Genomic DNA, 57,671 nt, shown 5'->3' with positions numbered 1-57,671 from the left:
TCCATTGATCAACATATCAATAAAATGAAATCTTTGGGCTATCCCGTTCAACAACTCATGTTGGATGAAGATGACTCTCATCTCAAGCAAGGGACATTTGTTAAACCGACTTTGGTTGAGTTACCACATTTAGATGATCTTGAACGTGAAGTTTTTGGTCCAGTACTGCATGTCATTACTTATAAATATGGCGAACTTGATCGACTTATTGATCAAATCAATGCCAAAGGCTATGGTTTGACTATGGGCTTACACACGCGTATCGATGAAACCATACAAACCGTAATTTCAAAAGCAGAAGTTGGAAATCTCTATATTAACCGCAACATTGTAGGTGCTGTTGTCGGTGTACAACCCTTCGGTGGAGAAGGTTTATCTGGTACAGGTCCCAAAGCTGGTGGACCGATGTATATTTATCGGTTAATGCATGAATGTACACATAAAAAAATTGAACAACCTTATGCAACGAGCAAAGGCGTTGAATTGACTGAACATCAAAACTTATTGAATCAATATAAAGATTGGGTCAATAAGTCATTTCCTCATTATCAAATGAAGGTGTTGCAACCAAGTTGTGTCGGACATAGCTATGAATTACAAGGACCAACAGGTGAAAGCAATCAATATGTTGTGTTACCGAGACATCGTGTTTTAAGCTTGGCAGATCAAGAAATAGATCAGATTCATCAACTTCATGCCATTCTCACGGTTGGCTCTCAGCCAACTGTTCTAGGTGAGAATACGTTTGTTTTAAAATACTTACAGTCTATGCCTAAAGAGGTCGCTCAACGTATCGCCATTATTGCTGATATTGAGACAGGTAGTTTTGATGCAATTCTACATCATGGCACCAAAAATCAACTGTTAAAATTGCAAGATAAAGTGGCTCAGCGACAAGGTCCGATCATCGGAATAACACATCTAGAGCCTGGTAATTATGACATTCCTTTAGAACGCTTCTTTATTGAACGTGCAATTAGTATTAATACCGCAGCTGCAGGTGGTAATGCGAGTCTAATGACCATGCAAGCTTGATTCTGTTGAGTCAAAAAAACCAGTGCATTGCACTGGTTTTTTATTTGTGATTTAAACAGCAAGCATACTATTTAAAGTTTCAGATACATTTTTAGATTTCACGATAGGTTTCAATGCTTCGAGTTTCGCTTTGACTTCGGCTTGTTGAGGATGGGCTAACGTGTACCAACGTGATAAAAGTTGTAACAAACGTGAGCCTACAATCGGATTCTTTTCGTCCAAATATTGAGCCAACTGAATAATGTGATCTACCCCAAAACTCCAAGTATTCACAGGGTTTGAATTTAAACCACCAGTTACAGCACGGATTCGATTAGGTACTTTAAGATCGTAATCAGCATGTGATGTCAGTTTTTGAATCGTCTCTGCTGTCGCTTTCGGATGAGCTGCTTGGATCATAAACCACTGATCCATTGATAGAGCCTCATCTTTAAAACGCGCATAGAAATCTTCTAAAATTTCAGCAGCTTGTGGTGCATCATTCCACACCAACACTTTTAAAGCACCTAAACGTTCAGACATATTACGTGTTTGACGATACTGTTGCTCAGCTAAGTCAAATGCAGCTTCATCTCCTTGACGCGCAATAAAAGAAAGCATGATGTTCTTTAAAGCACGTGTACCCATAGCTTGGGAAAAATCTGACTGTGTTGCTGGATCTAATGATAAATAAGTCTCTTTAGCAAAATCACCTAAACGGCGAGACAAAGTATCTAATAGAGCGTTACGCTTTTCATAGATCGCTGTCGGTTGATAATCGTAGTCAATACGGCTACCCAAATAACCTTCACTCGGAACATCAAATAAACGTGAAGCTAACAGCGGATCTTGCTGAATTACTCTAGGTAGCGTTTTTAACATCGCTTCAATATATATGTCAGCAGATTGGTCATTTAATAAGATGCGCTCAAGCAATGTTTGCGTCGCTTGCCACTGATTAAAGCCATTGGTTTCGTACTGTAATAAGAACGCAAGCTGTTCATCAGTATAATTAAACTCTAAATTCACGGGTGCAGAGAAATTTCGTAATAGTGAAATTACAGGCACCTTCGCGACGTTTTTAAACTCGATCGTTGCTTCATCAGTCGTGAATAAGTAAACACCATCTTTGACTTGATCTTCAACTAAAGCTGAGCATTCAAGTTTAAGTTGCTCACCAGTGTGTTCATCAAACAAAGCCAAAGCGACAGGAATTGGAACCGCTTTTAAGTTTGGATATTTTGGATGTGGTTTTAAACTTTGCTTAAAGTTTAAACGATAAGTTTTCTGCTCAGCATCATACTCACCTTTGGCTTCAAGCTTAGGTGTACCCGGTTGGTTATACCAAGTTAAAAATCCTGATAAATCCACACCAGAACCTGCTGATAATGCAGCAACCCAATCTTCCACAGTCACAGCTTGACCATCATGGCGACGGAAATACTCATCCGTTCCTTTACGGAATTTTTCTTTACCTAATAAAGTCGCCATCATTCGGTTAATTTCTGCACCTTTTTCATACACAGTCGCTGTATAGAAGTTATTAATTTCTACGAAATGATCTGGACGTGGAGGATGAGACAATGGGCCTGAATCCTCAGGGAATTGATGCGCTTTAAGCACTGCCACATCATCAATTCGTTGAACAGCAGCAGACTGCAAATCCTCAGAAAAAGACTGATCACGGAAAACGGTTAAACCTTCTTTCAGACAAAGTTGGAACCAGTCTCTGCAAGTAATACGATTACCCGTCCAGTTATGGAAATATTCATGAGCGATAACAGATTGAACACGCATAATCGCAGCATCAGTCGTGTATTCTTCATCAGCTAAAACACATGATGTGTTAAAAATATTAAGCCCTTTGTTTTCCATTGCACCCATATTGAATGCACTGGTCGCGACAATCATATAATTGTCTAAATCATAAGGTAATCCATAGTGCTCTTCATCCCAACGCATAGAATGTTTAAGTGCTTCCATGGCAATATGGCACTTAGGAATATCTTTTTCTTCAGCATAAATTTCTAGAGCTACATCACGACCTTCAGAAGTGACGTAACGATCTTTTAAAACCGCTAAGTCTCCAATGACACATGCAAAGAGATAGGCTGGTTTCTTGGTTGGATCTTGCCAAATAGTATAATGACGTCCTTCGCCTACTTCACCCGCTTCAATTAAATTACCATTCGCCAGTAGGACTGGAAATTTCTTATCCGCTTCGACACGTGTTGTGAAAACAGACAGCACATCTGGACGGTCTGGATAGAACGTAATTTTACGAAAGCCTTCTGGTTCGTTCTGTGTAACAAACAGATCAGATGCTGCTTGGTATAAACCTTCAAGTTGTGTGTTTGATTCAGGATGAATTTCAACGACTGTAACGATGCATGCATCATCAGGTGCATCTTTAATCACTAACTGTTCATCATCTAGATGATATTGCGAAGAATCTAACTCTTGACCATTCAGTGTAATTGACTTCAACTCAAGCTCACGACCAAGCAAAACCAAATCACCTTCAGTCTGACGTTGCATTTTTAGTGTGCCTGTCACCATCGTATGATCGTCATAGACTTGAATATTTAAATCAATCGAATCCACGACAAATGCTGGCTTCTGATAATCTTTCAAAAAAATCGTTTGATCTGCTTCGATCACTGGATTTGCCGCGATATTCATAACTCGTCCTATAAGCTGTTCTTTACAGCGATTATGCTTTTATGTGAAGTCAATTGATCATAGGTCAAAATTGACGAATTGTCTGTGTTTGACGCTCTATTTAATATGGGTCTATTCATGTTTTTTTCAATTTAATTTATTTGTAGTAACAACAGTTTGCTTCTTTATTACCCGTTTCAAATATCTTGTCTAAGTACGATAGAAATGTAACAAAAATTCACTTCTTTATTTTCAAGCATAATTATTGCTTCAGTTTAAGAGCGGTAATCATCAAAAAACTTATAAATCATAAATGAGGTGAAATATGCTCATCAGGGACCACATAGTCAGAGTAGAAAACATCAAAACCATGCAGATGATGGATGCTGCTAAAATTGATCATCGCGTGATTACAGCATTTTTAACCAGCGAGGGAATGCCTATTGAAACATCAGAAGTCACAGCTGTATTGAAAAACTATGATGCACTCGGAATCAAGAGATTATCTCAAAAGAAATCTCAGGTACTGATCCAAGCTAAAATGCAACATTTTTCCGATTCAGAGCTTCCTTGCCCTTTAACCTATTAAACCCTCCATTCAAGTCGATCTAACATTTGAGGAAATGATTTTCCGGTTCGATCTATTCATATCTTTCACATAAGCAGGCATTCACCTGCTTATTTTATTGATCGCAACACCAGTCAAATTTGTTTTCAATCCTGACTCAATCAAGCGATGCTGAACAATCGTGTGTATAATTCTTTTATCTTGAAATTAAAGTGCTGCTATGTTGCAAATTCTCCAAAAAAATGCTGATGAAAGTAGTTTCTGTCCACTTTGTCAGGCCAGTATGTACTTTATTGAAGCAGAAGAATTTGATAAAGAAATCCTATTCCATCAATGCTCTCACTGCCACCATCAAGTCTTTCAAGATGAAAACCGCAACTGTCATTGTGAGCGTTGCACAGCAAAACGAAAGAAAATGATGCAGGAAACTCGCATTCAAGAACAACGTAAAATTGCATCGAAGAATAAAGACATACAAGAACTCGATTTGCATCAACTGAGCTTTATGCACAAGTTGTTTTTACTCTCAATATTAGATCAACAAGTCCATGAGCACACCCAACATCAAGAATTCATTGATTGGGAAAATATTAAATATCACACCATTACCCCAAGTTATTTATTTCAAAATTATTTGATGAAACAACTTTTGAAAGACAATATTCTTGTCCCACGTGACTTTTCGAGTGAACTCAGTCAATACTATATTAATGTCCGTCTTGACGGCTATTCTGAGCCGAGCTTGTTTAGTATTACTCAAGCATTACGTCAGCTCTTTTATGAAAATCTGAGCCAAGGTGTACCATTTAAAAATAGTGATGAAGTGAAAAGTGCACTCTACACTCTGTTGTACCAAGAAATTATTCAATTTGCGCAATACTACTGTCGTACTTGGGGCGTTCAAATTGCTGGAAATCAGAGTTTTCAAACCTTTTGTTTTAGATTATTAGACTCTCTCGCTGTGGGTCAAATCTATTATTTAGTTCAAACTGCGCTTGAATATTTGCACCATCAGAAAGCACTCCAAGCCCGTAATGAAAATTTTATCAATACCAACCTTTTAAAAAAGACCTTACAGCAATATCGTGAACGTTCTTTAGCTGAAAAATGGGAAACCTCAACACTGCCAAGGCTACCTAACTTGCCTTTAAGTAAAATGAGCGAAATCTTATTTTTTCATTTTCTAGGCTATGATGAATCAATCTTTTTTCAACCTGTTTGGCGATCGTGGAGTAAAATCGAGCCACGTTTAAATTTCTACTCACAAAAACGTTGTATGAATTGTGGCTCGAATGAACTTTCTGTGGATTATGACGCAGATGACTATGTCAGTTTAATTTGTCGTAATTGTAATCACCAAGACCACTATTTTACACGCTAGCGAACGACTATGAATCATCCAGAAAACTTGATAGCAAATGCTCCAAAAGATATTGTGGTTCAAACCCAAGAGATGCTTAAACAGGTCATTGAAGCATGGCATCTGTTAAAAACCACTCAACCTTTAGTGCATTGTATGACCAATCAGGTTGCTGCCAACTATGTCGCAAATGTACTGTTAGCTGCTGGTGCCTCACCTGCCATGATTGATAATCCTTTTGAAGCTGAAAGTTTCGTGAGTATTAGTCAAGCTTTAAGTATCAATTTAGGGACTCCTCATACAGAACAAGTTGCCGCAATGAAAATTGCCACAGAAACTGCTCACAAAAAAAATATACCTTGGGTATTAGATCCTGTTGGCTATAGTGCTGTTTTGCCATGGCGTACTGAAATTACAAATGATTTATTGCGGTTTAAACCCACCATTATCCGAGGTAATGCTTCAGAAATTGGGAGCTTAGCAGGACAACAAAATCAATCTAAGGGTGTAGACAGTACCCTCGATAGCGCTGCCGTAGTAGAACAGGCAAAAACTTTATTAGATTACTCTGAATGTATCGCAATTTCTGGCGAATCTGATTTTATTCTTTCTAAGTCTTATGGATGTATGGTTAAGATTAATGGAGGTTCACATTTACAGCCAAAAGTTACCGCTACAGGATGCGCCTTAGGTGCATTAATTGCTGCTTATGCTGGCGTAACAAACCCAACCATTGCATGTATTGCTGCCCATGTACACTTTGCCATCGCAGGTAAGCTCGCTTATACGCAGGCTCAAACTGTCGGAAGTTTTAATGTCGCTTTCATCGATGAACTCTATAGCTATTCGGCTGAAAAAATTCAAAACAGTGCAGATATCGAAATACTGACTTTTGCTGCATAACGATAGGCTGAAGATCACTTCAGCCTTTTTAGTCTTACTTCTGAACTCTACCTTTACGATAATGCTCTTTTGGCATTTCCGCTAACTCAATGATCAATTGAACCGTTAAGCCTTGAGTATGATAACCATTAAAGCTATGAAGATACTCATTTAAGCGATCTGAAATAAGATTCTTTTGCTCTTCATTACGCCCCGTCATGATCCCTAAACGAACATGAATATAGGCTTGAGGCTCTTCGCCAAAACCAATCAGGAAATCACTATTAGCACGAATACGTGATTTGATATCAGAAGGATGCCCCACTAGACCTGTATCAAATAAAGCGTGGTTTAAGCCTAAAAGTAACGCTTGCGCATCTAAATTTTGGATATTATCCGAATACTCAACGATCATCTGTGGCATCTTAATTCCCTTTGCTTGTGTGTTAAAAAATCAATTTCAAATGCGTAACTCATTATTCAATGAATAATAAGGCTAATCTCACTTGGTCATAGCCCATACGCGGATTGGTATTTTCCACGATCGGACGCAACTTGATCGCACCATCTTCACCGAAATGTTCAGGACTCTGTCTTTTAAGTAATTTTTTATAGATTTTACGTACTTGTTCAACGACTTCATCCCCAGGATGAGCAACCGAGATATCTAACCCCTGCTCACGATGGAGTTTGCCTAAGTGGTTAATAATGGTTGCTGGCGTTAAACCACGCTCAACCGCAATATCCTGAATTTCATAACCATTTTCAAAGAGTTCGCGAGTTTCATCGAGAGTCGCGGTGGCATAATTGGCTTTGCCTGCATTTTTGGCAATTTTTTTCTCATTACGACTAATCTCAAGCTCATTGAGTGTGCCACCACAGTGCCGAATAAATGCCTTATGTTGCGCTTCTAAATCAGCATCACCAAAATGCGCTTCTGCTTCATCAGAGAGTTCTTGAAATCTTCTGTCGGCTTTAATTGCTAAACTGTCTAATTCTAATGCTTGCTCATTGAAGCCGAGCAACCTCAGACCATCAATAGATTTCAAACGAGATAAGGCGACATAGCCCTGACCCTTTTCAAAGGTATTCGCCAAATTGATTTCCGCCGCCGATAAAGTCATCCCTTGAGACTTATGAATAGTAATCGCCCAAGCTAACCGCAAAGGAACTTGGGAAAAACTCGCGATTGTCTTTCCTGCATCATTATCAACAGACCAGGTTTCAGGTTCGACCACCAGAACAGTGCCGTCTGTTAATTTCACTTTAGGTAATACCCCGTGATCATCTACTTCTTCAAAGCCAATGACTTCACCAAGGCTGCCATTGATATAACCCACATCAAAATTGTTTTTTACAAACATGACTTTGGCATGTTTCTTTAAGGTCAATTCTTCTGGTGCACGAACGGAAGATTTTAATGTCTCGATTAATTTTTCATTACCATCCATTTGTGCACAAAATTGATGACCATCCCCATCAATCTCATTTAAATGACGATAATTAATGGCATCAACATCCATATTATGGGTATACAAACGTGTAAATGTTTCACCAATATCTTGCTCACGCGTTTGTTGTAAAGCTTGAATATGCTCAGCTTGAATATTTTGCGCACGGATTGCATTCAAAATATCATTTAAGACTGAGTCATCTTGTCGATGTTGTTCGGTTAAATAACAAACACGAAATTTCGCCTCTACCCAAGCTTGGGACATAAAACAGAATTTATCTCGATTTTTTTCGTCATTGCGTCCGACTGGTGGTAACTGGAAGAAATCTCCAGCGGCAATCACCTGTATGCCACCAAATGCTTCATCAGACTCTTTAAAAAACTTGAGCACTTGATTAACTAAATTAAGCTGCTTCGCATGTAGCATCGAAATTTCATCAATGATCAACACCTGCGCATTTTCTAAATGCTCTTTAAGATATTTACGCTCTTTCATGCGCTTTAGATCATCATCTGATAAAAAATCTTTGATCCCGATCCCCGCCCACGTATGAATGGTCATCCCATTCATGTGTGTGGCTGCAATGCCTGTAGATGCGGTAATGGCGACTGAAACTTTTCGTGCCTTAAGATAATTAATATATTGATTAAGCGTATACGTTTTTCCTGCACCTGCAGAACCTGTCAAAAAGACATTTTCTCCTGCTTTCATTAACTTCAGTGCAGTTTCTTGTTTCATATGTGCTTAACCTAATTTGAACGCTCATAGCCTAACGACATTTCATCAAAAAGTTAAGCCAAAAATCAGCCTTGTGATCATGTTAACGCTTGAATACGTCAATTTAAGGCGCATCAGCTGTTGATTTGTTCAGGATCCCCAAAATTCCAAATCAACATTTCATTGACTTGATGTACAAACTCTTTAGCCTCCCTCACAACCTTAAGATCAGCAACTTCGTTATTGGGCAAACGCAGTTGGTCAAAATGAAGCTGATCGAATTTAAAAAAACAACCGAGTGTCAAATGCTGTGAGGGATCATGTAAATTTGACATATGGAACGCCACATATTCACCATCAATAATTCTTTGGGTATAAGATAAAGCCAGACAATGTTTATAATTTACAGACTCTTGAATAATTTGCTCTAATTCATTCAACTCCACAAATTTCCAATTCTCTGTATACATGACTGCTTGAGGTGATACTCGTTTCCAATGACTTTCAGCATGTCTCAATTTCAAAGTCGTCAATGTATCCACATAATGTAAATGCTGATGCCAACGTATTGCTTGCTGATACCATGCGGGCCATGTCATATTTTTCGAAATAGTTCTATCTTGTTGGAAAAAATCAATGAGATAATCTGCGACATAAGAGTCAAAAATACTATTGCTTCGGTTATATTGAGAGTTTGGATGTTTAAAGCGCTGCCTAAACTCATCTAGATTGATATGATACTGCTGCATCAAGAAATGAAAATGCGTTTGATGTTGTGTTGAGGGCTCAATAAATTTGATGATTTCATCAGGTAGATCTTTAACTAAGTCATTTAAAAACAACATATAAGACTGCATCACTTGAGAAATACGTTTAAAGACATATTTCACTGAACTCAATCCTTGCTGATCCAATGACCATAACAAGTCCAACCATTCATTAAGATATAAAATAGAAGCCGTGAGTGGCAGTGATTTTTTTAAATCTTGAGCATTTTGTGCCTCATTCAATGCATATGAATGATGCTCAGCAGATAGTTCAAACCATGATTGTTGCTGTGAAATACGTAAACACTCAGAAATAAATAAACGACCGATAACCTGTTCAAAATATTGAATCGAGAGTTGTATGACATGCGGATGTACTTTAGAGCAATCCACAAAACTTAAAGCGGTGACAGCCAATCGAATATTTGGATCTTTTAAATTTTCACTTACCCAGTCGATGACAAGATAATCTTGTTTAAATAACCAATTCACTGCTCTTTTGTGTATAAACAGTGGCGACTGTTGCGCTATATCTTCTACCCAATACTGCACATCTTTATTTAAAAAATTTTGTTTATTGAAAATATCTTGATACTGCCAATACCCTCGTTTGATCCAACGTGTAAAACCTAATAAATGCGGTGTTTGCTCGTTATGCTGTTTGAGTAAATTGAAATCAGGCTCTAAGTCTACCAATTGAGATAAGCTAAATTGTTCTTCGAAAGAAATTTGTGCCATACGATATAACCGTTTTGGCAACATTAATTCTGCTGAAGTGCTTAACCGATCGTATACTGGAATCAATTTTTGCACTGCAAGAAAATTATCTCCTATGACTGAATTGACCAAACACAGATGTTTAAAATTTAGTTCAACTTCCAGAGGTATTTGAGCACCAAATCGACTGAAATTCAGCAAATGAGGTTCATCATAATACTCACTTTGTATCATGATTCGATCTAACTGCATCGCTTGCTGATCGGTCAAATTATAGAGGCACTGTTCAACACGATTTTCTCCATCGACCCATTTAAAGACTTCTTCAACCAGCATTTGACGAAATAACTGCACTTTCGTTTTTAAATATAAAGAATGATGTGAGGCCTTATGATTAAAGATAAAACTAAAATCATTGAACATAAAATCCGCAATTTTTTGAATCTCGACATTTGAGTGGGATGTATAAAATTGAATTTTATAATCATCGATACACTCAACTGTGAGCAGTCCATCTGCGATCACTAAGCTATTATTTTCCTGATCAATTACGAATAAATTTTCAGGCGTAATCGTCCATAGATATAACCACTGATCCTGAAATACGGCTTTGAGTGTATCGCAATGATCAATTAATGCCTGTGCAGTATATTGATGACGTTGCTTTGGATTTTGCGGAGGACACGCCAGCATACAGTTTGCCTAAATAAGAAAGACTGGAAGAATTTTAAAAATAACAACGATATAACTATATTATTCTATCTTAAAATGAGTTGTGCTATTCAGATTCTGTAACTTTTGTATGAGTCAGATAAGCAGTTCGTATCATGCAACAATTATATGAAAATTTCTTGAAAGTGCGTTTGACTCACTGCTCTGACTGTATTAAAACAATCTCATACTAAGAACTTTAGAGACAATAATGAAAACAGTGGTGATTACAGGTGCAAATACAGGAATTGGATTAGCGACAGCAAAAAAATTTGTTGAAGATGGTCATCATGTCGTACTTGCCTGTCGTAATTTGGATAAAGCTCAGAAAGCTAAAGCAGAAATCAGCACCAAAGGTCATGGTCAAATTGATATTGTAGAATTAGATTTAAATGATTTAAATCAAGTCAAATCTGCAGCACAAACTTTAAAAGAAAAATATTCACAGATTGATATTTTGGTCAACAATGCAGGTCTAATGACGCCTAAATTAGAAGAAACGGCTAATGGTTTTGAAAAACAAATAGGCGTCAATTATCTAGGACATTTTGTGTGGACAATACAATTGTTACCTTTACTTCAAAACGCGCCTTCAGGCCGTATCATTCATCTTGCATCCATGATGCATGTTCTGGGTAAAATTGACACACATCAATTTAAATTTCATTCTGTTAAAAAATATAACGGTGTACTCAGCTATGGAAATAGTAAATTAGCAAATTTACTATTTAGTCATGCCTTAGCTGAAAAGCTCAAAGGCACATCTATCACCAGTAATGCAATTCATCCAGGTGGTGTGGATTCCGAAATTTATCGCGAGCTTCCTAACTATCAATATCGCGCTTTAAAATTGTTCTTAATCTCACCCAACAAACCAGCAAATCTTATTCATCAAATTGCGTTATCACCTGAATGGTCTAAGAAAACAGGTCAATACAAAAGTTTGCAAACACCAGCTTTTCAATCTGCACATGCGAAAAATCGTAGTTTAGCTCAGCGATTGTTTAACGAGACAGAACAACTTTTAAAAGAATATTTATAGTCAATATAAAAAATTTTGAATCAGGGAATGAATCAATAGATGATCGAAAAAATGAGTGCTGAGACCACGCTACAATACCAACCCGACATTTTAGGTGAAAAATTTGAGCAACATATTTTCAAATTTTCGCCTGATTATGATGGTGAGGTTATTGCAACATTAGTACGTCGTCCATCAGATATTCCATCAACTAAAGCTGTGCTGTATATCCATGGCTTTATTGATTATTTCTTTCAACAAGAAATGGCGAAAAAATTTAATGCCCAAGGTTTTCAGTTTTACGCCATTGACCTTAGAAAATACGGTAGATCACTACTTCCGCATCAAAAACCTTATTTTGTGAAAGACCTAACCGAATATGATGAAGATATTCATGCCGCATTGAATACAATTCAAAGTGACGGAAATGAATCGGTATTATTATGCGGTCATTCTACAGGCGGTTTAACTGCCACTTATTTTTCAATTCGACACCCTGATCATCCATTGATTAAAGCAATCTGGGCCAACAGCCCATTTTATGATTTCAATATGAATGTATTAAAAAAGAAATATGCGCTTCCAATGATTGCAAAATTAGCTCAGCAATTTCCGTTGATGCAATTACCAAGTGAATTAAATAAGTTTTACGTGAAGAGTTTGCACGAAAATTTGAACGGTGAATGGAGTTTTGATCTCAAGCTTAAACCTAAAACCTACACCAAAGTGTATTTGAGTTTTATTGGTGCTGTTGTGAAAGCACAACAGAAAATTCAATCTGGTCCTAAAATTTCAGTTCCGCTCCTTGTTATGCACTCAAGTCGCACGACCAATCCGAAGAAATACAATATTGATGTTCAGACCTCTGATGTGATTTTAGATGTAAAAACCATCGAAAAATATGCAAAAGGATTACAAGGTGATGTCACTGTAATGACAATTAAAGATGGCCTGCATGATTTGGTTCTTTCAAAAAAACTGGTTCGTCAGCAAGTGTATGACCAACTCTTTGCTTGGCTTTCTTCAAAAAATCTATAAATTCAGTTTATCTAAGACCTCATTTTACTGGTCTTGATTGTTAATGTGTATTGATCAAGCTGAATGGACTTTCTCTTGGTCATACAATATTTCTATTCTTCAACGTTTCCATCTCTTCACAGACCTTTGCGACCAATCTCCTTTTCACCCATTTGAAATATTATTTCTTGCTTTCTGTTTCTTGTTTTGAGCCATGGAGAAATTGGGTTGGTATTTGGTAGGTACACATCTTCTCAAGCGTGTCCAATACTGCAAACACGGTAAATATCGCCGAACACAACAATAAATGGTAAAAGGAATCTCACCATGGCTTTTAAAAATATTGCAGACCAAACAAACGGGTTTTATATCCCTTGTGTTTCACTTTTCGGACCAGGTAGTGCTAAAGAAGTTGGAAGCAAAGCTCAAAATTTGGGCGCTAAAAAAGCACTGATTGTGACTGATGCAGGTTTATACAAATTTGGTGTCGCAGATATCATCGCTGGCTATTTAAAAGAAGCGCAAGTGGAGAGCTACATATTTGCAGGTGCTGAGCCTAATCCGACTGATATTAATGTTCACGATGGTGTGGAAGCCTACAATAATAATGCTTGTGATTTTATTATTTCTTTAGGTGGTGGCTCTTCACATGATTGTGCTAAAGGTATTGGTTTAGTGACTGCAGGTGGTGGGCACATTCGCGACTATGAAGGAATCGATAAAAGTACCGTTCCGATGACACCTCTTATTGCAATCAACACAACTGCAGGAACTGCTTCGGAAATGACGCGTTTCTGTATTATTACCAATACAGAAACTCATGTAAAAATGGCAATCGTCGATTGGCGTTGCACTCCACTCATTGCCATAGATGATCCTAAACTGATGATCGCAAAACCTGCAGCATTGACAGCTGCAACAGGTATGGATGCGCTTACTCATGCAGTCGAAGCCTATGTTTCAACAGCAGCAAATCCAATTACAGATGCCTGTGCTGAAAAAGCCATCAGCATGATCAGTCAATGGCTGAGTCCTGCGGTTGCTAATGGTGAGAATATTGAAGCACGTGATGCAATGAGTTATGCACAATATTTGGCAGGCATGGCATTTAATAACGCCTCTTTAGGTTATGTACATGCCATGGCTCACCAATTAGGCGGTTTTTATAATCTTCCGCATGGTGTATGTAACGCGATTTTACTCCCTCATGTCTGTGAGTTCAACTTAATTGCCTGCCCTGATCGTTATGCCAAAATAGCTGAATTAATGGGTGTAAATATTGAAGGATTAACCATTAATGAAGCTGCATATGCAGCAATTGATGCGATCAAAATCCTCTCTCAGTCCATTGGCATTCCAACAGGATTAAAAGAGCTTTCGGTTAAGGAGGAAGATTTAGAAGTGATGGCTCAAAATGCACAAAAAGATGCCTGCATGCTCACTAACCCACGTAAAGCAGATCTCCAACAAGTTATCAATATTTTTAAAGCTGCAATGTAAACTTTTGATTTGCTAGATCTAAAAGAGAATCTGGATATACTTCAGATTCTCTTTTTTATTCTTTGATTCTCAATCGAATTCAATACTGCATTACATCAGGAATGGCGGCGTTAAATTTTTGTAGGTATAAAAAATGAGAGTAAAGGTTGTTAACAATATGAAAAAGATGCTTTAGGCTGTTGTGTTTTACTTTAATTTGACTCAATTATGATAGTGCTGTAAAAGTTGTTGCGTTGAATGATCTTGCGGTGATAACTCCATTAAACGCTCCATTGCATCAACTGCGTCAGGATTTCGTGCAATGTATTTTAAAAGCACTTCGACATCAGAATAGTTAAAAATTGCTTCACTCAAACGCGAATCTAGACAATTTCGCCAAGAACATAAGAATGGGCTTTCAGTTTTTGCGAGCATTACACCATTGACCTGCTGTAAAGCTTTATCAACAAATCCAACGTCTAAAGCATTTTCGATTTGGAGGAAATCAGCTTCAATATGCGCCAGTAATTTATAGGGTCTTGAGCCTAACATTCCACCCAATAAATCTCGAAGCTGGGACATTTCAGCTTTTAAAGTTCCCATGCTTACCTTTCGCTCCCCATACAAAGCTTGATGAAGCGAATCTAAGCTAAGCCCTTGAGGACATAATGCCAATATTGTCAAAATTTCAATCTGTCTAGGGGTAACCACCAAGGTACGTCCGTTAAATATGACTTGAGGAATTCCAAAGGTACGAATAAATAAATGTTGGCGTTGATAATTCAGTAATGCTGATTGTATTAAAGATGCACAACGTTCTGCTGCGAGTAGTCCAAAACTATTGTGATGATCCCATGTCGTTGATAAATCTAATACACCAATGAGTTGCTTCGAAAATGGATCAACAATTGGCGCTGCATAGCACACCCAATCATGAATAGACTCCATATAGTGTTCATTTGAAAACACACAACTTGATTTTTCAGTTTTCAAGGTTAATGCTAAAGCATTGGTTCCAACCATTTCCTCCCGCCATTGACCTCCTTCAATAAAGTGAACACGTTCTGCAGCCTTACGCATTTGTTGACTAGCTTCCGTCCAAATAATGGTGCTGTTGATATCGCCTACCGCAAGTACCATAGATGATTGTTGTGCAACATGTTTTAACTCTTGTTCACATATTTTCAATGCTTGATTTAGGCTGTTACTTTCAACAGTACTCGTTGTGATCAACGGCGCTACCATTCGCTCTTTCGGAATTTCTGCCAACTTCGATCTTTGCCAAGACTTTAAAATATGCTGACCAAGTTGTTTCGCCTGTACAGTTGAAAGACTGATTTTCTCTCTAAGTGTTTCTATTTGTTGTCTTTGCTTGATAAGAGTCTGCATTGAGTTCATTCCTTATTATCTCAACATTTCCCAATATGCATATGTTGTACTTATTATAGTTATAGTATTTGTTGATCAGTTGTAAACCTTCATCATTCCAACCTTTTTCCAACCTTATTGTGGTTATGTTAACTCATCAATAATAGAAGATATCTAATACCAAAGACGAAGATATTTTCCATAACTTTACAGCACAACCAAAGGATGGACACTATGCGCTACGCTGATCCCAATCAACCAGATTCTAAAGTTCAATTTAAAGCACAATACGAAAATTTCATTGGTGGGAAATGGGTTCCTCCAGTAAAAGGTGAGTATTTTGATAATCTTTCTCCCGTAGATGGGAAAGTCTTTACTCGAGTTCCCCGCTCTTCAGTCGAGGATATTGAACTTGCTTTGGACGCAGCTCATGCCGCTAAAACTGAATGGAACAAAACGTCTGCAACAACTCGCTCTAACATTTTATTAAAAATAGCAGATCGCTTAGAAGAGAATCTAGAATTACTTGCTGTGGCAGAAACATGGGACAATGGTAAACCTATCCGTGAAACCTTAGCTGCAGATATTCCACTGTGTATTGACCATTTCCGCTATTTTGCTGGCTGTATCCGCGCACAAGAAGGTGGTATTTCAGAAATTGATGAAGATACTATCGCCTACCATTTTCATGAGCCATTGGGTGTCGTTGGACAGATTATTCCTTGGAACTTTCCGATTTTAATGGCGGCGTGGAAACTTGCGCCTGCATTAGCAGCGGGGAACTGTATTGTCTTAAAACCAGCTGAGCAAACTCCTGTCAGTATTCTAGTTTTAGTTGAACTGATACAAGATATTTTACCACCAGGTGTGCTGAATATCGTCAATGGTTATGGTGTTGAAGTAGGACGCCCTCTTGCCACAAATCCACGTATTTCAAAAATTGCATTTACCGGCTCAACTGCAGTCGGTCAATTAATTATGCAATATGCCACCGAAAATATTATTCCAGTGACATTAGAACTGGGTGGCAAATCTCCAAATATTTTCTTCGAAGACATTATGGATAAGGATGATGAATATCTAGATAAAGCGCTTGAAGGTTTTGCCATGTTTGCGCTGAATCAGGGAGAAATCTGTACTTGTCCATCACGTGCTTTAGTCCAGGAAAGTATTGCAGATAAATTCTTAGAGATGGCTGTAGAGCGCGTGAAGCGAATTAAAACGGGACATCCACTTGATACAGAAACCATGATTGGTGCTCAAGCCTCGCAAGAGCAACAAGATAAAATTTTAGGTTGTATTGCGACAGGTCGTGAAGAAGGTGCTCAAATTCTTACAGGTGGTCAAGCACGTGAAGAAATTGGACAAGGTTTTTATATTGAGCCGACGATTTTCAAAGGCAATAACAGCATGAAAACATTCCAAGAAGAAATTTTTGGACCAGTTTTGGCTGTGACAACATTTAAAGATTTCGACGATGCTATCAAAATTGCCAATGACACCATTTATGGATTAGGTGCTGGTGTTTGGTCACGATCAGCGCATACTTCATATCGTGCAGGACGTGCAATTCAATCAGGTCGAGTCTGGACAAATTGCTACCATATCTACCCTGCTCATGCTGCTTTTGGTGGTTATAAAAAATCAGGGATTGGTCGTGAAAATCATAAAATGATGCTGGATCATTACCAACAAACTAAAAATTTATTGGTGAGTTACTCAACTAAACCAATGGGTTTCTTCTAAAACAAAAGCTAAAGAAGCGGCTGATTGCCGCTTCTTTTCTGCTACAGGAGCTTAATGGATTAGCTGGCTTGTAGACTTTTCATATCAATCACAAAACGATATTTCACATCACTTTGAAGCATTCGCTCAAATGCCTCATTAATATTTTGCATATCAATGACTTCAACATCTGACACGATATTGTGCTGACCACAAAAATCAAGTAGTTCTTGAGTTTCTTGAATCCCACCAATCACCGATCCAGCGATTGATTTTCTTCCCATAATCATGGGCACGGAATTGCTGCTAAATTCTCCGAGATAGCCTACCAATACCAGTGTCCCACTCAATGCAAGTGTCGGAATATAAGGCTTTAAATCATGATCATAAGGCACAGTATCAATAATTAAATCAAACTGATTTTTCACTGATTTCATTTGTGTTGGATCTGTTGATAACACGACATGATCTGCACCTAAATCACGTGCATCCTGTTCTTTATTTGCTGATCGTGTAAATAAAGTCACTTCTGCACCAAGTGCATGAGCAAGTTTAATCGCCATATGACCTAAACCACCGAGTCCAACAACAGCCACTTTAGAGCCTTCACCGACATTCCAATGTTTTAATGGCGACCACGTCGTGATCCCAGCACATAAGATGGGTGCAATGGATTGTGTATCTAAATTTTCAGGTACTTTCAATACAAAATCTTGGCTCGCAATGATCGTTTGTGCGTAGCCACCATAAGTAGGTGTTTGATCATGACGATCTAAACTACCATACGTTTGTGTATTGCCAGCTTCACAATATTGCTCCAAACCTTGGTGACAAGCAGAACAAGTACGACATGAATCTACCATACACCCGATTCCGACCAGATCTCCAACCTTAAACTTCGTTACCGATGCTCCGATGCTTTTTACGCGACCAATTACTTCATGACCAGGTACAATTGGGTAACGACTAAAACCCCAATCATTACGCGCTTGATGTAAGTCAGAATGACATACACCGCAGTATTCAATATCAATAATGACATCATCGGGGCGAGCTTGACGTTGCTGAAACGTATATGGAACCAATGGACTTTTAGAATCAAGCGCTGCGTAAGCTAAAACATTATGGGTCATCGTGACTCCCTCAAGCTGTTAATTTCGTACTCTCTTATTCGTTATATCACATCAATATTTTTAATAAATTTAGCTGAGTCTCAATTTAATTTCTTTTTCACTTATTTTTGTAATTCGCGCTCTACAAAATGCAAGCGATCTTGCCCCCAGTACATATTTTCCCGCAAAAAAAATGTAGGTGCTCCGAATACCCCTCGTTGTACGGCATTGTTTGTTTCATCAATCAATTTTTGTTTTACCACCGGATCTTGGCTTAAATCCAAAAGTTGCTGACCGTCGATTGCATCACCTTGAAATAAATTTATCAGAACTTCTGGATCGGCTAAATTCAAGGGCTTTCTAAACATCGCATCGAAAAGCTTGGTCAAAATCACTTCAAAATATTCATCATGATAGATTTTGACTCCCGTTAATATACGCATTAAAGTCAATGTATTCATTGGAAAATATGGATTCATCTGCATCGGGATCTGATAATAATCTGACCAACGACTTAAGTCTTGCATTGAATAGATCCCTTTAGCAGTCACCTCAATTGGACTCTTGTTACCAGTCGATTTAAAAATTCCACCCAATAAAATCGGTGTGTACTCAATCTCTGCATTATATTTTTTGGTGATTTCTTGTAGCTTGTAAAAAGCCAAATAACTAAATGGGCTGCCAAGGTCGAAATAAAATTCAACTTTTTGTTGTTGTTTAGTCATGTCTTATCCTTATTAAATATGATTACCACTGTTCAGACCATGGACGCAAATCCAATTCATGTGTCCAAGCATCTCGTGGTTGATGAGCAATATGCCAATAGTTATCAGCTATATGTTGAGGATTCAAAATACCGTCATGCTGTTTTTTTTCATACAAATGAGGGAAAGTATCTTTAATAAAATCAGTATCAATCGCCCCATCAATAATGACGTGCGCAACATGAATATGATGAGGCCCTAACTCTTTCGCCATACTTTGGGCTAAGGCTCTTAACGCATGTTTAGCGCCAGCAAAAGCGCTGAAGTATGATGAACCACGAATACTTGCTGTTGCACCAGTAAAAATGATAGTGCCGCGCTGCCTTGCGACCATCCGTTTAGCGACTTCACGACCATTTAAAAAAGCACTAAAACAAGCCATTTCCCAGATTTTAAAATATTTACGTGCTGTTTCTTCTAGAATGCTACACGGCACATTTGCTCCAATATTAAAGACCAATACTTCAATCTGACCAATGTCACGTTCAATTGTGTCAATCAGTTGAATCACTTGATCCTCTTTTCTTGCATCTGAAGCAAATCCATAAGCTTGACCACCGTGTGCTTCAATCTCTCGGATGACAGGTCCAAGCTTGTCTGCATTGCGTCGAGTCATACAAGCAGTATATCCACCTCGTGCAAAGCGTTTTGCGATCTCACTGCCTGTGGCATCTCCTGCACCAATGATCAGTGCGACCTTGTTATGTGTTGATTTTTCTTCTGAATAATTAATTTTTGACTGCTGATCGTTCATCATCTCTCCATTAAATAACGATCGTTATTATAACGATCACTATGTTATAGTTTTGAGGCACAGTCAATGGTTATTGAATATTCAATATGAGATATAAAGCAGGATACAAAGAAGAAAAACGTCGCGAAATTTTAAAAACCAGTGGTGAACTCGCAAAAAAACAAGGTTTTAACAATACTGGGGTTGATGGTTTTATGCACGCTGCAAATATGACCAGCGGTGCTTTCTATTCTCACTTTTCTTCAAAAAACGACTTATTTAAAGCCTTAATCGAATCTGAAATCGGAGCAAGTATTCAACAGTGGGAAATGAATCCTCATCAAGATCCAGAATCTTGGTTAGATTTTGAAATGAACCGATATCTTTCTCTATTACACGTTCAACACCCAGAAAAAGGCTGTGTTTTACCCTCACTTGCTGCTGAAGTTTCACGCGCTGATGCTGACATTAAACAATGTTTTGAAAAAGAACTTCAGCGTGGTTACAAACTATTTGCGCAGCATGCTCCAGAACCTGATTTCGCTTGGGCCATACTCTGTCAAATGGTGGGCTCCGTACTATTAGCGCGTGGAGTTCAAGATGAACGCTTAAAAAAAGATATTCTCAATTCTAGTCTAGCGATGCTTAAGAAATTATTAAAAAAAGAGATTGCGAAATAAATCGTTTTATATTGTTTTATGGACGAAACCTTAGTTCCAAAAGTTCTATACTATAATCTCCTCATCATTCTTTTAAGAACGTCACATCATGAGAAAGCTTCCTGAAACAGTATATGCAATACAGCATTTAGCCTTTGAAGATCTAGGTTCTTTTGAGGAGACACTATATCAACTGGGTTATCGGGTCAGATATTTTGATGCAGGTGTGGATGATCTTTCAGTAGCCTTAAAGTACGAAGGTCTGACCATTATTTTGGGTGGACCGATTGGTGTTTATGAGACAGAAGATTACCCTTTCCTACAAACAGAAATAGACTTACTTAAAGAAAGATTAAAACTCCAACGCCCTACGCTTGGCATCTGTCTAGGTGCTCAACTCATTTCAAAAGCCTTGGGCGGTGCAGTATATGCTGGCCATACTAAAGAAATTGGCTGGAGTACGGTAGATATTATAAATGAGCAAGACAACGTTCTAAATTCTTTAAATGGTGTGCCAGTTTTGCATTGGCATGGTGATACCTTTGATCTTCCCGCGCAATCGAAACTTCTGGCGAGCACTCAAATTTATAAAAATCAGGCTTTTCAAGTTGGATCTAATATTTTAGCACTCCAGTTCCATCCTGAAGTGACCTCAGATAGTTTAGAGAAATGGTTGATTGGTCATACTTGCGAATTGCGTAAAGCGGGTATAGATATTACTCAATTACGTGCAGATAACCATCGTTATGCTGAAAAACTTGAATCTGTGGCAGGTTCAATCTTAAGCCGTTTTATTGAACAGATTAAATGATTTTGATTTGATTGCCTTCAACCCAACTGTAGATCAGGATATTGGATTGTGCTATACCTAAATTCAATATCCAAAAATTATAATGAAGATATAAATGTCACCACTGTTCAGTTTAGCCATCATTCATTTCTTTGCACTTATTAGTCCTGGACCAGATTTTTTATTTGTCACGCAAAGTGCGGTTCGACAGTCTCGCATACATGCACTTTTTGCAGCATTAGGAATTTCTCTTAGTATTTTAGTTTGGGCAATTTGTGCTATGAGTGGATTACACTATCTATTCCAAAAAATGGCTTGGCTCCAAACAATTATGATGATTTTAGGAGGGGTTTATCTCATTTATTTAGGCATTCAACTCTTTAAATCAGGGCTAACGAAATTAGAACCTGCTTCAGCTTACGTTACAAAAGGCATAGTCAAGAAAAAATACAGTTCTTTACTGATTCAAGGCTTTCTCACCAATATGGCAAATCCTAAAGCATTAGTTTACTTCAGTAGTGTTTTCGCGCTTGCGATGAATAGTGATGCAACTCTGATACAGCAGAGTTCACTGTTAATGTTAATTTTTGTTGAAAGCTTGATTTGGTTTGCGATAGTTGCTTTTATTTTTTCTGCTAAACAAGTAAACACAATATATCAAAAAATCAGCAAGAAGATTGATCTTATAACAGGTAGTATTTTTATCAGTTTTGGATGTTTCTTAATTTTTAATCGTGATTAAAAAAGCACCCGTAGGTGCTTTCTAAAATGTACTGTTTTTGAAGAATATTATTTCTTATCAGTTGCGACTGAAGCTTCAGTCGTAATATTCACCGTGATTTTGTCGCCTACATTAGGCACATATGCTCCAACACCGAATGCAGAACGGTCAAATGAAGTCGTTGCATTGAAACCAATAGACTGCGCTTTCGTCATAGGATGTTCAGCTTGTTTATTCAAAACAGCATCTAGTACGACAGGCTTAGTAACATTTTTAATCGTTAGATCACCTGTGATCTTATACTTGTTCTTACCATTTGGTTGTACTTTAGTACTTTTAAAAGTGATATTCGGATATTTTTCAGCATCAAAGAAATCTGGTTTCAATAAATGTTCATCTAATGCTTTGACATTTGTATTGATACTTGAAAGTGGAATTGTGACATTCACCGCTGAATTCGCAGGCTTTTCATTGTCTACTTTGATCGTTCCTTGGATATCGCTAAAATTACCTGATGGTGTAGAAAAGCCAAAATGATCCCAAGTAAATACTGTCGCTGTATGAGTTGGATCAATTTTATATTCAACTGGTTTAGCAAATGAAACTGTTGCTACAGAAAGCACTACGGCACTTAACGCTATTGTTTTAAAGTTCATCAATTTTTCCTCAAATTTTTTAAAACATTTATGAAATGGATAGTGAATAATGTATAGCATTCTGAAATTCTTGCATCAGTACAGATAGAACAGTTTGTTGCAAGATTAGAACGCACCTTAAGAAGGTGTCACTTTTATCAAATCAATTTGATCAGATTATGACTATCACTTGTGTATAGATCATGTTTTTCATCTTTAAGCTTTCTCCTAATAAGCAGTTAACATCAACACATATCTTAAATATGAGATTAAATTAAACATTTATACAATATACTAATATTTTGTCTCATATATAATACTAAAATTACCACTTTGAACTGGAGAATAATGATGAGTGAACAACAACAAGCGATTGATAAAGCGCTTAAAACTAAAGCACCTAAAGATGTCGTATTGGCTTTTTTATATAATACTGATAAATCAAGAGTAGCGATTGCTTCAGAAAAGTTAGTGGCTAAAGATGCCATTTATACTTCGCTAAATTTTAATAATCCTGAACTTAAACAAATTGAACCTTGGGCTGGTACTTCTACAGGTCGTGATGTCTACATTTATACTTTTTCTAATGTCGGAACTTATTGGACGATCGATGATTTTCAAATCACAGATATTTTAGCTGAAGATGAAACAGTGGCTGTATTCGGTCAATTTACTTATACATCTGTTTACGCTAAGCGCACTTTTACTTCACCTTTTTCAATTAAAGCAATAGTTAAAGATGGCTTAATCACGTATTTCCAGTTTATGGAAGATACTTATGCTTCAGCAGCATCTTTCAGAGTAAGTGGTGAATGGACAATTCAACAAAATGCTGATCCAAAATTAAATTTTACCGTGTCAGAAACTACGGCTAATTAACTGTAAAATAATAAAAATAGGCTATTAAAAAAGCCTCATAGGAGGCTTTTTTATGACTGTTAAAGCTTTTCAATCAGAATACGATCAATCTGTTTTAATCCTGAAGTTTTTTCACGATTTTTTCGACGTACTTTAATGATTTTCTCTTCTGCCATATCTTGTAGCAATAACTCTACTGCTACCATCGCTTCAAGTGGTAAGTCTTCACCAATCCACTTTTGCTCACCCGCATCCATTAAAGTAATTTCATCACTAATTTGCTCATACAAACTCATTGCGCTACTCACTTCCAATCTGAAATCTAGGGAATGAATGTATCTATATAGATACATAAAAATAAAAAGACGCCCCACAGTTGGGACGCCTTTTAAAACACTTAATTCTAAGAATTAAGCAGTAATTTCTTTCACTGCTGCGACAACTGCTTCAGTCGTAATACCAAAGTGTTGGAACAAATCTTTCGCTGGTGCAGATTCACCATACGTAGTCATACCAATCACACGACCATCAAGACCTACAAATTTCCACCAGTAGTCAACATGCGCCGCTTCAACCGCTACACGCGCACGGATATTAGATGGAAGAACTGCCTCACGGTAAGCAGCATCTTGCTTAACAAATTCTTCAGCACATGGCATAGACACAACACGCACACCTTCAAGCTGTGCATAAGCTTCCATTGCCAATGCAACTTCCGAACCTGTTGCAATGATAATCGCTTTCAATTCGCCTTTTTCTTCAGCCAATACATAACCACCTTTCGCAACATCAGCAATTTGTGCTTCTGTGCGTGTTTGGAATGCTAAGTTTTGACGAGAGAAGATCAACGCAGTTGGACCTTCAGAACGTGTTAACGCAGATTTCCAAGAAATTGCTGCTTCAACTGTGTCACATGGGCGCCATGTGTTGAGGTTTGGTGTACCACGTAAAGATGCGATTTGTTCAATTGGTTGATGTGTTGGACCATCTTCACCCAAACCAATAGAATCATGTGTGTAAACATGAATCACACGTTGTTTCATCAATGCAGACATACGTACTGCGTTACGTGCATATTCCATAAACATGAGGAATGTTGCTACGTAAGGAATGAACCCACCGTGAAGTGCAACACCGTTTGCGATTGCAGTCATACCGAACTCACGTACGCCATAGTGTACGTAGTTACCTGCAGCATTGTCTTGAACGCCTTGTGCGCCTTTCCAAAGTGTTAAGTTAGAACCTGCTAAGTCAGCAGAACCACCTAAGATTTCAGACAGCATTGGGGCAAATGCTTGGATTGCATTTTGGCTTGCTTTACGTGTTGCGATGGTTTCAGCTTTTGCGTTTACTTCAGCAATATACGCATCGGCTTTTGCAACGAAGTCAGCAGGTAATTCACCGCTTAAGCGACGTTTAAGATCAGCCGCTTCAGTTGGATATTTTGCTTCATATTGTGCAAATACTTCGTTCCAAGCTGATTCAGCTTGCTGACCTTTTTCTTTCGCGTCCCATGCAGCATAAACGTCAGCAGGAATTTCGAATGGACCTTCAGTCCAACCCAACGCTTCACGTGTTAATGCGATTTCGTCGTTACCCAGTGGTGCACCATGGCAATCTTCTTTACCTTGTTTGTTTGGTGAACCTAAACCAATAATCGTTTTACAGATAATGATTGTTGGTTTCTTCGTTTCAGCTTTAGCTTCTAAAGTTGCCGCACGTAATGCATCTGCATCGTGACCATCAACTTTCAATACTTGCCAGCCATAAGCTAAGAAGCGTTGTTCTGTATCGTCAGAGAACCAACCTTCTACTTCACCATCAATTGAAATACCATTGTCGTCATAGTAAGCAATTAATTTACCTAGACCCAAAGTACCTGCCAATGAACATGCTTCATGAGAAACACCTTCCATTAAACAGCCGTCACCTAAGAAACAGTAAGTGAAATGATCAACGACTTTAATGTCTTCTTTGTTGAATTGCGCTGCTAAGGTTTTTTCAGCCAAAGCAAAACCGACAGCATTCGCGATACCCTGCCCTAATGGACCAGTAGTTGTTTCGATACCAGGTGCATAACCTAATTCTGGGTGACCCGGTGTTTTTGAGTGCAATTGACGGAATGCTTTTAAATCTTCAATTGAAAGATCATAGCCAGTCAAATGTAATAATGCATATTGAAGCATTGAGCCATGACCATTTGATAATACAAAACGGTCGCGGTTAGCCCACTGAGGGTTTGTCGGATTGTGATTTAAGAATTCACGCCATACAACATCAGCAATATCAGCCATCCCCATTGGTGCACCTGGATGTCCAGAATTTGCTTTTTGCACAGCATCCATTGCAAGTACACGAATTGCGTTAGCAATGCGACGTTCATTCAGCGGGGTTGTCATAGATCAGTGTCCGATAAATTAAAGATGGGAAATGAATAAAATTCAAAAACTGGGTGTATTGTCTTAAAAAAATCAAACAGCGTAAAGCCCAGAAACGTATATTTCAGCCCTAAAGCGAAAAAATTCATACAATGCGAGTCGGTTTTACCAATATTCAATTCAATCCAATATTTTTTAGTCGCTTGGCCTTTTTTTAAAGTACTGATGTTGAATCATATATTCATATTCTTTCGTACCCACTTAAGCTGTTTTTTATTTCAGCTCAGTCTTAAAAAGAATAAGTCTTATACAAAAGTTTTCACTTATCAATTTAACAGATGATGATATCAATTAAAAAAACACAAAAATGACATAAATTCATGCTTTTTAGTCAGGTTAAGCTAGTCCTTAACGTTAAGTCGATGTACCATATTGCGTCTTTAGAAATAACTGTGATAGGACTTATGCGCGAGTACGCTGTATTTACTTCAGAATCTGTAAGCGAAGGCCATCCAGATAAAATGGCTGACCAAATCAGTGATGCTATTTTGGATGCAATCTTAAAAGAAGACCCATATGCGCGGGTTGCTTGTGAAACGCTTGTAAAAACAGGTGCTGTTGTTCTTGCAGGTGAAATCACAACAACTGCAAATGTAGACTTTGAAGCAATTGTACGCCAAACCGTAAATGGCATTGGATACCATCATTCTAATTTAGGTTTCGATGGTTCAACTTGTGCTGTTATCAACATGATTGGCAAACAATCTCCTGAAATTGCTCAAGGTGTAGATCGTCAAAAACCTGAAGATCAAGGTGCTGGCGATCAGGGCTTAATGTTTGGCTACGCAAGTCGCGAAACAGATGTTTTAATGCCTGCTCCTATTTCGTATGCGCACCGTCTTATGGAAAAACAAGCAGAACTTCGTCGTAACGGAAGTCTGCCATGGTTACGTCCAGATGCGAAAAGCCAAGTGACTTTTGCATATGAAAATGGCGTACCTGTTCGTTTAGATGCGGTCGTATTATCGACTCAACACGATCCTGAGATTTCACAGACTGATTTAAAAGAAGCTGTCATTGAAGAAATCGTGAAAAAAGTGATTCCAGCAGATATGTTCCATGCGGATACCAAATTCCATATCAACCCTACGGGTATGTTTGTGATTGGTGGTCCAGTCGGTGACTGTGGTTTAACAGGTCGTAAAATCATTGTAGATACATATGGTGGTATGGCTCGTCACGGTGGCGGTGCTTTCTCTGGTAAAGATCCATCTAAAGTAGACCGCTCTGCTGCTTATGCTGGTCGATATGTTGCAAAAAATATTGTTGCCGCTGGTTTAGCCGATAAATGTGAAATTCAAGTGTCTTATGCGATTGGTGTTGCTGAACCAACATCTATCTCAATCAATACATTCAATACTGCTAAGGTTTCTGAAGAATTGATTATTGCATTGGTACGTGAGCATTTCGATTTACGTCCATATGGAATTACACGTATGTTGAATCTCATTCAACCGATGTATAAGCAAACTGCTGCATATGGTCACTTTGGTCGTGAAGGTTCTGATACTGCATTCACTTGGGAAAAGACAGACAAGGTTGAAGCGCTTAAAGCATCAGCTGGTTTGTAATTTCCAAATAAAAAAGCCCACATTGATGTGGGCTTTTTTATAGATTCAATTTGCTTTATCACTTTGATGAAGCGTGTCCAAAAACGACTGCTTCACAGGGACATTTTGGTTATCTTGTAAATATAAATGGGCCACTTTAAACACAATGGCTGCGGCTAAACACGCAATGATACAAAATATCCAAAAACCATAAGGTGTTCTGATATTTTGTGATCCGCATTCAGAACACACTTTGTCTGTCGAAGCAACCACCTTGTCGCAACACGCACAATGATACTGATACAGCATACTCATCCTCCCGATTTGACTGTCTTTTTATTTTTATCTACATCACCTTAGAGGCTAATATTTATACTATATAAGCCTTCACCAATAATCAACCTCATGATGTAGCTATAAAACAGCAACCATCTATGTCTTCATTCAATATCTTGTATTATCAGATATCTATATGAATTTTTTTTGACAACCTGCTCTATCATTCTTTTTTCTTCTAGATATTATGCATATTTTATTCACACACTCGCCCATCAAATCTGCATAGAAATCATAAATTGAAGTAAAATAATCGTAGTGAAAAATGATGATATGACTATGGTTCAATTAATTAAGAAAGGCGGCTTGAGAGAAAGAGCAAACAGAAGTCGCTCTTATCAAGGTTCTGAAAATACTGAAGCAACTTTGCGACCAAGACGTTATCAGCAAGACACGCTTGTTCTGACTCAAACAGAAGAGTTAGATCAGGATTCAGTTAAGCAAAATAAGCGCATCGATCCACAACCAGACTGCAAAGATCAAAAATAGACCACCCGATGCCATATCTATGTAATGCCCTGAACGCTGGTAGAGCTGTTTAATTTTAGGGCGCGCTAAAACGACCATCAAAAACGTAAAGGTTAAAAACGTTTGAATCGGAATAATGACTGCAAGTTGTATTTTCAACATCTCTGGTGCTGAAGCGGTTAAAGCAAGTGAAAATACACTACTAAAATAAATCAGTGTTTTAGGATTGGATAGGTTTGTAAACAACCCCATCAGAAAGTATTTTTCAGCTTTTAAAGGTAACTGATTTTCATCAATTGCATCAAGTTTGAAAGACTTATAGGTTTGCCAACCACCCTTTAGCATCGCCCAGCCCATTTTTGCCAAAAATAAACCACCGACTAACATTAAGACTTGTTGAATCCATGGGAACTGGGCAATCAAAAGCGCAAAACCTGATAAGGTTAAAATCACCCAAAATAAAATTCCAATAGAAATACCTAAAATAACTTTCAACGTATTTGCGATTGTGGTTGACGCTGCGCATTTGGCAATCAACAAAATATCAGGTCCAGGACTCAATTGAGCAACAAGATGTAGGACACAGATGGTAAGTAATAGAGACATAAATCAAAAATGAATTAAAATTGTTTGAATTATACTGTTTTTTAGAAAAATCGAGATACAAAAATAAAAAAACCAGACATTAAGTCTGGTTTTGAACATGCGCAATCTACTTTTGATTAACGTCTTTCATTTCAATTTTCTTTGCTTCAGGTGTAATTTCTCTCGCTTCACCATCAATAATAGTAGAGTCATTTGAACCACGACCATGCTGCTGATTCTGCATTTCTTGCATTTGGCGCATTAAATCTGCAAATGGATTCTGACCATTTGCTTGACCACCCATGCCGCCCATATCTCCCATCATACCACCCATCATTTTTTCCATCATGGCTTGCTGACGCTTCATCATGGTTTTCATCATCACCGCTTTAAATGCTGTTTGAACAGGTGGAATTAGAATAAGTAAGGCGAATAGATCGGAAATTAACCCCGGAATCAAAAGGAAAATACCCGCAATAATTTTAGGTAAGTTATTGGTCAAATTCGGATCAGCACTCATATGACCTTGTTGCATTTGCTGCATCTGTGGCATTAAACCTGATGCATGAGAACGAACCATATTTAAACCAATAAAGAATGCAGCAATAAACCAGAAGAATACATACCACATACTTCCGACTAGATCACCCACACCGACCCATACGAAGATTTCAAGGACTATACCGATTAAAACAATAAGAGCTAATTTCATGAAATGTAATCTAATCTCAAAAATTTAAATATAGGGTCGTAATCATCTGCTCAATCTGTATCAAGCTTTTTTCATACGCTTATGTAACAATATGGGCATTATTTTATTTTTAAAGTCATGGAATGTCATTAATTATCGGAATTGATCCTGGTTCACGTCTAACAGGTTACGGTATTATTCAAAAAGAGGGGCAAAAACTCACTTTTGTTGATGCTGGAACAATTCGCACTGAAACACCTGACATGCCTGAGCGTCTAAAACGAATTTTTTCAGGCATTGAAAGAATCGTTAAATTTCATGGTCCTACTGAAGCTGCTGTTGAACAGGTTTTTATGGCGGTCAATCCTGACTCTGCCTTAAAACTTGGTCAAGCACGCGGTGCAGCTATAGCGGCATTGGTCAATTTAGATCTACAAGTGGCTGAATATACTGCGCGTCAAATTAAACAATCTGTTGTTGGCTATGGCGCTGCTGATAAAGAACAGGTTCAAATGATGGTCATGCGCATACTTAATTTAAATATTAAACCACAAGCCGATGCTGCAGATGCACTTGCCGCAGCAATTTGCCATGCACATGCCTCTGGCAGTATGAGTAAATTGGCCGTCTTAAATGCTTTAGGTGGAATGGCACGTGGACGAAGCCGCAGCAGTAGTCGTCGACGTTAAAAGTCTCTCGACACTCAATGCACTTATTGGCGAATTTTAAAGCTATCGAAATCACGCTCTTTGATGTCAATTAAGTCTTCATAGAAGATTTGCTTAACTTTACTATTATGAGGCCCTGCCATGGCCAGTTTGATCATGTCATTGACATCTTGATATGTACCAACAATGACAGCTTCCACATCCCCATTATCCATATTTTTAACGTAACCAGTTAAATGCAACTTTAAGGCTTGTTCCATAAACCAGCGACGAAATCCGACCCCTTGAACAAGACCTTGTATGGTTAATTTTAAATATCGCATATCTATCCCTGAATTTTATTTTAGATTTACTATTTGATAAATCGCTTGAGCCATATTCTGAGCTAACAAACCACGTTCACCCTGTTGAGCCAATACATCACCTGCCACGGCATGTAAGTTAACAATTTCATGAAGCTGGATGGAATTAGACAATTGTCCTTTAAGACTAGCAATCATTCCTGCAAGAATATCCCCCATTCCACCTGTACCCATTCCTGGATTACCCTGGGTGCAAATCCAAATGGTTTGCTGCGTGTCAATTGTTAAACTTCCTGCACCTTTTAAAACCCATTCACCAGCATACAGTGTTTGTAATCGTTTAATTGTTTTGATGCGGTCATGCTCAACTTCCGCCACGCTAGAGTGTAAAAGTTTTGCAGCCTCACCAGGATGTGGCGTTGCGTAAGTTCTCTCATTGAGTCGAATGGGCTTTTCAGATAAGAACCACAATGCATCAGCATCGAGTACAGTCGGTTTGTTCGTAGAGGACAGAATACTCATCCAGTGATCATATTGCTCAGCTGCCCAATCATCACGTCCCAACCCCATCCCAAAACAAATCGAATCGACTTGCTGTAGCAAATTTTTTCGTTGTGATGGATCGAAACGATTAATATCCTGCACCATTACATTGGGAGATCGTGACAAAATTGCTGAATGATGTTTAGCATCACACACGATCGTGACTTTACCCGCCCCAGCGGCAAATGCAGCTTCAGCCGCCATAATCACCGCCCCTCCCATTTGTGCATGACCGCCAATCACGAGCACATGCCCATACGTCCCTTTATGTCCTGTAGAGTGTCGTCGCGGCAAAATTGTTTTGACTGGGCTTAATCGGGCCACAGGTTTTAAATCTGAGTCACATGGTAAAATGGGAATGAGTTTTAGATGTCCTATAAAATCCTGTGCACACCCTACAAACTGCCCTATCTTATATGCGAGTGCGGTAAGCGTATGCTGAGCATGAATAGCCATTGGTAATGGTTGACCTGTATTTGCATCTAAACCGCTCGGCATATCAATCGCAATTTTAACGCCATCTTGCTCATTAATATGATGGATAATTCTCTGCCAGTCTTCACTTAAAGTACGATTAATTCCAATTCCAAACAATGCATCAATATAGACATCATAACCCTTACAATGGTTCAGATCGGTGAACTGCTTTAATGGTACGGATTGACTCATTTTATAAGCACTCTGTAAGGAGTCAGCCGAGTGATGATCGACTTGTGAAAAAGAAAAAATATCGATTTCTAGATTTTGGTTAAATGAACAATGTTGTGATAAAGAGTGCTGTGCTAAATAGTACGCAATAAGATAACCATCCCCAGCATTATTTCCTTTACCACAGCATACTGCGATACGGATCTTCTTTTTTTCAATACCTTGAAGAATTGTGATGATTTCTTGTGCCATCATCCAAGCAACTTGCTGCATAAGACCAAAAGCACTATTTTGATCGTCAAACCAGCGCTGTTCCCAAGCTTGAATCGCACTGCTGTGATAAACTTGTTGTTGCATCATCGTTCCTTTTTTTATTTATGACTCAATCTCTCTCATCTATACCAGCTCGTATTCCAACACAGCAATTTGATCCTCATGCGCTTAAAGCTTGGATTAAATCTCAAGCATTGGAACTGGGCTTCGCTGATTGTGTCATTGCCCGACCTGATGCTCAAGATGAATTGCCTCGATTAAAAGCATATTTAGATCAAGGATTTCATGGTGACATGAAGTTCCTCGAAGAAAATTTGGAAAAACGTGCTAATCCAACACTGTTGGTTCCCCATACAAAAAGCATTATCTGCGTCAGAATGAATTATTTGGTTGAACGACCTCAACCTCGAACAGTACCAGATTTCCCCAATTCTGCCGTTATTGCGCGATATGCACGCGGACGGGATTACCACAAAACCATGCGCGGTAAATTAAAAACACTTTCAAACCTTATTCGTGAAAAAGTCGGCCCATTTGAATCAAGACCTTTCGCCGATTCAGCCCCTATTTTTGAAAAATCACTCGCTGAATCTGCAGGTATGGGTTGGACAGGTAAACATACCCTGCTCATCCACAAAAAATCGGGCTCCTTTTTTGTACTCGGTGAACTGTTTAGTTCCCTTGAATTACCCTTTGACGAGCCTGCCAGTTCACATTGCGGCACATGTACAACATGTATTGATATTTGTCCAACGCAGGCGATTGTAGCGCCATATCAATTAGATGCCCGTAAATGTATTGCCTATCTGACCATTGAATACCAAGGGGTGATTCCTGAAGAACTACGCCGTGGCATAGGTAATCGCGTATTTGGATGTGATGATTGCCAGCTGATTTGTCCTTGGAATAGTTTCGCACAAACTACAACGGTTGCTGATTTCCATCCCCGTCATGGGCTGGATCGTCTTTCTTTAATTGAATTATGGCAATGGGACGAAGCAACATTCTTAGCCAACACAGAAGGCAGTCCACTGCGTAGAACAGGCTATGAAAGCTTTATGCGGAATATTGCGATTGGAATCGGGAATGCACCGTATCATCCAAACAATATTGAGCAATTGATACTAAAAAGAAATCAGTCTAGTGAGATTGTGCAAATCCATATTGACTGGGCAGTACAAGAACAACAATCAAAAAGAAATAATTAATTGTACTTTTCCAAGATGACTTGACAGCGCAAAAACACCGTTTTGAGCATGATCTGAAATTTTAAGCACACGTTAGCAACAAGTTCTCAGCATCAAGTTCCCAAAAAATAATTTTGCGGCGAAAAATGCATAAAAATAGTTAAGTTTGTAACTAAATCAACAATGATTAATTTCTATTGAGTTGGCGAATTTGATAATTTTTTTGAGTCATTATTGTCATATTTTACGATTTTGCATTATTAAAATTACAGTATGATCAAATAAGTAGCTTTTTAATTGATGGATAAATTATGCAAGTACGCAATGATTGGACGCGTGAAGAAATACAAAAACTCTATGAACAACCCTTCATGGACTTAGTTTTCGAAGCACAACGCGTGCATCGTCAATACTTTGATGCAAATACCATTCAGGTCAGCACATTACTATCAATCAAAACGGGTAAATGTCCTGAAGATTGTAAATACTGTTCTCAATCTGCACGTTATGATTCCAAACTTGAGGCCGAAAAAAGAATTGCTGTTGAAAAAGTAATTAATGAAGCCAAAGAAGCTCTCGCTTCTGGATCATCTCGTTTTTGTATGGGTGCTGCATGGCGAAATCCTCATGAACGCGATATGCCTTATGTACTTGAAATGGTACGTGAGGTAAAGGCCCTAGGACTTGAAACTTGTATGACCTTAGGGATGCTCAATCAATCACAAGCGGAACGTTTAAAAGAAGCAGGTTTAGATTATTACAATCACAATTTAGATACCTCTCGTGAGTACTATCCAAATGTGATTACCACACGCACTTATGATGATCGTTTAAATACTTTAGACTTTGTACGCCAAGCAGGCATGAAAGTGTGTAGTGGTGGAATTGTTGGCTTAGGTGAAGATACTCAAGATCGTATTGGTCTATTACATGAACTTGCGACCTTAGCTATTCATCCAGAATCGGTACCAATCAACATGCTTGTACCGATCGAAGGCACACCCTTAGCAGACGTTGAAAAACTCGATGTGACTGAATGGATTCGCACGATTGCCGTAGCGCGCATTATCATGCCAAAAAGTTATATAAGACTTTCAGCGGGTCGTGAATCTCTTTCTGATTCTGATCAAGCTTTAGCGTTTATGGCAGGTGCTAACTCTTTGTTCTCAGGTGAAAAGCTTTTAACGACACCTAATGCTGGTGAAGGCAAAGATAAGCAGTTATTCGATAAGTTAGGTCTAAAAGCCGAAAAAGCGAAGCCGACTGTATCAGAGCTGACTATAGATGCAATGGCAAGTTAATTTATAAGATTCGCTCAATCAAAAACCGAAGCTTTGCTTCGGTTTTTTATGATGTGATCAATATGCCATAACTGGCATTAAGATACTGTCCTGGCTTAATTTCATCTGTTCCATTGGCATGGTGTACCGTTATTTTTTGACTGAATGCATCAAACTCAAAGCGATCATAACTATCTTGGTGGTGCATCAACCAATAAATCGTATCTATGACATGATCATCACAAATATAAGTATTCGATTTAAAATCTTTACTCATTTAATTTAAATCCTTTTTTCAATCACAACATTATTATATCTCAATTCATTTTATTGAATATCATTTTCTTTATTTAAGATAATATCTAATTTTTTATTAATCCAATATATTATATTTACATATCACAATAAATCGATTTTCACCCATCTTATAAGCGCTATTATTTTATTTTAATTTAAAATAAAGACTGAGTATTATGAATATCGTTAATTTAAAAACTCAAACTGCATTGCAACACCGCCCCAGCGCACTGACCACACAAATTAATGCTGTATGGGGACAAGGACCTTCTTCACGTTATGAAAATCTCGCCTCGTTATTCAGACCTACATTTGAAAAAATCAAAGCTTCGCGATCAGAACGCGAAAAAAAGCGAATTTTAGCTTTTGAACAGATTCAATGGTTAAAAGACATCGGTTTTACGAAACTTCGCTTACCCAGTTCGCAAGGGGGATTTGATGCAACGATTCCAGAATTATTTAATCTATTAATCGAACTTGCCGAAGCTGATGCAAATTTACCGCAGGCACTTCGCGTACATTTTGGCTTTGTGGAAGATTTACTGCTCAGCCGCGACCCACAGTTTAAATCTATATGGCTTCCTAGAGTGGCTCAAGGTCAAATTATTGGAAGCGCATGGTCTGAAGGTGGAAATGAGTCCATTCATGAATTTAAAACGAGACTTTCCAAAGATGCTGAGGGACGCACGATATTGAATGGACAAAAATTTTATACCACAGGAAGCTTGTATGCAGACTGGATTGATGTGGGTATTACTGATTTGTATGGAGAATCAGCCAGTATTCTAATCCCTCGACATGCTGAAGGTGTTGAGATTGTGGATGACTGGAATGGTTTTGGTCAAATTCTTACAGCAAGTGGTACTACTAAGTTCACTGATGTTGTTGTGAATCAACAAGATGTCATCGGAGACCAACAGCGCTTTAAATATTCAGCAGCATTCTATCAACTGATTCAATTGGCAATTATTTCAGGGCTTACAAGAGCAGCAAGCTATGAAGTATCAGCTGAGGTTTATAAACGTGAAAGAAATTATACGCATGCCAATGCTTCCTTCGTCCGTAATGATGCTCAAATCCTACAAGTGGTGGGTCAAATTCGTGGTGTCGCGTACACCACTGCAGCAATTATTGGAAAAAATGCACAGGCTATACAACGTGCTTTTGAAGCTGGGTTGAATGATAATGAACAACTCGAAGCAGATCAAAATGCCATAGCAGAATTAGAGGTTGCTCAATCTCAAACCATTATCACCACACTTGCATTAAATGCTTCGACCATCATTTTTGATGCTCTAGGAGCATCAGCCACTGATAAAAACTTAGCTTTAGATCGTTTCTGGCGAAATATTCGTACGCTCGCATCACACAACCCAAGAATTTATAAAGATCGAATTGTCGGAGACTTTAGCGTAAATGGTGCATTGCCCCCTTATCAATGGCGTATCGGTAAAGTTGATGAATCAGGGCTTCTGCAAACAGATAAGGCTTCTTGAGCTCGCTTTAAATCGTTAAGACACTATTCTTTAGTGTTTTTTTAAAGTGATCTACCTAAATCGCTTAGGCTATTAGACTCTTATTTAAGAACCTAGTAAAAAGGTCCTTAACAGGACCTTCTTAGCAGCATCATCGAAATTACATCAATTAAGCCACTTGAGCTTTCAAGTGTTTCGCCAAAGGACTATTACCAATTTGCCATACAAATGGCAATTCAGTTTGATTCACGACAAAAGCACCCACCACTTTCTCCTTATAAATAATCGGATTATGTGAGGATACAACTCTTGCATTACGCCAGAAACGATCTAACTGCTTCGATGAAGCGCTGGCTGAAGCACCCAAACTATTGAATAGTTTAGTTGTTAAATCAAGTACAAGATCTGAAATGACTACCTGCCCTTGAGCAGATTCTAGTTCCGCAATTTGGTTAATCTCATGATCTTTTTCAGATGAAGCATTAAAGTGACTTAAATATGCATCATCCAGTGCTGCAGCTGTTTTTAAAGTAATGGCTTGACTGGCAAATGCTTGGGAAGATGCCTTACCAATCACTTGTAGAATCTGAGCATCATCACGGACAAGATCAGCATTCCCGTGGCTAAAGATTCGAGTACGCTTACGCACTTCCTCACTAAAGGTCTCAACCGCAGAAAATGCGATGCCGGTCAGTGTTGCTAGATGTACAACTTGATAAAAAGCTGTTTGATATTTAAAACGCTGATCAAACGGGTAAATATGATCTCGTTCAATCGACACTTTGTTGATTTTTAGAGTCCCACTTCCCGTTGTTTTTTGACCAAATCCATCCCAATCATCATGTACTTTAATTCCATTAGCTTTAGTTGAGACCGCTGCAATCACATGCTGATCAGTGGTTTCATCATAGGCAAAAAGATCAATCCAATCGGCAAAAATAGTACCTGTAGAATAGAACTTTTCTCCTGAAACTTCATATTCGCCTTGTTGATTTTGTTTCACTCGGGTAATGACGTCGCCTATCTCAACATTACCGACCTCTGTCCAAGCGTTTCCTGCGATTTCACCATTTACAAATCGCTTAAACCAAAACGCTTGTGATTGATCTTTATGCGCCACTAAACGGTCTTCGACAAATGCAAAATGTCCACGTAAAGCTTGCACAATATTTGAATCCGCTGTCGCCAACTCGATTAAGATTTGGAAAAGTTGCTGTTGGGTAAAACCTGCACCGCCATATTTTATTGGTACACGTAATGCACCAAAACCTACATCGTTTAACCATTTAATTTGTTCATGAGGCAAATCACGATCGGTTTCTCGTTGAACGGCCCCTTCTGCAATCCGCTTAAAAATCGGTCGAAACTTTGCTGCAACCTCTTCATAGTTGGCACCAAGTGAAAGTTCTTCATTCTGATTTAATATAGTCATAATAAATTTCTCCTTAGCTCCATGGATGACGTGGTGGTGGGACATCATTTAGAAAATAATTTCCTACAATGTTGTATTTCCAACGCACGGGATCATGCAAAGTGTGTGTTCTGGCATTGCGCCAATAACGATCTAAATTTAATTCTGATAAGGTCGAACGCGTGCCAGAAAGCTCAAATAATTTATTCGCTGCTAAAATCGCAATGTCAGTCGTTAAGACTTTTGCTTCAGCCACGAGCAATGTTGCTTCATTAATATGATCTTCGGTCGGTTCAGCAAGTGCTAAATCAATCGCTAATCCTGCCAAATCTAGAACGGCTTCAGCAGCACGCAGCTTAATTTTCAATTCACCAATATTGGCAATGGTATATGGATCTGAACTTGCTTTATCTAAACCTGAATCAATCCATGGACGTGCAAAGTTACGCACATAATGAATCGTTTCTTGAATCGCACCACGTGCAATCCCAGCATCTACAGCAGCTTGAATAAATTGAGAAATTGCTCCAGCTGCTGTCGGTCTTACAAAAGCTTGATAAATTGGAACGATATATTTTGCATCTACTTTAACGTTGTTTAATTCGACTGATCCACTGACCGTTGTACGCTGACCAAACCCACTCCAATCATTGGTAATTTTTACACCTTCTGTCCCTTGTGGCACGATTGCAGCAAATGGTTTTCCTTCAGCATCAATCGCAACAACTGGAATGCGGTGTGCCAATAAAGCTCCAGTTGCAAAGAATTTTTGTCCATTCACAATCCCATTGCCAGAAGCATCAAATTTTATTTTTGTGGTGAGATCGGCAACCGTCTTAGACCCTTTTTCTGAGAAAGCATTCCCCAAACGCTCTCCACCCAGTACTGCTTTAAAAAAGAATTGTTTTTGTTCTTCGGTGGCATCTAAACGGATATGCTCTAGAAACACCCAATGATTTTGTGCGATTTGACCTAGTGATGGATCAGCGCTAGAAATGGTTTTAACAACTTCAGCGAGAGTCTTGTAGCTCGCTCCTGCACCGCCATATTGCTTTGGAATGTTAATTGCCCAAAGCCCTGATTGAGAGTACTTGTTAATTTCACTCAAAGGTAAACGGCGTTCATGATCACGAATGGAGGCTTCCTTTGCAAAATCTTCAGCGAGCTGTTGTGCGATTTGAATCGCTTCTTGATCTGTCTTAATCACATGCGCTGGCTGATGAATTTGGTAGAATTCTTTTGAAATTTCAGCTTCATGCAATTTTATATCTATTTGTGCGGTCATTTTATTCTCTTCAAAAAAATTGAATAAAATTAAATTAGCACTAATTATTTTAATTTTTTATACGATTATTTTATTTACTAATCTGATTTCAAATATAATCAAATCATTTATTTTTTTATTATGTATATTGCAGTTTTTCTCATTAAATAATAAGTATGATATTTCATATAATCAGAATATAAACATTTAATTATTTTATATTTTCATTATGAATAAACATATACGATTTAATGCTTTTGAAATGAATTGCATTGCACATCAGTCCCCAGGCTTATGGCGTCATCCGCTCGATCGCTCTACAGAATATAAAGATTTGGAATATTGGACTGATTTAGCAAAAATATTAGAAAAAGGTATTTTTGACGGTATTTTTCTTGCAGATGTTTTGGGTATTTATGATGTGTATCATCAATCGGCTCAACATGCTTTAAATGGTGCTGTTCAAGTTCCTGTGAATGATCCAATTCAGATTGTTCCAGCAATGGCAGCAGTCACCCAACATTTAGGCTTTGGTGTAACCACCTCTATTTCATTCGAACATCCTTATCCCTTCGCACGACGTATGAGCACATTGGATCATCTCACCAAAGGTCGCGCGGGTTGGAATATTGTGACTTCATATTTAGAAAGCGGATCTAAAAACTTAGGTTTAAAAACCCAAGTGAGTCACGACAATCGTTATGATATTGCAGACGAGTATCTGGAAGTTTTATATAAACTTTGGGAAGGTTCTTGGGAAAATGATGCGGTACGACGCGACAAAGCCGCTGGTATTTTTGCGGATCACACCAAAGTTCATCCAATCCAACATGAAGGTAAATATTTTAGCGTGCCAGGTATTCATATCTGTGAACCTTCTCCGCAACGCACACCTGTATTATACCAAGCTGGTGCATCAAAGCGTGGACAGAAATTTGCCAGTCAAAATGCAGAGTGCGTATTTATATCTGCACCAACGAAAGTTGCTGTAAAAAAGTTAGCACAAGGAATTCGTCAGAATCTTATTGAGGAAGGTAAAGATCCAAACGCAGTTTTAATTTATACAATGCTTGCGATTGTGGTCGATGAAACTGATGAAAAAGCACAGGCTAAATTTGCAGAGTATCAATCTTACGGAAGTTATGATGGTGGATTAACACTCGCTTCAGGGTGGTCTGGTGTAGATTTTTCACAATTCAAAGCTACAGACCAGGTTGAATATATTCATACCAATGCCATTCAGTCTATGTTGCAATCTTACGTAGAAGCAGATCCAGATAAAGTTTGGACCATTGAAGAAATTGCAAAATGGACCAGTGTAGGTGGAAACGGCCCCGTGATTGTCGGCTCACCAAGCACAGTAGCCGATCGTCTTCAAGAATGGGTGGATGAAACTGGCATTGATGGATTCAATTTGGCTTATATTTTGGCACATCAATCTTTTGAAGACGTGGTCGAATACGTCGTTCCTGAGTTACAACGTCGCGGTGTTTACCCTACAGAATATACCAAGGGGACACTGAGAGAAAAGTTGTTTGGTCATGGACCATTACTTCCAGATGATCATCGTGGTGCTCAATACCGTAAGTCATCAACGAATGGGCTGCACACTTCAACCCAAACCGCAACACTTGAATCTGTGTAGATCAATTTAAATTCTCTATATGTAAAAAAGCGCTTTTCGGGGCTTTTTTTAATGCTGATGTTCTAGTTCATGGTGATATGCATCATCTTCTATCTGCAAGGTCATTTCAGTAATATGGTGATCATGACTTAACATTTCAAAAGCCTGTTGATGTAAACGTTTAGGATCGACATTCGGTGCAACCAAATGAACTGTGAGCATGACTTTTTTGGATGTGATCGCCCAAACTTTGAGTTGGTGAATGTCCTTAACTCCTTCAAGCGATAATAAATCTGTACGGAGCTTTTCAATATCAATCTCATCAGGCACACCTTCAAGTAGGATATTTACACTTTGCTTGGCGAGAATCCAAGCACGTGGTAAGACCCAAAATCCGATCAGGACTGCGATAATCGTGTCAATAAGTACCCAGCCTGTAAAATAAATAATCACAGCACCGATGATCACACCTACAGAACCAAGTGCATCACTTAATACTTCTAGATATGCACCTTTGACATTGAGGCTATCTTTACTACTCGAAAAAAGAATCTTCATCGAAATTAAATTAATGATTAAGCCAATGACGGCGACTATCATCATTCCAACACTCTGAATTTCAGGAGGATTACTTAATCGATGAATCGCTTCTATCAAAATATAAATTGCAACGATAAATAACATCACCGCATTAAATAGAGCTGCCAAAATTTCAAATCGCTGGTAACCAAAAGTTCGCTTATTGTCTGCAGGCTTTTGACCAATCTTAATTGCAACCAACGCGATGGCTAGAGCAGCAGCATCAGTAAACATATGTGCAGCATCTGACAGCAAAGCTAAACTTTGAGTAATAAATGCAGCAACAACTTCAATAATTAAAAATGTCGTGGTTAAGGCTAAAGCAAAAGTTAGTTTCTTTGCGTTGTCTTTACTGACTTCCACATGACTGTGATCATGATTATGCGAACTACCCATTTTATACTCCTCATCAGAAGCCTCACTTAAAATAAAGTGAGGCTTCTGATTCATATACATAATGTTATTGTTTAATTTATTGTTCTGCTTTTGCTTGATTCATCCACCTATACAATACAGGTAAAAGTAGTAGCGTCAGTATGGTGGATGAAATAATTCCACCGATAACCACTGTCGCAAGCGGTCGCTGTACTTCAGCACCCGTACCCGTAGCAAGCGCCATTGGAACAAATCCTAAAGACGCCACAAAAGCAGTCATCAGCACAGGACGTAATCGCAACATTGCACCTTGCCAAATGGCATCTTTTAAACTGTATTCACTTCTTAGCTCCTTAATAAAGGTCAACATAACCAGTCCATTCAGAACAGCGACACCTGATAAAGCGATAAAACCAATACCCGCAGACATTGAGATGGGAATATCACGTAACCATAAAAATAAGACTCCCCCCGTGAGAGCAAAGGGTACGCCCGTGAATACCAATAAACTTTCTCTTATATTTTTGAATACAGCCATCAGCAGGATAAAAATCGTAATCAAAGCCAATGGAATCACGATAGTCATTCTAGCTTTGGCAGATGCCAAATTCTCAAACTGTCCACCATACTCAATCCAATAGCCACTCGGTAATGCATATGTCGTGAGGCTAGATTGCAACTCTTGGACAAATGAACCCAGATCTCGCCCTTCAACATTTGCCGTCACAATAATCCTACGCTTGCCATTTTCACGACTCACCTGATTCATACCATCAATATTTGAAACTGTAGCCACATCTGCCAGTCTTACTGTCCCACCATTGGGGAGTTGTATGGGTAATTGTGCAATCCCCATGACTGTCCGATCTTGATCAGTAAGTCGAATAACAAAATCAAAACGGCGGTCGCCTTGTAGAATTTCACCGACTTGTTGACCACCGATACTTGAAGCGACTAAATTTTGTATCTCACGAACCGAAAGACCATATTGCGCTGCTAAAGAACGATTTACGTCTATATTTAATAAGGGTAAACCTGAAGTCTGTTCTACTTTGACTGCGGTACTGCCACTGATTTTTTGCACAATCTTGGCAATTTTGGCAGCTTCATCGTTTAACACCTGCATATCATCGCCAAAAATTTTTATACCTATGTCACTGCGGACTCCAGAAATGAGCTCATTAAAACGCAATTCAATGGGTTGAGAAAATTCACTATTGTTGCCAGGCAAAGTCTCCAAAAAAGTTTCAATACGTGACCTTAAATCATCTAAGCTTTCTTTGGGATTCGGCCACTCTTGACGAGGTTTCAACATAATGAATCCATCTGAGATATTGGGTGGCATCACATCTGTCGCCACTTCAGCAGTACCCGTTCGTGCGAAAACATTTTTAATTTCTGGAAAATTTTGAAGCAAAAGTTTCTCAGTCATTTCCTGCATTCTTAATGATTCTTCTAAGCTGGTACTGGGTGAACGCATTTGTTGAATAGCAAAATCACCTTCGCTTAATTGCGGTGCGAATTCACTTCCTAGACGTGTCGCCAACAACCCTGTTAAAACCAAAATACTAACTGCGAGCGTTAACATGACCGTTCGATATAAATAAGTCATATCTAATGCTTTTAGATATTTTTTCTTTAACCATAACATCCATCTACTTTCAGTTTCTTTGACTTCACCTGTTACAAATAAAGCCACTGCAGCAGGAACAAAAGTAATGGATAAAATGATCGCAGCAATAAGAGCTAATACTACGGTGAGTGCCATAGGGTGAAACATTTTTGCTTCAACACCACTTAAAGCAAATATGGGCAAGTACACCACTAAAATAATCGTTTGACCAAAAATTAAAGGACGGCGCGCTTGACGAGCGGCAAGGAATACTTCTTTAAATCTCTCTGAACGTGTTAAAGGTCGTCTTAACTGTTCTTGGGCATGAGCTAATCGGCGAATACAGTTTTCGACAATTACCACTGCCCCATCTACAATAATTCCGAAATCTAGCGCACCTAAACTCATAAGGTTGGCACTAATCTTTTGCTGTGCCATACCTGATAATGTAAATAACATCGAAAGTGGAATCACGCATGCTGTAATTAAAGCTGCTCGAATATTTCCCAAGAAAATGAATAAAATCACAATCACCAAAATCGCCCCTTCGACTAAGTTCTTTTGAACTGTCTTAATGGCTTTCTCGACTAAGGTGGTACGATCGTAAACAGTTTCAATTTTTACGCCTTCGGGCAGTGTGGTTTGAATTTCTTGAATTTTTTGATCAACAGCTTGTGCAACACTACGGCTGTTTTCACCCATCATCATCATGGCGATGCCGAGTACGGTTTCTTCTCCGTTATAGGTCGCTCCGCCTGTTCTAAGATCATGTCCAATCGACACTGAAGCAATATCTGAAACACGGACAGGATTTCCATTTAAGGTAACCACCGTTGTATTTTCAATATCCTGTATCGTATTCAGTGTTCCAGGAACTCGTACTGTCAGTTGTTGACCTCCATCTTCAATAAATCCTGCTCCACGATTTTCATTGTTCTCAGTAAGAACTTGTTGAAGTTGCGTCAAACTGACTTGTAGTTGTTGCATACGATTCAAGTCTGGCGAAACAACATATGTTTTATTGAATCCTCCAATACTATTCACCTCAGCAACGCCTTTTACGCGTTGCAATTGTGGACGCACGATCCAATCTTGAATTTCGCGTAAATCCATTGCTGTGTATGAAGAACCATCAGGTTTTTTAGCCTTTGGCTCAGCTTTTAGTACCCATTGATAAATTTCACCCAGCCCCGTAGATACTGGAGACATGGTAGGTGCGATATCATCAGGTAATTCGGATTGAACCTCTTGCACACGCTGATTGATTTGTTGACGTGCCCAGTAAATATCTGTGCCATCTTTGAAGACAATAGTGACCTGAGATAAACCATACCTAGAGATCGAACGTGTTAATTCAAGATCTGGTATCCCCGCCATGGCATTTTCAATTGGATACGTAATGCGTTGCTCAACTTCGAGCGCAGTAAATCCATTAGCTTGGGTATTAATTTGAACCTGTGTATTGGTAATGTCTGGAACTGCATCAATTGGCAATTTTTGATAACTATAAACTCCAACAGCAATCCAAGCACAGGCAAACAGCATGATCCAAATCGCATGTTGAATTGAAAACTGAATAATTCGCTCAAATAGCCCTTCAGCCTCCGGCATGTCATGATTAGTGCCCATGGTCAGCTTCTCCTTTTTCTAACTCCGATTTCAGTAAGAAGCTGCCTTGATTGACATATTTTTGCCCCGCTTGAAGACCAGACTTAATTTCTGCCCATTGACCATCTGAAGACATTTCACCTACTTCAATGGGTTGTGCTTTAAAGTGGAGTTTTCCATTTTTTTGTTCTGTAACAATAAATATTGCTGATTTACCTTCGATTTGTTGCACTGCATTTTTTGCAACGCGTAATACATTGGATGCATCGGGACTTTGAAGTTCAACATTTACCATCAAATTTGGTCTTAACTCACTTGCCTTTCCTTGAACTTTAGCGCGAACAATCAAGCGACCAGTCTGCGCATCTGCTTGCGACGTTAACGATTGCACAACTGCTGTATACGTCTGACCTGATTGTAAAGATTTGAATTGAATATTTTGTTGTGCACCAATTTGATTACTCGCATCTGCAGGTAACACAAATTCCAGCCATAAATCTTTTAATTGTTCGATGATGAAAATCTGATCTGCAAGTTGCACATTTTCACCCACCACGATGTCTTTTTGGCTGATCACGCCCGAGATAGGCGAACGAATGGTAAAACGACCATTCGAACCTGCTGAAGCTCCCAAAGCTTGTAAACGTGCATTGGCACTTTGCACTGTGATTTGTGCTTGACGATATGCATTTTCAGCACGTTGCAAATCCTGTTTTGCAGAGATCCCCTGCGACCACATCCGTTGTTCACGTTGCAAATCTTGGCGTGCCAAATCTAAATTGGATTGTTCCATTCTTAAATTTGCTTGTTGGTCAATGAGCTCTGGGACACTTAATACTGCAAGTATTTGACCTTTACCTACTTCTTGTCCCAGTGCTACATTCACTTGTTCAACATGACCAGCAAAATTAGGGGAAATATGCGCTTGTTGATCTGTATTTACCATCAATTTTGCAGGCAAGTTTGTGTATCGCGGAATTGCACCTAATTGAGCTGATTCTATTTTTATACTATGTTCGACTAGCTGTTTAGATGTCAGTTCAATCTCACCTTCTTCTGCATGATCAGCTTCTGCGCCATTCGACGTTTCAGCTTGCTCTTCACTCTCAACAATTGCTGTTTTCTTATTATCTTTGAAAAAAATCCAAATCCCGATAACTACCGTCACCCCAATAATCAGGGCGATGAGGAATGCTTGGTTTATTTTTCCTTGTTGTATAGATCTCATTTTATTCTGCCCCTATATTGATGAAATTTTCTGACTGTGACACAGCCTCTTTGAGTAATTGGGTATAGGCATCCGAACGACTAATTTGTTCATAACTGGTACCAATACTTAATGCCTCAGCAGCAAGTGCGGTTTGCCATGCCTCTCTTAAGAGCTGAATTTGACTGAGCCGAATATTTTGTAATTGTGTCGTTGCTTGTTGCACCTCAGTGATTGAAAGTTTTCCATTTTTAAAACCGAGCAAAGAGCGCGTCTGTACTTTTTCAGACAAGCCTTTTTGTCTCAGTACAGCGTCATACTGTAGTTTTAAGCCACGCACCTGATGAAATGAGTTTGCAATCTCTAAAATTTGTTGTTTGAGTTCTCTTTGTTGTTGACGCTCAAGTAGAGATTGCTGACGTTGGGCAAGCGGAATTTGGTATTGCTGACGATTAAAAATATTGAACGGAATATCGACACCCACAGATAAACTAGTATCGTTTGTCTCATTGGGCGCTTTTGTTCGCGTCATCCCTACATTCAAATTTGGATTTGGTTTTGCTTTTACTTTAAGTTGCTCAATTCGTTGATTAGCCTGAACAACATTGAGTGCATAAAGCTTTTCTAAATAACCTGCAGAAATATAATTTTGAACATTCTGTTCAACTTGGTCAGGCCAATAAATCCGATTTGAATCAACCTTCACCTCTGCTTCAGTTTCTCCCCAGAGATTAGAAAGATTACGTTTTGCAATTTCCTTATTTAAAATGGCTTGCTGATAATTGCGTTCATTTTCTGCCGCTTCAATCTGCGCTCGTTCATACTCAACTAAGGCTATGCTTCCTGCCTGATATCGTTTTTTAGCGCTGTCTAAAGTTTCACGACTGACTTGCAGTTGAGACTTTTGAATTTGCGCTTCAGATTGCGAAATTAAAAACTGTGACCAAGCATACTTCACGATTAATTGGCTTTGTGCTTCCCACAACTTTTCTCGCAATTCATTTTGTTGCCCAGCCAAACGCGCTATATTTTTTTGAATCCGTCTTTGACCAAAAATGTCGATCGACTGACTAATACCTAGACTTAACTCTTGATCTTGATTCGAGCCAAAGCCATCTCGAGAGAGATTGATAGTCGGGTTTTGCCAAAGTCCACTTTGCTTGACTGCAAGTTCTGACATTTCTTGTCGTTGCTGCCAAATCTGTTCTGATTGTTGATATTGAGACACTTGAACCAGTGCTTGTTCAAGCGAATTGACTGTCATTGCTTGAGCATTTGCACCCAAACTAAGCGAACCTAAAACCAGCCATAATCGAATGGAATGTTTTAATTTAAAAGACATGTGAATTTCCCACTAATTTAAAAATAAGTGGTGGGAAATTTTTAGGCTACCCCACCAATAGCGGGGTTAATTCAGGAGGCGGAGGGATTTTACCTAAATGAGGCGATTGATAGGCATTAATCCAAAGAAAGTGATTTTGGTAAATCTTTTCGATGTGTTGTGACGAAGGCAAATTCTCGTTTACAGCAAGAATAAACTGAGACATTGACGGCAGATGATCTTGATGATCCAAAACATCGATTTGCGCTTTTTCTTCTAGCGTCACGCTTTGATCATCACCAAGCACGAAGCCTTTTTCAATTTGGGACTTCGGACTTTTATTTGAAAGATCAGCTTGGCAAAGTACAGGTTGATGATGACCAAAGTGAAAACTTTGTGTCGATGTTAAGTCGCTTTCATGAACACAAAAAGCCGCCGCCACATTCCAAAGGCTTTGGAACATGAACACACATGCTAAGAATGTCACAAATTTAGCCGATCTCATTTAAGCAGGCTCTCATCTTTTCTATCTGCATTTAAAACGTGATAGTGATCACCATCAAGTGAAGAGTTGTAATTCTCCATCATATTTTGATGATCGAAACCTTGATATTGAAAGAATGTACATAAGAAAAATGAATGAAAACTTAAAAATTTAGCGCTTTTAAAGCACGCTTCGAAAATGGCATCGATTTTGCAACCTAATCATACGAATTTTATTTTTTGTATTACTGAGGTGGCAACGATGAGCTATGTTGCACGAGAATTGAGTCAAAAGCATAAATTTTTGCTTGGTTTTGGATCGTTTTTAATTCCAATTTTAATCTGGTGTGCAGTGAGTTATTTGCCTTTTATTTGGCATCCCCAAGTTCAAATCACAGATTCTGGTAGCACAACATTTTTACAACTCGATAGCCGTGTCAGTAGAGAAGTTTATTATGCTGAAGCGCAATTGGCAGTCGATCAAGGACTGCCACCACCTCGGGGAATTTTGGTCAATCCCATTTACCTACCCGCACCAGATGAAGTCGCTACAGCCTTAGTGACCGCATTTACAACGCCACCCGCTCAAGCAAATGCACCATGGTTTCATGAAAGTTTATGGCACAGCATTAAACTGGTGTTTACCGCATTTTTTATTTCTTCTTTGATCGGGATTCCTTTGGGTATTCTTTGCGGTTTTTCTCATAAAATTTCTCAGTTAACTGAACCTTTTGTAGAGTTCTTTCGCTATCTGCCTGCACCAGCCTTTGGCGCTCTTGCTGTTGCGATTTTGGGCATTAATGACGCACCTAAAATTGCCATTATTGTGATTGGTACCTTGTTCCAACAAATTCTAATTATTGCCAATACCACCCGTCTGGTCGACCGCAGTCTTATTGAAGCTGGATTCACCTTAGGAACTAATAAAATCAAAAGTTTATTTTATGTGGTCATCCCTGCTGCACTCCCAGAAATTTATCGAAACCTTCGTGTACTTTTAGGTTGGGCTTGGACCTATTTAATCGTTGCAGAACTCATAGGAAGTACATCCGGTATCACGTGGTTCATCACTCAACAAGCTCGCTATCAAAACTTTGACAATGTTTTTGCCGCAATTTTGATTATCGGTTTGATTGGTCTGATTTGCGACGTGATTTTAATGAAACTTGGACAGCAATTATTTAAATGGAAAACGGGAGTTCGCTAATGTCTTCAGCACTTCAACCCTCAGATTTTGATGCCCGCGCTTACTTTGACAAAATTTACGCTCGTCCCGTCATTTTAGAAGCAAAAAATCTCACCCAGAAATTTAGCCACGGAAAAACTGAGCGCACCATTTTAAATGCTTTAGATTTAAAAATTCATAAACGTGAATTTATCTGTGTTATTGGTCCTTCAGGATGCGGTAAGTCTACCTTTAGCCGTATTGTGGCAGGTCTTGATCCATATACCAGTGGTGAATTACTGGTAGACGGTGAAACCATCACAGGACCGAGTCCAGAGCGTGGCATGGTTTTCCAAGGCTACACACTGTTTCCATGGAAAACGGTAAAAGAAAATGTCATGTTTGGTCCACTCATGCGAGGTGCCAGCAATGCTACAGCTGAGGCGCAAGCCCGCGAATGGATCAACATTATCGGACTTGAAAAATTTGAGCAGCAATACCCTCATGAACTTTCAGGAGGGATGAAACAACGCGTTGCCATCGCTCGCGCGCTCGTGAATCAGCCAAAAATTCTCTTAATGGATGAACCCTTTGGGGCTTTAGATCCTCATACGCGTCAAAAAATGCAAAAGCATCTGATCGATCTTTGGGCCAATATCGATATCACGATTATTTTTGTGACACACGATATGGACGAGGCGATTTTATTGGCCGATCGGATTGTGGCATTGAAGGCCAATCCTGGCGAAATTAAGGAAATCATTGAGGTTGATCTACCAAGACCACGTCAGCATGAATTGATGCTCACTGAAAAATTTAAATCTTTAAGACAACGCGTAGATGCTTTGGTACATGCTGAAGAAGATGAACTTGATCCAGCTCTCGCAGACTTACCTAAAATTCCTAGAATGACCAAGGTCAGTCATTCTAAATAAGGCGCTATATCCTGATCACACAAACGGTCAGGATAAAGCATGCAACATCAATCCTTTTGACCACACCATTTAAATGCAGCCTTGGATTAATCACGACTTCATTTCATCACGCTCAATTCTCCCATCTACCAATTGAATGGTTCGATCACATGTAGCGGATAATCGTGGATCATGGGTCACTAACAATACAGCACAATTTTGTTGCTCATTTACTTCACGAAACAGCTCAAAGACTTCGCTCGCTGTTTGACTGTCCAAATTACCTGTAGGTTCATCAGCAAGGAGTAAAGCAGGCTGAGTGATTAAAGCTCTGGCGATTGCGACACGTTGTTGTTGCCCACCAGAAAGTTGACTGGCTTTTCGTTGTGCAAATTGACTCAATCCTACCGCTTTTAACAAATCATGTGCCCGATCTAAAGCTTGCTGATTGGGTTTGCCATGCGCCAACATTAGAGGCATCAAAACATTCTCAATAACGGTGAACGCTTGAATCAAATGATGAAACTGAAAGACAAATCCTATGCTCTTCCCACGCAATTCCGTTCTTTGTTGATCTTCCATTTGACTGGTTGGTTGACCAAGTAAATAAATTTCACCACTGGTGGGTTGATCCAGTAACCCTAAAATATTTAATAACGTACTTTTACCTGAACCAGAAGGTCCAATTAATGCAGCAAAATCTTGACGATGTATCGCAAATTCAATCCCATGCAGCACTTCAATTTCATTGGGTTGTCCAATATTATAAGACTTTTTCAAAGCCTCTAAACGCAGTACTTCATCATGATTAGACATGACGGATTGCCTCCACAGGATCTAAACGCGCTGCACGACGGGCAGGAATCGCCGCTGCAATTAAACCGCTCAATGTTGCAAGTAATAAAGCGGATCCAATCAAATAAGGTGAAATTGGAATGTAGAATAACCCTGGGCCAAATTCATTAAATGACCAAACCAATACATAACTGGTCAGGATTCCAACAATAGAACCAAGTAAGCCGAAAATCGCACCTTGAATGAGAAAGATTATCAAAATCTGTTCTCGGCTCGCACCTGTCGCACGCAAGATTCCGATCTCACGTGTACGCTGTACCACTGTAATGGAGAGTACGCTGGCGATCGCAAATGCAACAGATATTCCAACAAATATAATTATCATATTGGTTGAAAGACTTTGCGCTGAAATCGCATTCATCAATTGCGCATTACTTTCAATCCAACTTTCAGCTTTTAATCCAGTGAGACGATGAATTTGAGTTGCGACCTGATCTGCGGAGAAAATATCAGAAATACGAAGATCAATAATGGTAACCCCACCCGGCAAACCCAATAAAGACTGTGCCCGTTTTAGATCGATATACATATAGCGTGAGTCTAGTTCTTTGACCCCGAGTTCAAAAATACCCGTTACATTCATGACGGCGTTAATATCTTGACCGTTATCAACGCGAATTTTACTGCCTACGCGCACACCAAGGTCTTTGGCCAACTCACTTCCGATGAGTACATCATCTGCTTTTAAACGAAGCTGACCAGTTTTTAGATACTCTTGCAAAGGTACAATACGTTGATAACGTGGTAAATCAATCCCCATAATCGCAACTGACTGAATCGCTTCCCCCCGTTTTACCAGTGCAGGTCCTGAAACCATGGGAGAAACGGCATTGAGCGTCTTGATATTGTCTAGATTTTCAAGAACTTCTTGCCAGTTATTGATCGACTTGAGTCTTTGAGCCCTTTGATCTTCATGGATGATGTGTGCTACGCCCTCAGGCACTTTAACGACGCGATTGACCTCATCTGGTGCATGTAAACTAATATGTGCCTGAGTGCCCAACGTACGCTCAATCAAATTAGACTGAAGCCCCTGAATTAATGCACTAATAAAGACAATAACGGCAACACCAATAGCAACACCGCCAATAATCATCAGTGTTTGACTGCGACCCTCGCGTAAAAACCCAACAGCGATGAGCCAATTGGTCCATAAACGCTTCATCTTCAAAGTGCTTGTACCTGCTTAGTTCTGACACGCTGATCCGCTTTTACTTGATCAGGCTTTATAACGACCTGATCATTGTGATCCAACCCTGATAAAATTTCAGTCATGGTGGTTCCACGCAACCCTAATTTTACAGATTGACGTTGGACCTTACCCTGTCTTATCACCATAACTTCAGCCTGCGTGGTTGAAGGGTCAATAAGCGCGTCATTGGCTATTACTTTGGTTTTATTTCGACGTGCTGTTTCGACATTCACTGAGACTGTCATATCTTGCTTCAAAAAATTGGGTACAGAGTTCACCGCCAATTTGACTTCAACCGTACCACGTTGAGGATCAATATTAGGTGCAATAAAGTTAACTTCAGCTGGAAATGCTTGCTCTGGATAAGCATCTGCAATCACTTCCGCTTTTTGACCTAATTTAAGATAAGGTAAATTTTGCTCATCCACCGCCACTTTAATTTGCGTTGGACTATCAACTGCGACTGTAAAGAGCACCTTTCCAGGTTGAATCGCATCCCCTTTTTCGACTTCACGCGTCAAGATCGTACCCGATACTTGTGCCCGAATTTCACTTTTTGCCAATTGGGCACGTAGCGCATTTAATCTTTCGCTTAAGGTTTTTTCTTCCACTTGACCTGGAGCAAGGCTTTGCGCCTTCAGTTTTGCCGCAGATAATTGATTTCTCGCTAAGCGTTCAGCTTCTAAGGCTTGTTCTTTTTCTTCGACAGAAAGCACTCCCGGTTCCGTTTGCTGACGACGTCTTGCTTCGCGACTGGCTTGTTGTAATTGGAATTCTGCCGTTTTCAATTCAACCTGCGCTTGTGGATAGCGAATTTTCCGCAATTCCTCTAGCGCAACTTCTGCTTCACGGACTTGTGCTTTTAAATCATCAGATTGAATAATTAACAGTACATCTCCTGCTGCTATTCGTTGACCTTCTTGCACGCGTCGCTCAATGACCACACCCGAAATTTCACTCCCAATTTCACTACGTGCTACATTTTCAGCACGACCTGAAGCAACCACTGTTTGAATCAGTGGTTTTTCTTCGATTAGGTAAGTTTCGACTACAGGACCTTGCCACCAACGGAAAATGAAATATATCCCACCCATCGAAATGAGCAGAATGAGAATCCACCATTTTCGTTGTTTTAAAATACGCAAAGCTTTATCTCCCAATAGGCCTACTTCGGTTTATATTGTCGAATACAGTAAGCTCTTAAAATATCTGGTGAGCGCTTGTGAAGATGCTTGGTATTCCGCCCCGCAACACGTTTACGCCACATTTCAAAACTACTTTTTTTTAAATGTTGTCGCATCAATCGAATAACTGCACTTTCGTTTAATCCGTATTCCAGCAGAATGGCTTCAAAGGGTGTCCGATCTTCCCATGCCATTTCAATGATTCTAGAAATATCAGCTGTTGTATACAACGCACATGATCCTTTTTTATACGCATTAAACTTCGATGTTAATTGTTCATTCGTGAAAAATATGTGATTTTTTGTTGATTTATAGACACTTCATACACGCTAATGCATTCATCGCATAAAACGATTGATTTTATAATTTTAATCCGTTTTCTAGTTTTTTCATTTTTATCTATTCTTAATCCATACAAGGTAGGCAACTCTGTTGCTCTACCGACCAATCATTCAGTCCAACTTTGTGCCCAGTGCAAGCCCCTCTGCACTGGGCTTTTTTTATTTAAATGACTCAACCAATTTTGGATAAATCAGTCCATCAATATCTAGTTTTACCGTATAAACTCCATTTTCAAGATTAAACTTATTGACATGATAAGTTGATCCATAAATAGAATCTAAAGTTGAAGAGCGTTTAAATACCTTTTGATTTGCCTCAAGATCCAAAAAATGTGTGCCTTGAATAAATTGTTCATATTGCTCAGGTTCAACACCAACACGCTTAGACATAATCATCAAAGCATCGTTTCTCGTCTCAGGGTCTTGAATAAATTTGACGGTTCGATCCCATACTTGTAGCACTTTTTTCCACTCTGCTTGATGCCTAGATAAATGCGTCATATTTACCGTCAACGTATCATAGATCAATCCTGGTTTATCTTGAGAACTATAGATGATTTTGGACCCAGCTACGCTTTTTAAAGCTTGATTTGCTACAGGTTGCCATACAGCGATAGCATCCACATCTGGGCTGCTAAACACTTGGGGTAATTCGTTGGTTGCTGCATTAATCAGTTTGATTTCATTGGCTGATATATTTTGATCTGAAAGTGCGGTATTCAATAAATTATGATCGACCAGCCCTTTTTCGACTGCAATCGTTTTACCCTTAAGATCTGCCACACTATGAATGCCCTCTTTTGCAAGAATGACATCATTCCCTGATGAATAATCAGTTGCTAAAATCATAATGCCCCGCGTTCCACCTGAGGCAATGACCAAATTATCCCCATGAGAAACAGAAACCGCATCCAATTGGTTTGCTGCAAAAGCATTCATAGAGGCTGAATAATCAAACCATTTAAACTCTACGTTTAATCCAGCTTCTTTAAACCACCCTTTCTCAATAGCAACTTGCCATGCCACCCATCCTGGCCAATCACTGTAACCAATACGAATCGGTTGCATTGATATTTCGGCTTGAGCATGTTGACTTGGTTCTGGAATTTTTGCGGTTTTATCACAACCCACGAATAACAGTGCAGTTCCAATGACTCCCCATACCATCGTTTTCATTGCACCACCTCACCAATACTCGTGCACTTAAATTTAGTATTGGTAAAATTTGAGGCTTGAATATAATCACCCCATCCACCAAAGTGACTGATATCAAGTGCATCTGCTAAAGCATGTTTTTCACATATAAAGCCTTTCACCCATGTTCCATCAATGAGTTGGACATTGCCAATACCAAGTGGTGCTGGGACTTCAGCAACAATGTCACCGAACAATGCTCTTGGTACATCCCACACTTCCACTTCAATAGAATGACCTGATGTATCTCGTTGTAGCCCCGGCTTAGGTGGCTGAGTATTTTTTAAAGCAAATAGTTTGTAATACGGCGCAGTACGCGTTTTTTTAACCAAGTTGGCTTGTCTGCTCGTTAACTGAAAATTCAGCGGCATGCCTGTGAGATGTGCTCCCACCACTGCCAATTTAACGGTGTGCTCAGATCCTATTGATTTATGAATTTGATAACCTTTCTCTGACGTTGCTAAATTTAATCCTGAAGTCGCTTGCCATTGCTGACCGAAGTGTGCCAAAGCTTGATCCATCCAAGCGCCAGCAATTAAGGTGATACCACTTGGCAAACCATCATCACGGATGACATTCGGAAGTGCCAATGCAGATAAATCAGCAAAATTAACAAAATTCGTATAAGCCCCCATATGCGAATTCTTTTGGATCGGATCTGCTTCAACATCTGCAATGCAATAAATCGTAGGAGCTGTTGGCACCATCAACGCATCATAATTTTCTAATTGAAGATTGATCTGCCTAGCCCATTCTGCACGCTGATACTCATCTTGCATCACATCCACAGCATTGAAGTGATCAGCTTGATCAATAATTTGCTTAATTACCGGATGACATTGCTCACGTCGAACTTTGTGTTCGACGGCATGCGTACGCTCCGCAACCCATGAGCGGTTATACAATGCAGCAGCCAATTGATTAAATACTGTGAAATCAATCTCTTCAACTTGAAATCCGAGCGATTTCATTCGAGCAATGGCTGTTTGAAATGCTTGCTCACTTTGAGTATCACCATAAAATTCTAAGTGATCTGGGATTGCAATCTTGCCCTTCGAAAATTGTGTCGGGACTGTTCTCGGATGCTGTCTTGAATAAGCATCGGTCGCATCATAACCTTGCATCAATTGCGCTACCGTCCAAGCATCATCCACTTGAGTTGCAAAGATTGAGATCACATCAATACTTCGACATGCAGGGATTAAACCCGTGGCTGAAAACCAGCCTTTGGTTGGTTTGAGTCCGACAATATTATTGAAACCCGCGGGAACTCTGCCAGAACCTGCTGTATCAGTACCGAGGGCGAATGGTACACACCCATTTGCTACTGCAACCGCTGAGCCAGAGCTTGATCCACCGCTAATATAATCCGGATTGAAACTGTTTTTTACAGCCCCAAAGGGTGAACGCACGCCAACCAATCCCGTGGCAAATTGATCTAGATTGGTCTTGCCCACCACGATTGCACCAGCAGATTTAAGCTTAGCCACTACGGTTGCATCTTGCATTGCTAAATAAGCAGCATCTGGACACGCCGCAGTGGTATAAAATCCAGCAACATCAATATTGTCTTTGACAGCAAATGGCACACCATATAACGGAAGATCAGCGATATCCTGATGGGCTAATGCATCAATCTGCGCCTGTATTTGCTCGGCACTGGCTATTGAAATCCAAGCGTGATCATCATTGGAGAATTCAGCAACATAACGCTTCAAATCATTCAGTTGAATAGTTTGATTTACATAAGCCTGTTGCCAATCTTGTATAGTCCATAATGTCTGCACGACGGTGCTCCTTATACGTGTTCCGAATTTTGAGGAATAGGTGGCATGACTGCATCCATCAGCTCTAAATGCCCCTTAATTACCCCTTTTAATGCTTTAAATTGCTCACTTATGGCTTTTAGGTCACTGCTGACCCCTTGCATCAACATCACCTGCATGACTTTGTCATCATCTAATTGGATATGTAGTGAACTAATCACCTGAGTCAAAAACTGTTGCTGTAAATCAATAAGTTGTGTTCTTAATGGCTTTAAACTGACGTCATACAATAAGGTTAAAGTACCGACCATGACTTCATTGCGGCTAACAAGGTCATTGATCAAATGGTGGTTAATCATGTCAACAATGGCTTGAGATCGGCTTTCATAATGTTGATCTACAATTTTTTGATCCATAGCCTGCAATGTATTTTCAGGTAAAGTGATGCTGATCCGCGCCAGCTTCTGTTTAGGCACGTTTGAGCTCCTTAGGTTTTTGAGATTGTTGTAGGTGTAAACCCGCACGGACACTCATCAGTTCAATGAAGAATTGAAGGATGGGATGCTTCGATTGTTTGGATTGATTTGTCATCATCTGCAGCACCTCTAGGTATTACAAAAAAAAGAATTGGTAATACTTAGTAAATGCAGAAAACGTGCCAAAACTTTTCTTGAGATATATAAAAGAGAGCTAGAAAAAAAGTCGTCGGAAAGATTCAAAAATGTGCATGAATCAAAATTGTGCACTTGATTTGTTCAATGTTCAGAAATGCAAAAAGACCGCCTTTCTGGAGATAGACGGTCAACTCGAATGGTTATTATTTTGTCTTCTTGTTCTAATGAAATACTTTACTGGATATCAGTGACGAACTCCTCACGTGGAATACGGAATTTCTTCAATCCAATTAACCAATCTTTTTCTGGGTTACGGCGACCTAGTGCCAATAGCACCACAGACTTTAAGCCTTTTTCTTTTAAACCTAATAATTCATCCAGACCATCTTTATCAAAACCTTCCATTGGCGTTGCATCTACACCTAACTCAGCTGCTGCCGCAATTGCCATACCAAAACCAATATGAGCCTGTTTTGCAGTATGGTGGT

At 39.1% G+C, this 57,671-nt stretch carries 54 protein-coding genes (2 of these 54 running past the window's edge); 21 read left to right on the top strand and 33 right to left on the bottom strand.

Features of this window, described 5'->3' with window-relative positions:
* Positions 1 to 1,035 carry the 3' end of a trifunctional transcriptional regulator/proline dehydrogenase/L-glutamate gamma-semialdehyde dehydrogenase gene (putA, locus tag AC1M9H_RS01420; RefSeq protein WP_481597001.1) on the top strand. Its footprint begins 2,715 nt before the window's first position, so only the last 1,035 of its 3,750 coding nucleotides appear in the window; the start codon falls outside the window, past its left edge; its stop codon occupies positions 1,033 to 1,035.
* Positions 1,036 to 1,086: 51 nt separating this feature from the next.
* Here the strand turns inward: putA and pepN are convergent, their stop codons facing one another.
* A complete protein-coding gene (gene pepN, locus AC1M9H_RS01415) occupies positions 1,087 to 3,696 on the bottom strand; it encodes an aminopeptidase N (RefSeq protein ID WP_481612578.1) in 2,610 nt (869 codons plus the stop codon).
* Between the two features lie 304 nt (positions 3,697 to 4,000).
* Here pepN and AC1M9H_RS01410 point away from each other — a divergent pair, with 304 nt between their 5' ends.
* The 3 genes from AC1M9H_RS01410 (at position 4,001) to thiM (ending at position 6,506) form a co-directional block, all read left to right on the top strand.
* A complete protein-coding gene (locus AC1M9H_RS01410; protein ID WP_481612577.1) occupies positions 4,001 to 4,264 on the top strand; it encodes a hypothetical protein in 264 nt (87 codons plus the stop codon).
* Between the two features lie 199 nt (positions 4,265 to 4,463).
* Positions 4,464 to 5,624, top strand: coding sequence for a hypothetical protein (locus tag AC1M9H_RS01405; protein WP_481587125.1), 1,161 nt, complete (start codon positions 4,464 to 4,466; stop codon positions 5,622 to 5,624).
* Between the two features lie 9 nt (positions 5,625 to 5,633).
* Positions 5,634 to 6,506, top strand: a complete 873-nt coding sequence (gene thiM / locus AC1M9H_RS01400; protein ID WP_481612576.1) for a hydroxyethylthiazole kinase — start codon at positions 5,634 to 5,636, stop codon at positions 6,504 to 6,506.
* Positions 6,507 to 6,540: 34 nt separating this feature from the next.
* Here the strand turns inward: thiM and AC1M9H_RS01395 are convergent, their stop codons facing one another.
* From AC1M9H_RS01395 to AC1M9H_RS01385, 3 genes are all read right to left on the bottom strand, one after another.
* Complete coding sequence (locus AC1M9H_RS01395) at positions 6,541 to 6,909, bottom strand: 5-carboxymethyl-2-hydroxymuconate Delta-isomerase (RefSeq protein WP_481612575.1); 369 nt, start codon at positions 6,907 to 6,909, stop codon at positions 6,541 to 6,543.
* Positions 6,910 to 6,961: 52 nt separating this feature from the next.
* Positions 6,962 to 8,677, bottom strand: coding sequence for an AAA family ATPase (locus tag AC1M9H_RS01390; protein WP_481608466.1), 1,716 nt, complete (start codon positions 8,675 to 8,677; stop codon positions 6,962 to 6,964).
* Between the two features lie 113 nt (positions 8,678 to 8,790).
* Positions 8,791 to 10,833 carry a hypothetical protein gene (locus AC1M9H_RS01385; protein ID WP_481612574.1) on the bottom strand — a complete coding sequence of 681 codons (2,043 nt, stop codon included), beginning with the start codon at positions 10,831 to 10,833 and terminating at the stop codon, positions 8,791 to 8,793.
* Between the two features lie 229 nt (positions 10,834 to 11,062).
* Here AC1M9H_RS01385 and AC1M9H_RS01380 point away from each other — a divergent pair, with 229 nt between their 5' ends.
* The 3 genes from AC1M9H_RS01380 to mdh all read left to right on the top strand — a co-directional run bounded on the left by AC1M9H_RS01380 (position 11,063) and on the right by mdh (position 14,389).
* A complete protein-coding gene (locus tag AC1M9H_RS01380; RefSeq protein ID WP_481612573.1) occupies positions 11,063 to 11,893 on the top strand; it encodes an SDR family oxidoreductase in 831 nt (276 codons plus the stop codon).
* Between the two features lie 51 nt (positions 11,894 to 11,944).
* Positions 11,945 to 12,910 (top strand): alpha/beta hydrolase, encoded by a 966-nt coding sequence (locus tag AC1M9H_RS01375; protein WP_481612698.1) that lies wholly within the window; start codon positions 11,945 to 11,947, stop codon positions 12,908 to 12,910.
* 306 nt (positions 12,911 to 13,216) lie between these two features.
* A complete protein-coding gene (mdh, locus tag AC1M9H_RS01370; protein ID WP_035263769.1) occupies positions 13,217 to 14,389 on the top strand; it encodes an iron-dependent methanol dehydrogenase in 1,173 nt (390 codons plus the stop codon).
* A gap of 201 nt (positions 14,390 to 14,590) precedes the next feature.
* On the opposite strand, the gene AC1M9H_RS01365 is transcribed toward mdh, so the two are convergent.
* The gene (locus tag AC1M9H_RS01365) at positions 14,591 to 15,766 is read right to left on the bottom strand and encodes a sigma-54-dependent transcriptional regulator family protein (protein ID WP_481612572.1); all 1,176 of its coding nucleotides are present in this window, start codon (positions 15,764 to 15,766) and stop codon (positions 14,591 to 14,593) included.
* Between the two features lie 204 nt (positions 15,767 to 15,970).
* Between AC1M9H_RS01365 and exaC the strand changes: the two genes are divergently transcribed.
* Positions 15,971 to 17,482 carry an acetaldehyde dehydrogenase ExaC gene (exaC, locus tag AC1M9H_RS01360; protein ID WP_180027767.1) on the top strand — a complete coding sequence of 504 codons (1,512 nt, stop codon included), beginning with the start codon at positions 15,971 to 15,973 and terminating at the stop codon, positions 17,480 to 17,482.
* 59 nt (positions 17,483 to 17,541) lie between these two features.
* Here the strand turns inward: exaC and AC1M9H_RS01355 are convergent, their stop codons facing one another.
* From AC1M9H_RS01355 to AC1M9H_RS01345, 3 genes are all read right to left on the bottom strand, one after another.
* Entirely contained in the window at positions 17,542 to 18,594 is a 1,053-nt protein-coding gene (locus AC1M9H_RS01355; protein WP_035263776.1) for an NAD(P)-dependent alcohol dehydrogenase, read from the bottom strand.
* A gap of 101 nt (positions 18,595 to 18,695) precedes the next feature.
* Positions 18,696 to 19,298 carry a 2-hydroxychromene-2-carboxylate isomerase gene (locus AC1M9H_RS01350; protein WP_481609561.1) on the bottom strand — a complete coding sequence of 201 codons (603 nt, stop codon included), beginning with the start codon at positions 19,296 to 19,298 and terminating at the stop codon, positions 18,696 to 18,698.
* 22 nt (positions 19,299 to 19,320) lie between these two features.
* The gene (locus AC1M9H_RS01345; protein ID WP_481612571.1) at positions 19,321 to 20,094 is read right to left on the bottom strand and encodes an SDR family oxidoreductase; all 774 of its coding nucleotides are present in this window, start codon (positions 20,092 to 20,094) and stop codon (positions 19,321 to 19,323) included.
* An 83-nt stretch (positions 20,095 to 20,177) separates the two neighbouring features.
* Here AC1M9H_RS01345 and AC1M9H_RS01340 point away from each other — a divergent pair, with 83 nt between their 5' ends.
* The 3 genes from AC1M9H_RS01340 (at position 20,178) to AC1M9H_RS01330 (ending at position 22,261) form a co-directional block, all read left to right on the top strand.
* Complete coding sequence (locus AC1M9H_RS01340) at positions 20,178 to 20,750, top strand: TetR/AcrR family transcriptional regulator (RefSeq protein WP_481595374.1); 573 nt, start codon at positions 20,178 to 20,180, stop codon at positions 20,748 to 20,750.
* 88 nt (positions 20,751 to 20,838) lie between these two features.
* The gene (locus AC1M9H_RS01335) at positions 20,839 to 21,540 is read left to right on the top strand and encodes a glutamine amidotransferase (protein WP_481595375.1); all 702 of its coding nucleotides are present in this window, start codon (positions 20,839 to 20,841) and stop codon (positions 21,538 to 21,540) included.
* A 94-nt stretch (positions 21,541 to 21,634) separates the two neighbouring features.
* Entirely contained in the window at positions 21,635 to 22,261 is a 627-nt protein-coding gene (locus AC1M9H_RS01330) for a LysE family transporter (protein ID WP_035263786.1), read from the top strand.
* A 47-nt stretch (positions 22,262 to 22,308) separates the two neighbouring features.
* Here the strand turns inward: AC1M9H_RS01330 and AC1M9H_RS01325 are convergent, their stop codons facing one another.
* Entirely contained in the window at positions 22,309 to 22,896 is a 588-nt protein-coding gene (locus AC1M9H_RS01325; RefSeq protein WP_481595376.1) for a YceI family protein, read from the bottom strand.
* A 327-nt stretch (positions 22,897 to 23,223) separates the two neighbouring features.
* Here AC1M9H_RS01325 and AC1M9H_RS01320 point away from each other — a divergent pair, with 327 nt between their 5' ends.
* Positions 23,224 to 23,754, top strand: coding sequence for a nuclear transport factor 2 family protein (locus tag AC1M9H_RS01320; RefSeq protein WP_481612570.1), 531 nt, complete (start codon positions 23,224 to 23,226; stop codon positions 23,752 to 23,754).
* Between the two features lie 59 nt (positions 23,755 to 23,813).
* Here AC1M9H_RS01320 and AC1M9H_RS01315 read toward each other — a convergent pair whose 3' ends face one another.
* On the bottom strand, positions 23,814 to 24,029 hold the full coding sequence (locus AC1M9H_RS01315; protein WP_035263790.1) for a hypothetical protein: 216 nt from the start codon (positions 24,027 to 24,029) through the stop codon (positions 23,814 to 23,816).
* A gap of 114 nt (positions 24,030 to 24,143) precedes the next feature.
* Positions 24,144 to 26,132 carry a transketolase gene (tkt, locus tag AC1M9H_RS01310; protein ID WP_481612569.1) on the bottom strand — a complete coding sequence of 663 codons (1,989 nt, stop codon included), beginning with the start codon at positions 26,130 to 26,132 and terminating at the stop codon, positions 24,144 to 24,146.
* 443 nt (positions 26,133 to 26,575) lie between these two features.
* Here tkt and metK point away from each other — a divergent pair, with 443 nt between their 5' ends.
* Entirely contained in the window at positions 26,576 to 27,742 is a 1,167-nt protein-coding gene (gene metK / locus AC1M9H_RS01305) for a methionine adenosyltransferase (RefSeq protein ID WP_481612568.1), read from the top strand.
* A 45-nt stretch (positions 27,743 to 27,787) separates the two neighbouring features.
* Here metK and AC1M9H_RS01300 read toward each other — a convergent pair whose 3' ends face one another.
* Positions 27,788 to 28,030: a hypothetical protein gene (locus AC1M9H_RS01300; RefSeq protein ID WP_035263796.1), complete on the bottom strand. Its 243-nt coding sequence runs from the start codon at positions 28,028 to 28,030 to the stop codon at positions 27,788 to 27,790.
* 306 nt (positions 28,031 to 28,336) lie between these two features.
* Here AC1M9H_RS01300 and AC1M9H_RS01295 point away from each other — a divergent pair, with 306 nt between their 5' ends.
* Complete coding sequence (locus AC1M9H_RS01295; RefSeq protein ID WP_180027759.1) at positions 28,337 to 28,546, top strand: hypothetical protein; 210 nt, start codon at positions 28,337 to 28,339, stop codon at positions 28,544 to 28,546.
* Here AC1M9H_RS01295 and AC1M9H_RS01290 read toward each other — a convergent pair.
* Positions 28,490 to 29,131 carry a LysE family transporter gene (locus AC1M9H_RS01290; RefSeq protein WP_179998148.1) on the bottom strand — a complete coding sequence of 214 codons (642 nt, stop codon included), beginning with the start codon at positions 29,129 to 29,131 and terminating at the stop codon, positions 28,490 to 28,492. The genes AC1M9H_RS01295 and AC1M9H_RS01290 overlap by 57 nt on opposite strands.
* 106 nt (positions 29,132 to 29,237) lie before the next feature.
* Positions 29,238 to 29,822, bottom strand: coding sequence for an FxsA family protein (locus AC1M9H_RS01285; protein ID WP_179998149.1), 585 nt, complete (start codon positions 29,820 to 29,822; stop codon positions 29,238 to 29,240).
* A gap of 122 nt (positions 29,823 to 29,944) precedes the next feature.
* Between AC1M9H_RS01285 and ruvC the strand changes: the two genes are divergently transcribed.
* Positions 29,945 to 30,490 (top strand): crossover junction endodeoxyribonuclease RuvC, encoded by a 546-nt coding sequence (gene ruvC / locus AC1M9H_RS01280; protein ID WP_481588236.1) that lies wholly within the window; start codon positions 29,945 to 29,947, stop codon positions 30,488 to 30,490.
* A 23-nt stretch (positions 30,491 to 30,513) separates the two neighbouring features.
* Here ruvC and AC1M9H_RS01275 read toward each other — a convergent pair whose 3' ends face one another.
* Together AC1M9H_RS01275 and AC1M9H_RS01270 are read right to left on the bottom strand one after the other, a co-directional pair.
* Positions 30,514 to 30,792, bottom strand: coding sequence for an acylphosphatase (locus tag AC1M9H_RS01275; protein ID WP_481588237.1), 279 nt, complete (start codon positions 30,790 to 30,792; stop codon positions 30,514 to 30,516).
* 15 nt (positions 30,793 to 30,807) lie between these two features.
* Positions 30,808 to 32,319, bottom strand: a complete 1,512-nt coding sequence (locus AC1M9H_RS01270; protein ID WP_481612697.1) for an NAD(P)H-hydrate dehydratase — start codon at positions 32,317 to 32,319, stop codon at positions 30,808 to 30,810.
* Positions 32,320 to 32,339: 20 nt separating this feature from the next.
* Here AC1M9H_RS01270 and queG point away from each other — a divergent pair, with 20 nt between their 5' ends.
* Both queG and bioB read left to right on the top strand, forming a co-directional pair.
* Complete coding sequence (gene queG / locus AC1M9H_RS01265) at positions 32,340 to 33,443, top strand: tRNA epoxyqueuosine(34) reductase QueG (protein ID WP_481612567.1); 1,104 nt, start codon at positions 32,340 to 32,342, stop codon at positions 33,441 to 33,443.
* 290 nt (positions 33,444 to 33,733) lie between these two features.
* Positions 33,734 to 34,723 carry a biotin synthase BioB gene (gene bioB, locus AC1M9H_RS01260; protein WP_035263808.1) on the top strand — a complete coding sequence of 330 codons (990 nt, stop codon included), beginning with the start codon at positions 33,734 to 33,736 and terminating at the stop codon, positions 34,721 to 34,723.
* Between the two features lie 46 nt (positions 34,724 to 34,769).
* Here bioB and AC1M9H_RS01255 read toward each other — a convergent pair whose 3' ends face one another.
* On the bottom strand, positions 34,770 to 34,979 hold the full coding sequence (locus tag AC1M9H_RS01255; RefSeq protein ID WP_481588241.1) for a hypothetical protein: 210 nt from the start codon (positions 34,977 to 34,979) through the stop codon (positions 34,770 to 34,772).
* Positions 34,980 to 35,175: 196 nt separating this feature from the next.
* On the opposite strand from AC1M9H_RS01255, the gene AC1M9H_RS01250 reads away from it, so the two are divergent.
* Complete coding sequence (locus AC1M9H_RS01250) at positions 35,176 to 36,495, top strand: acyl-CoA dehydrogenase family protein (protein ID WP_481591094.1); 1,320 nt, start codon at positions 35,176 to 35,178, stop codon at positions 36,493 to 36,495.
* Between the two features lie 148 nt (positions 36,496 to 36,643).
* Here the strand turns inward: AC1M9H_RS01250 and AC1M9H_RS01245 are convergent, their stop codons facing one another.
* Both AC1M9H_RS01245 and AC1M9H_RS01240 read right to left on the bottom strand, forming a co-directional pair.
* Positions 36,644 to 37,906 carry an acyl-CoA dehydrogenase family protein gene (locus AC1M9H_RS01245; protein WP_481612566.1) on the bottom strand — a complete coding sequence of 421 codons (1,263 nt, stop codon included), beginning with the start codon at positions 37,904 to 37,906 and terminating at the stop codon, positions 36,644 to 36,646.
* A 13-nt stretch (positions 37,907 to 37,919) separates the two neighbouring features.
* Positions 37,920 to 39,170, bottom strand: coding sequence for an SfnB family sulfur acquisition oxidoreductase (locus tag AC1M9H_RS01240; protein ID WP_481612565.1), 1,251 nt, complete (start codon positions 39,168 to 39,170; stop codon positions 37,920 to 37,922).
* Positions 39,171 to 39,378: 208 nt separating this feature from the next.
* Between AC1M9H_RS01240 and AC1M9H_RS01235 the strand changes: the two genes are divergently transcribed.
* A complete protein-coding gene (locus AC1M9H_RS01235; protein WP_481612564.1) occupies positions 39,379 to 40,794 on the top strand; it encodes an LLM class flavin-dependent oxidoreductase in 1,416 nt (471 codons plus the stop codon).
* Between the two features lie 48 nt (positions 40,795 to 40,842).
* Here AC1M9H_RS01235 and AC1M9H_RS01230 read toward each other — a convergent pair whose 3' ends face one another.
* From AC1M9H_RS01230 to AC1M9H_RS01210, 5 genes are all read right to left on the bottom strand, one after another.
* On the bottom strand, positions 40,843 to 41,748 hold the full coding sequence (locus AC1M9H_RS01230; protein ID WP_092766410.1) for a cation diffusion facilitator family transporter: 906 nt from the start codon (positions 41,746 to 41,748) through the stop codon (positions 40,843 to 40,845).
* A gap of 76 nt (positions 41,749 to 41,824) precedes the next feature.
* Positions 41,825 to 44,968: an efflux RND transporter permease subunit gene (locus AC1M9H_RS01225; RefSeq protein ID WP_481612563.1), complete on the bottom strand. Its 3,144-nt coding sequence runs from the start codon at positions 44,966 to 44,968 to the stop codon at positions 41,825 to 41,827.
* Complete coding sequence (locus AC1M9H_RS01220; protein ID WP_481612562.1) at positions 44,958 to 46,175, bottom strand: efflux RND transporter periplasmic adaptor subunit; 1,218 nt, start codon at positions 46,173 to 46,175, stop codon at positions 44,958 to 44,960. The genes AC1M9H_RS01225 and AC1M9H_RS01220 overlap by 11 nt, the downstream gene beginning before the upstream one ends.
* Before the next feature lies 1 nt (position 46,176).
* Positions 46,177 to 47,496, bottom strand: a complete 1,320-nt coding sequence (locus AC1M9H_RS01215) for a TolC family protein (RefSeq protein WP_481612561.1) — start codon at positions 47,494 to 47,496, stop codon at positions 46,177 to 46,179.
* A 46-nt stretch (positions 47,497 to 47,542) separates the two neighbouring features.
* On the bottom strand, positions 47,543 to 47,980 hold the full coding sequence (locus AC1M9H_RS01210) for a cation efflux protein, CzcI-like (protein ID WP_481612560.1): 438 nt from the start codon (positions 47,978 to 47,980) through the stop codon (positions 47,543 to 47,545).
* Between the two features lie 240 nt (positions 47,981 to 48,220).
* Here AC1M9H_RS01210 and AC1M9H_RS01205 point away from each other — a divergent pair, with 240 nt between their 5' ends.
* Both AC1M9H_RS01205 and AC1M9H_RS01200 read left to right on the top strand, forming a co-directional pair.
* Complete coding sequence (locus AC1M9H_RS01205) at positions 48,221 to 49,165, top strand: ABC transporter permease (RefSeq protein ID WP_481594569.1); 945 nt, start codon at positions 48,221 to 48,223, stop codon at positions 49,163 to 49,165.
* Positions 49,165 to 50,058, top strand: a complete 894-nt coding sequence (locus AC1M9H_RS01200; protein WP_481591101.1) for an ABC transporter ATP-binding protein — start codon at positions 49,165 to 49,167, stop codon at positions 50,056 to 50,058. The genes AC1M9H_RS01205 and AC1M9H_RS01200 overlap by 1 nt, the downstream gene beginning before the upstream one ends.
* Before the next feature lie 90 nt (positions 50,059 to 50,148).
* Here AC1M9H_RS01200 and AC1M9H_RS01195 read toward each other — a convergent pair whose 3' ends face one another.
* The 9 genes from AC1M9H_RS01195 to AC1M9H_RS01155 form a co-directional block, all read right to left on the bottom strand.
* Positions 50,149 to 50,853 (bottom strand): ABC transporter ATP-binding protein, encoded by a 705-nt coding sequence (locus tag AC1M9H_RS01195; RefSeq protein WP_481612559.1) that lies wholly within the window; start codon positions 50,851 to 50,853, stop codon positions 50,149 to 50,151.
* Positions 50,846 to 52,057, bottom strand: coding sequence for an ABC transporter permease (locus AC1M9H_RS01190; RefSeq protein WP_481612558.1), 1,212 nt, complete (start codon positions 52,055 to 52,057; stop codon positions 50,846 to 50,848). Before AC1M9H_RS01190 ends, AC1M9H_RS01195 begins: the two co-directional genes overlap by 8 nt.
* Before the next feature lie 2 nt (positions 52,058 to 52,059).
* Positions 52,060 to 53,229, bottom strand: coding sequence for an efflux RND transporter periplasmic adaptor subunit (locus tag AC1M9H_RS01185; protein ID WP_481612557.1), 1,170 nt, complete (start codon positions 53,227 to 53,229; stop codon positions 52,060 to 52,062).
* A gap of 20 nt (positions 53,230 to 53,249) precedes the next feature.
* The gene (locus AC1M9H_RS01180) at positions 53,250 to 53,498 is read right to left on the bottom strand and encodes a TIGR03643 family protein (RefSeq protein ID WP_481612556.1); all 249 of its coding nucleotides are present in this window, start codon (positions 53,496 to 53,498) and stop codon (positions 53,250 to 53,252) included.
* 270 nt (positions 53,499 to 53,768) lie between these two features.
* A complete protein-coding gene (locus AC1M9H_RS01175; protein ID WP_481612555.1) occupies positions 53,769 to 54,785 on the bottom strand; it encodes an ABC transporter substrate-binding protein in 1,017 nt (338 codons plus the stop codon).
* Entirely contained in the window at positions 54,782 to 56,590 is a 1,809-nt protein-coding gene (gene atzF / locus AC1M9H_RS01170) for an allophanate hydrolase (protein WP_481612554.1), read from the bottom strand. Before atzF ends, AC1M9H_RS01175 begins: the two co-directional genes overlap by 4 nt.
* An 11-nt stretch (positions 56,591 to 56,601) precedes the next feature.
* Positions 56,602 to 57,045: a CopG family ribbon-helix-helix protein gene (locus tag AC1M9H_RS01165; protein WP_035263841.1), complete on the bottom strand. Its 444-nt coding sequence runs from the start codon at positions 57,043 to 57,045 to the stop codon at positions 56,602 to 56,604.
* Complete coding sequence (locus AC1M9H_RS01160; protein ID WP_481588257.1) at positions 57,038 to 57,163, bottom strand: hypothetical protein; 126 nt, start codon at positions 57,161 to 57,163, stop codon at positions 57,038 to 57,040. The genes AC1M9H_RS01165 and AC1M9H_RS01160 overlap by 8 nt, the downstream gene beginning before the upstream one ends.
* A gap of 254 nt (positions 57,164 to 57,417) precedes the next feature.
* On the bottom strand, positions 57,418 to 57,671 hold the final stretch of the coding sequence (locus AC1M9H_RS01155; protein WP_035263843.1) for an NAD(P)H-dependent oxidoreductase. 379 nt of this gene lie beyond the right edge of the window; the window shows 254 of its 633 coding nt (coding positions 380-633); its start codon lies beyond the right edge, outside the window; its stop codon occupies positions 57,418 to 57,420.

The sequence above is a fragment of the Acinetobacter sp. ANC_7512 genome, from assembly GCF_056779935.1.
The sequence above is the reverse complement of the archived record's forward strand: the minus strand, read 5'-3'. Positions and strand labels throughout refer to the sequence as shown.

Bases quoted from the DNA above. Each gene is read 5' to 3' on its own strand.
- AC1M9H_RS01390 (WP_481608466.1), bottom strand. From the start codon at position 8,677: ATGAAACAAGAAACTGCACTGAAGTTAATGAAAGCAGGAGAAAATGTC.
- tkt (WP_481612569.1), bottom strand. From the start codon at position 26,132: ATGACAACCCCGCTGAATGAACGTCGCATTGCTAACGCAATTCGTGTA.
- AC1M9H_RS01330 (WP_035263786.1), top strand. From the start codon at position 21,635: ATGTCACCACTGTTCAGTTTAGCCATCATTCATTTCTTTGCACTTATT.
- AC1M9H_RS01340 (WP_481595374.1), top strand. From the start codon at position 20,178: ATGAGATATAAAGCAGGATACAAAGAAGAAAAACGTCGCGAAATTTTA.
- AC1M9H_RS01220 (WP_481612562.1), bottom strand. From the start codon at position 46,175: ATGAGATCTATACAACAAGGAAAAATAAACCAAGCATTCCTCATCGCC.
- AC1M9H_RS01230 (WP_092766410.1), bottom strand. From the start codon at position 41,748: ATGGGTAGTTCGCATAATCATGATCACAGTCATGTGGAAGTCAGTAAA.
- AC1M9H_RS01395 (WP_481612575.1), bottom strand. From the start codon at position 6,909: ATGCCACAGATGATCGTTGAGTATTCGGATAATATCCAAAATTTAGAT.
- AC1M9H_RS01320 (WP_481612570.1), top strand. From the start codon at position 23,224: ATGATGAGTGAACAACAACAAGCGATTGATAAAGCGCTTAAAACTAAA.
- AC1M9H_RS01355 (WP_035263776.1), bottom strand. From the start codon at position 18,594: ATGACCCATAATGTTTTAGCTTACGCAGCGCTTGATTCTAAAAGTCCA.
- AC1M9H_RS01195 (WP_481612559.1), bottom strand. From the start codon at position 50,853: ATGTCTAATCATGATGAAGTACTGCGTTTAGAGGCTTTGAAAAAGTCT.
- AC1M9H_RS01240 (WP_481612565.1), bottom strand. From the start codon at position 39,170: ATGACCGCACAAATAGATATAAAATTGCATGAAGCTGAAATTTCAAAA.
- AC1M9H_RS01245 (WP_481612566.1), bottom strand. From the start codon at position 37,906: ATGACTATATTAAATCAGAATGAAGAACTTTCACTTGGTGCCAACTAT.
- AC1M9H_RS01270 (WP_481612697.1), bottom strand. From the start codon at position 32,319: ATGCAACAACAAGTTTATCACAGCAGTGCGATTCAAGCTTGGGAACAG.
- AC1M9H_RS01380 (WP_481612573.1), top strand. From the start codon at position 11,063: ATGAAAACAGTGGTGATTACAGGTGCAAATACAGGAATTGGATTAGCG.
- AC1M9H_RS01315 (WP_035263790.1), bottom strand. From the start codon at position 24,029: ATGAGTTTGTATGAGCAAATTAGTGATGAAATTACTTTAATGGATGCG.
- thiM (WP_481612576.1), top strand. From the start codon at position 5,634: ATGAATCATCCAGAAAACTTGATAGCAAATGCTCCAAAAGATATTGTG.
- queG (WP_481612567.1), top strand. From the start codon at position 32,340: ATGACTCAATCTCTCTCATCTATACCAGCTCGTATTCCAACACAGCAA.
- AC1M9H_RS01235 (WP_481612564.1), top strand. From the start codon at position 39,379: ATGAATAAACATATACGATTTAATGCTTTTGAAATGAATTGCATTGCA.
- pepN (WP_481612578.1), bottom strand. From the start codon at position 3,696: ATGAATATCGCGGCAAATCCAGTGATCGAAGCAGATCAAACGATTTTT.
- ruvC (WP_481588236.1), top strand. From the start codon at position 29,945: ATGTCATTAATTATCGGAATTGATCCTGGTTCACGTCTAACAGGTTAC.
- AC1M9H_RS01210 (WP_481612560.1), bottom strand. From the start codon at position 47,980: ATGAGATCGGCTAAATTTGTGACATTCTTAGCATGTGTGTTCATGTTC.
- AC1M9H_RS01405 (WP_481587125.1), top strand. From the start codon at position 4,464: ATGTTGCAAATTCTCCAAAAAAATGCTGATGAAAGTAGTTTCTGTCCA.
- AC1M9H_RS01350 (WP_481609561.1), bottom strand. From the start codon at position 19,298: ATGACTAAACAACAACAAAAAGTTGAATTTTATTTCGACCTTGGCAGC.
- metK (WP_481612568.1), top strand. From the start codon at position 26,576: ATGCGCGAGTACGCTGTATTTACTTCAGAATCTGTAAGCGAAGGCCAT.
- AC1M9H_RS01205 (WP_481594569.1), top strand. From the start codon at position 48,221: ATGAGCTATGTTGCACGAGAATTGAGTCAAAAGCATAAATTTTTGCTT.
- exaC (WP_180027767.1), top strand. From the start codon at position 15,971: ATGCGCTACGCTGATCCCAATCAACCAGATTCTAAAGTTCAATTTAAA.
- AC1M9H_RS01190 (WP_481612558.1), bottom strand. From the start codon at position 52,057: ATGAAGCGTTTATGGACCAATTGGCTCATCGCTGTTGGGTTTTTACGC.
- AC1M9H_RS01295 (WP_180027759.1), top strand. From the start codon at position 28,337: ATGGTTCAATTAATTAAGAAAGGCGGCTTGAGAGAAAGAGCAAACAGA.
- AC1M9H_RS01325 (WP_481595376.1), bottom strand. From the start codon at position 22,896: ATGAACTTTAAAACAATAGCGTTAAGTGCCGTAGTGCTTTCTGTAGCA.
- AC1M9H_RS01215 (WP_481612561.1), bottom strand. From the start codon at position 47,496: ATGTCTTTTAAATTAAAACATTCCATTCGATTATGGCTGGTTTTAGGT.
- AC1M9H_RS01160 (WP_481588257.1), bottom strand. From the start codon at position 57,163: ATGATGACAAATCAATCCAAACAATCGAAGCATCCCATCCTTCAATTC.
- AC1M9H_RS01290 (WP_179998148.1), bottom strand. From the start codon at position 29,131: ATGTCTCTATTACTTACCATCTGTGTCCTACATCTTGTTGCTCAATTG.
- AC1M9H_RS01250 (WP_481591094.1), top strand. From the start codon at position 35,176: ATGAATATCGTTAATTTAAAAACTCAAACTGCATTGCAACACCGCCCC.
- AC1M9H_RS01300 (WP_035263796.1), bottom strand. From the start codon at position 28,030: ATGCTGTATCAGTATCATTGTGCGTGTTGCGACAAGGTGGTTGCTTCG.
- AC1M9H_RS01200 (WP_481591101.1), top strand. From the start codon at position 49,165: ATGTCTTCAGCACTTCAACCCTCAGATTTTGATGCCCGCGCTTACTTT.
- AC1M9H_RS01255 (WP_481588241.1), bottom strand. From the start codon at position 34,979: ATGAGTAAAGATTTTAAATCGAATACTTATATTTGTGATGATCATGTC.
- AC1M9H_RS01365 (WP_481612572.1), bottom strand. From the start codon at position 15,766: ATGAACTCAATGCAGACTCTTATCAAGCAAAGACAACAAATAGAAACA.
- AC1M9H_RS01410 (WP_481612577.1), top strand. From the start codon at position 4,001: ATGCTCATCAGGGACCACATAGTCAGAGTAGAAAACATCAAAACCATG.
- AC1M9H_RS01285 (WP_179998149.1), bottom strand. From the start codon at position 29,822: ATGAAATTAGCTCTTATTGTTTTAATCGGTATAGTCCTTGAAATCTTC.
- AC1M9H_RS01225 (WP_481612563.1), bottom strand. From the start codon at position 44,968: ATGGGCACTAATCATGACATGCCGGAGGCTGAAGGGCTATTTGAGCGA.
- AC1M9H_RS01385 (WP_481612574.1), bottom strand. From the start codon at position 10,833: ATGCTGGCGTGTCCTCCGCAAAATCCAAAGCAACGTCATCAATATACT.
- mdh (WP_035263769.1), top strand. From the start codon at position 13,217: ATGGCTTTTAAAAATATTGCAGACCAAACAAACGGGTTTTATATCCCT.
- AC1M9H_RS01335 (WP_481595375.1), top strand. From the start codon at position 20,839: ATGAGAAAGCTTCCTGAAACAGTATATGCAATACAGCATTTAGCCTTT.
- AC1M9H_RS01275 (WP_481588237.1), bottom strand. From the start codon at position 30,792: ATGCGATATTTAAAATTAACCATACAAGGTCTTGTTCAAGGGGTCGGA.
- AC1M9H_RS01175 (WP_481612555.1), bottom strand. From the start codon at position 54,785: ATGAAAACGATGGTATGGGGAGTCATTGGAACTGCACTGTTATTCGTG.
- bioB (WP_035263808.1), top strand. From the start codon at position 33,734: ATGCAAGTACGCAATGATTGGACGCGTGAAGAAATACAAAAACTCTAT.
- AC1M9H_RS01375 (WP_481612698.1), top strand. From the start codon at position 11,945: ATGAGTGCTGAGACCACGCTACAATACCAACCCGACATTTTAGGTGAA.
- AC1M9H_RS01345 (WP_481612571.1), bottom strand. From the start codon at position 20,094: ATGATGAACGATCAGCAGTCAAAAATTAATTATTCAGAAGAAAAATCA.